Source organism: Rhodopirellula sp. UBA1907, assembly GCF_002337565.1.
Classification (GTDB): domain Bacteria; phylum Planctomycetota; class Planctomycetia; order Pirellulales; family Pirellulaceae; genus Rhodopirellula; species Rhodopirellula europaea.
Window position 1 is genome coordinate 189,347 of the sequence record NZ_DDGH01000098.1, and the last position, 57,671, is coordinate 247,017.

49 protein-coding genes and 2 pseudogenes (1 of these 51 cut by a window edge) are annotated in these 57,671 nt (G+C 54.9%); 32 read left to right on the forward strand and 19 right to left on the reverse strand.

What is annotated here, in order from left to right; genetic code table 11:
* The first annotated feature begins 184 nt into the window (after positions 1-184).
* From nadB to B2R17_RS24330, 8 genes are all read left to right on the forward strand, one after another.
* Positions 185-1,867: an L-aspartate oxidase gene (nadB, locus tag B2R17_RS24295; protein WP_286766048.1), complete on the forward strand. Its 1,683-nt coding sequence runs from the start codon at positions 185-187 to the stop codon at positions 1,865-1,867.
* A 292-nt stretch (positions 1,868-2,159) separates the two neighbouring features.
* Positions 2,160-4,343 carry a DUF5722 domain-containing protein gene (locus B2R17_RS24300; RefSeq protein ID WP_286766049.1) on the forward strand — a complete coding sequence of 728 codons (2,184 nt, stop codon included), beginning with the start codon at positions 2,160-2,162 and terminating at the stop codon, positions 4,341-4,343.
* 97 nt (positions 4,344-4,440) lie between these two features.
* Positions 4,441-4,818: a hypothetical protein gene (locus tag B2R17_RS24305; RefSeq protein WP_286766050.1), complete on the forward strand. Its 378-nt coding sequence runs from the start codon at positions 4,441-4,443 to the stop codon at positions 4,816-4,818.
* 159 nt (positions 4,819-4,977) lie between these two features.
* Positions 4,978-5,628, forward strand: coding sequence for an SGNH/GDSL hydrolase family protein (locus tag B2R17_RS24310; RefSeq protein ID WP_339886853.1), 651 nt, complete (start codon positions 4,978-4,980; stop codon positions 5,626-5,628).
* A 326-nt stretch (positions 5,629-5,954) separates the two neighbouring features.
* The gene (locus B2R17_RS24315; protein ID WP_286766052.1) at positions 5,955-6,356 is read left to right on the forward strand and encodes a hypothetical protein; all 402 of its coding nucleotides are present in this window, start codon (positions 5,955-5,957) and stop codon (positions 6,354-6,356) included.
* Positions 6,357-6,582: 226 nt separating this feature from the next.
* Positions 6,583-7,167 (forward strand): hypothetical protein, encoded by a 585-nt coding sequence (locus tag B2R17_RS24320; protein ID WP_286766053.1) that lies wholly within the window; start codon positions 6,583-6,585, stop codon positions 7,165-7,167.
* A gap of 143 nt (positions 7,168-7,310) precedes the next feature.
* Positions 7,311-7,529 (forward strand): hypothetical protein, encoded by a 219-nt coding sequence (locus B2R17_RS24325; protein ID WP_286766103.1) that lies wholly within the window; start codon positions 7,311-7,313, stop codon positions 7,527-7,529.
* 147 nt (positions 7,530-7,676) lie between these two features.
* Positions 7,677-8,183: a lactoylglutathione lyase family protein gene (locus B2R17_RS24330; protein WP_008660129.1), complete on the forward strand. Its 507-nt coding sequence runs from the start codon at positions 7,677-7,679 to the stop codon at positions 8,181-8,183.
* A 102-nt stretch (positions 8,184-8,285) separates the two neighbouring features.
* Here B2R17_RS24330 and B2R17_RS24335 read toward each other — a convergent pair whose 3' ends face one another.
* Positions 8,286-10,409 carry a S9 family peptidase gene (locus B2R17_RS24335; RefSeq protein WP_286766054.1) on the reverse strand — a complete coding sequence of 708 codons (2,124 nt, stop codon included), beginning with the start codon at positions 10,407-10,409 and terminating at the stop codon, positions 8,286-8,288.
* A gap of 1,992 nt (positions 10,410-12,401) precedes the next feature.
* On the opposite strand from B2R17_RS24335, the gene B2R17_RS24340 reads away from it, so the two are divergent.
* On the forward strand, positions 12,402-12,827 hold the full coding sequence (locus B2R17_RS24340) for a hypothetical protein (protein ID WP_286766055.1): 426 nt from the start codon (positions 12,402-12,404) through the stop codon (positions 12,825-12,827).
* 711 nt (positions 12,828-13,538) lie between these two features.
* Entirely contained in the window at positions 13,539-14,063 is a 525-nt protein-coding gene (locus B2R17_RS24345) for a GNAT family N-acetyltransferase (protein WP_286766056.1), read from the forward strand.
* A gap of 215 nt (positions 14,064-14,278) precedes the next feature.
* On the opposite strand, the gene B2R17_RS24350 is transcribed toward B2R17_RS24345, so the two are convergent.
* The gene (locus B2R17_RS24350; RefSeq protein ID WP_286766057.1) at positions 14,279-14,809 is read right to left on the reverse strand and encodes a hypothetical protein; all 531 of its coding nucleotides are present in this window, start codon (positions 14,807-14,809) and stop codon (positions 14,279-14,281) included.
* Between the two features lie 108 nt (positions 14,810-14,917).
* Here B2R17_RS24350 and B2R17_RS24355 point away from each other — a divergent pair, with 108 nt between their 5' ends.
* A complete protein-coding gene (locus B2R17_RS24355; protein WP_286766058.1) occupies positions 14,918-15,784 on the forward strand; it encodes an endonuclease/exonuclease/phosphatase family protein in 867 nt (288 codons plus the stop codon).
* A 248-nt stretch (positions 15,785-16,032) separates the two neighbouring features.
* Entirely contained in the window at positions 16,033-16,191 is a 159-nt protein-coding gene (locus B2R17_RS24360; protein ID WP_286766059.1) for a hypothetical protein, read from the forward strand.
* A gap of 497 nt (positions 16,192-16,688) precedes the next feature.
* On the opposite strand, the gene B2R17_RS24365 is transcribed toward B2R17_RS24360, so the two are convergent.
* Positions 16,689-17,021, reverse strand: coding sequence for a four-helix bundle copper-binding protein (locus B2R17_RS24365; protein WP_286766060.1), 333 nt, complete (start codon positions 17,019-17,021; stop codon positions 16,689-16,691).
* Positions 17,022-17,140: 119 nt separating this feature from the next.
* Here B2R17_RS24365 and B2R17_RS24370 point away from each other — a divergent pair, with 119 nt between their 5' ends.
* From B2R17_RS24370 to B2R17_RS24390, 5 genes are all read left to right on the forward strand, one after another.
* Positions 17,141-19,528 carry a heavy metal translocating P-type ATPase gene (locus B2R17_RS24370; protein ID WP_286766061.1) on the forward strand — a complete coding sequence of 796 codons (2,388 nt, stop codon included), beginning with the start codon at positions 17,141-17,143 and terminating at the stop codon, positions 19,526-19,528.
* A gap of 139 nt (positions 19,529-19,667) precedes the next feature.
* A complete protein-coding gene (locus tag B2R17_RS24375; RefSeq protein WP_286766062.1) occupies positions 19,668-20,171 on the forward strand; it encodes an RNA polymerase sigma factor in 504 nt (167 codons plus the stop codon).
* A gap of 24 nt (positions 20,172-20,195) precedes the next feature.
* On the forward strand, positions 20,196-21,092 hold the full coding sequence (locus tag B2R17_RS24380; RefSeq protein ID WP_286766063.1) for an anti-sigma factor family protein: 897 nt from the start codon (positions 20,196-20,198) through the stop codon (positions 21,090-21,092).
* 245 nt (positions 21,093-21,337) lie between these two features.
* Positions 21,338-22,849 (forward strand): copper oxidase, encoded by a 1,512-nt coding sequence (locus tag B2R17_RS24385; protein ID WP_286766064.1) that lies wholly within the window; start codon positions 21,338-21,340, stop codon positions 22,847-22,849.
* Between the two features lie 58 nt (positions 22,850-22,907).
* On the forward strand, positions 22,908-23,210 hold the full coding sequence (locus B2R17_RS24390; RefSeq protein WP_286766065.1) for a metal-sensitive transcriptional regulator: 303 nt from the start codon (positions 22,908-22,910) through the stop codon (positions 23,208-23,210).
* 55 nt (positions 23,211-23,265) lie between these two features.
* On the opposite strand, the gene B2R17_RS24395 is transcribed toward B2R17_RS24390, so the two are convergent.
* Positions 23,266-24,732 carry a TolC family protein gene (locus tag B2R17_RS24395; protein ID WP_286766066.1) on the reverse strand — a complete coding sequence of 489 codons (1,467 nt, stop codon included), beginning with the start codon at positions 24,730-24,732 and terminating at the stop codon, positions 23,266-23,268.
* A gap of 92 nt (positions 24,733-24,824) precedes the next feature.
* Entirely contained in the window at positions 24,825-25,349 is a 525-nt protein-coding gene (locus tag B2R17_RS24400; protein ID WP_286766067.1) for a hypothetical protein, read from the reverse strand.
* A gap of 159 nt (positions 25,350-25,508) precedes the next feature.
* Between B2R17_RS24400 and B2R17_RS24405 the strand changes: the two genes are divergently transcribed.
* Positions 25,509-26,549: a potassium channel family protein gene (locus B2R17_RS24405; RefSeq protein ID WP_286766068.1), complete on the forward strand. Its 1,041-nt coding sequence runs from the start codon at positions 25,509-25,511 to the stop codon at positions 26,547-26,549.
* On the opposite strand, the gene B2R17_RS24410 is transcribed toward B2R17_RS24405, so the two are convergent.
* From B2R17_RS24410 to B2R17_RS24420, 3 genes and pseudogenes are all read right to left on the reverse strand, one after another.
* Positions 26,502-27,320: a heavy-metal-associated domain-containing protein gene (locus tag B2R17_RS24410; protein WP_286766069.1), complete on the reverse strand. Its 819-nt coding sequence runs from the start codon at positions 27,318-27,320 to the stop codon at positions 26,502-26,504. The genes B2R17_RS24405 and B2R17_RS24410 overlap by 48 nt on opposite strands.
* Positions 27,286-27,765: a MerR family transcriptional regulator gene (locus B2R17_RS24415; protein ID WP_236616002.1), complete on the reverse strand. Its 480-nt coding sequence runs from the start codon at positions 27,763-27,765 to the stop codon at positions 27,286-27,288. The genes B2R17_RS24410 and B2R17_RS24415 overlap by 35 nt, the downstream gene beginning before the upstream one ends.
* A 154-nt stretch (positions 27,766-27,919) precedes the next feature.
* Positions 27,920-28,858: pseudogene (locus B2R17_RS24420) on the reverse strand (DUF1559 domain-containing protein).
* Between the two features lie 806 nt (positions 28,859-29,664).
* On the opposite strand from B2R17_RS24420, the gene B2R17_RS24425 reads away from it, so the two are divergent.
* Positions 29,665-31,152 (forward strand): PP2C family protein-serine/threonine phosphatase, encoded by a 1,488-nt coding sequence (locus B2R17_RS24425; RefSeq protein ID WP_286766070.1) that lies wholly within the window; start codon positions 29,665-29,667, stop codon positions 31,150-31,152.
* 24 nt (positions 31,153-31,176) lie between these two features.
* Here the strand turns inward: B2R17_RS24425 and B2R17_RS24430 are convergent, their stop codons facing one another.
* The 6 genes from B2R17_RS24430 to B2R17_RS24455 all read right to left on the reverse strand — a co-directional run bounded on the left by B2R17_RS24430 (position 31,177) and on the right by B2R17_RS24455 (position 40,629).
* Entirely contained in the window at positions 31,177-31,710 is a 534-nt protein-coding gene (locus B2R17_RS24430; RefSeq protein ID WP_286766071.1) for a GNAT family N-acetyltransferase, read from the reverse strand.
* 149 nt (positions 31,711-31,859) lie between these two features.
* The gene (locus tag B2R17_RS24435; RefSeq protein ID WP_286766072.1) at positions 31,860-32,135 is read right to left on the reverse strand and encodes a hypothetical protein; all 276 of its coding nucleotides are present in this window, start codon (positions 32,133-32,135) and stop codon (positions 31,860-31,862) included.
* Positions 32,136-32,342: 207 nt separating this feature from the next.
* The gene (locus tag B2R17_RS24440; protein WP_286766073.1) at positions 32,343-33,722 is read right to left on the reverse strand and encodes a hypothetical protein; all 1,380 of its coding nucleotides are present in this window, start codon (positions 33,720-33,722) and stop codon (positions 32,343-32,345) included.
* Between the two features lie 169 nt (positions 33,723-33,891).
* The gene (locus tag B2R17_RS24445; RefSeq protein ID WP_286766074.1) at positions 33,892-37,422 is read right to left on the reverse strand and encodes an efflux RND transporter permease subunit; all 3,531 of its coding nucleotides are present in this window, start codon (positions 37,420-37,422) and stop codon (positions 33,892-33,894) included.
* A gap of 64 nt (positions 37,423-37,486) precedes the next feature.
* Positions 37,487-39,409, reverse strand: a complete 1,923-nt coding sequence (locus B2R17_RS24450) for an efflux RND transporter periplasmic adaptor subunit (RefSeq protein ID WP_286766104.1) — start codon at positions 39,407-39,409, stop codon at positions 37,487-37,489.
* Positions 39,410-40,029: 620 nt separating this feature from the next.
* Complete coding sequence (locus B2R17_RS24455) at positions 40,030-40,629, reverse strand: hypothetical protein (RefSeq protein WP_008657116.1); 600 nt, start codon at positions 40,627-40,629, stop codon at positions 40,030-40,032.
* Positions 40,630-40,763: 134 nt separating this feature from the next.
* On the opposite strand from B2R17_RS24455, the gene B2R17_RS24460 reads away from it, so the two are divergent.
* Complete coding sequence (locus tag B2R17_RS24460; protein WP_286766075.1) at positions 40,764-42,398, forward strand: TolC family protein; 1,635 nt, start codon at positions 40,764-40,766, stop codon at positions 42,396-42,398.
* A gap of 83 nt (positions 42,399-42,481) precedes the next feature.
* On the opposite strand, the gene B2R17_RS24465 is transcribed toward B2R17_RS24460, so the two are convergent.
* On the reverse strand, positions 42,482-43,063 hold the full coding sequence (locus B2R17_RS24465; RefSeq protein WP_286766076.1) for an RNA polymerase sigma factor: 582 nt from the start codon (positions 43,061-43,063) through the stop codon (positions 42,482-42,484).
* A 181-nt stretch (positions 43,064-43,244) separates the two neighbouring features.
* On the opposite strand from B2R17_RS24465, the gene B2R17_RS24470 reads away from it, so the two are divergent.
* The 6 genes from B2R17_RS24470 to B2R17_RS24495 all read left to right on the forward strand — a co-directional run bounded on the left by B2R17_RS24470 (position 43,245) and on the right by B2R17_RS24495 (position 50,794).
* Complete coding sequence (locus tag B2R17_RS24470) at positions 43,245-43,844, forward strand: hypothetical protein (RefSeq protein WP_286766077.1); 600 nt, start codon at positions 43,245-43,247, stop codon at positions 43,842-43,844.
* A 201-nt stretch (positions 43,845-44,045) separates the two neighbouring features.
* Positions 44,046-45,053 (forward strand): periplasmic heavy metal sensor, encoded by a 1,008-nt coding sequence (locus B2R17_RS24475; RefSeq protein WP_286766078.1) that lies wholly within the window; start codon positions 44,046-44,048, stop codon positions 45,051-45,053.
* Between the two features lie 92 nt (positions 45,054-45,145).
* The gene (locus B2R17_RS24480) at positions 45,146-45,802 is read left to right on the forward strand and encodes a carbonic anhydrase (RefSeq protein ID WP_286766079.1); all 657 of its coding nucleotides are present in this window, start codon (positions 45,146-45,148) and stop codon (positions 45,800-45,802) included.
* 80 nt (positions 45,803-45,882) lie between these two features.
* On the forward strand, positions 45,883-47,250 hold the full coding sequence (locus tag B2R17_RS24485; RefSeq protein WP_286766080.1) for a Glu/Leu/Phe/Val family dehydrogenase: 1,368 nt from the start codon (positions 45,883-45,885) through the stop codon (positions 47,248-47,250).
* Positions 47,247-49,625, forward strand: a complete 2,379-nt coding sequence (locus B2R17_RS24490) for a phosphoketolase family protein (RefSeq protein WP_286766081.1) — start codon at positions 47,247-47,249, stop codon at positions 49,623-49,625. The genes B2R17_RS24485 and B2R17_RS24490 overlap by 4 nt, the downstream gene beginning before the upstream one ends.
* Positions 49,622-50,794 (forward strand): acetate/propionate family kinase, encoded by a 1,173-nt coding sequence (locus B2R17_RS24495; protein ID WP_286766082.1) that lies wholly within the window; start codon positions 49,622-49,624, stop codon positions 50,792-50,794. The genes B2R17_RS24490 and B2R17_RS24495 overlap by 4 nt, the downstream gene beginning before the upstream one ends.
* 9 nt (positions 50,795-50,803) lie before the next feature.
* Here the strand turns inward: B2R17_RS24495 and B2R17_RS24500 are convergent.
* Positions 50,804-50,941 (reverse strand): annotated as a pseudogene (locus B2R17_RS24500) (chemotaxis protein CheB); the annotation flags it as partial.
* A gap of 285 nt (positions 50,942-51,226) precedes the next feature.
* On the opposite strand from B2R17_RS24500, the gene B2R17_RS24505 reads away from it, so the two are divergent.
* The 4 genes from B2R17_RS24505 to B2R17_RS24520 all read left to right on the forward strand — a co-directional run bounded on the left by B2R17_RS24505 (position 51,227) and on the right by B2R17_RS24520 (position 53,630).
* Positions 51,227-51,598 carry a hypothetical protein gene (locus tag B2R17_RS24505; RefSeq protein ID WP_286766083.1) on the forward strand — a complete coding sequence of 124 codons (372 nt, stop codon included), beginning with the start codon at positions 51,227-51,229 and terminating at the stop codon, positions 51,596-51,598.
* An 11-nt stretch (positions 51,599-51,609) separates the two neighbouring features.
* Positions 51,610-52,005 (forward strand): hypothetical protein, encoded by a 396-nt coding sequence (locus tag B2R17_RS24510; RefSeq protein ID WP_286766084.1) that lies wholly within the window; start codon positions 51,610-51,612, stop codon positions 52,003-52,005.
* A gap of 188 nt (positions 52,006-52,193) precedes the next feature.
* Positions 52,194-53,006: a nucleoside phosphorylase-like protein gene (locus B2R17_RS24515; RefSeq protein WP_286766085.1), complete on the forward strand. Its 813-nt coding sequence runs from the start codon at positions 52,194-52,196 to the stop codon at positions 53,004-53,006.
* A gap of 60 nt (positions 53,007-53,066) precedes the next feature.
* A complete protein-coding gene (locus B2R17_RS24520; protein ID WP_286766086.1) occupies positions 53,067-53,630 on the forward strand; it encodes a hypothetical protein in 564 nt (187 codons plus the stop codon).
* Between the two features lie 134 nt (positions 53,631-53,764).
* On the opposite strand, the gene B2R17_RS24525 is transcribed toward B2R17_RS24520, so the two are convergent.
* Positions 53,765-54,214, reverse strand: a complete 450-nt coding sequence (locus B2R17_RS24525; protein WP_286766087.1) for a hypothetical protein — start codon at positions 54,212-54,214, stop codon at positions 53,765-53,767.
* A gap of 44 nt (positions 54,215-54,258) precedes the next feature.
* Between B2R17_RS24525 and B2R17_RS24530 the strand changes: the two genes are divergently transcribed.
* Positions 54,259-54,393 carry a hypothetical protein gene (locus B2R17_RS24530; protein ID WP_286766088.1) on the forward strand — a complete coding sequence of 45 codons (135 nt, stop codon included), beginning with the start codon at positions 54,259-54,261 and terminating at the stop codon, positions 54,391-54,393.
* 148 nt (positions 54,394-54,541) lie between these two features.
* Here the strand turns inward: B2R17_RS24530 and B2R17_RS24535 are convergent, their stop codons facing one another.
* Both B2R17_RS24535 and B2R17_RS24540 read right to left on the reverse strand, forming a co-directional pair.
* The gene (locus tag B2R17_RS24535) at positions 54,542-55,333 is read right to left on the reverse strand and encodes a hypothetical protein (RefSeq protein ID WP_286766089.1); all 792 of its coding nucleotides are present in this window, start codon (positions 55,331-55,333) and stop codon (positions 54,542-54,544) included.
* Between the two features lie 891 nt (positions 55,334-56,224).
* Positions 56,225-56,545: a hypothetical protein gene (locus B2R17_RS24540; protein WP_099263845.1), complete on the reverse strand. Its 321-nt coding sequence runs from the start codon at positions 56,543-56,545 to the stop codon at positions 56,225-56,227.
* Positions 56,546-56,850: 305 nt separating this feature from the next.
* Here B2R17_RS24540 and B2R17_RS24545 point away from each other — a divergent pair, with 305 nt between their 5' ends.
* On the forward strand, positions 56,851-57,671 hold the 5' end (the start) of the coding sequence (locus tag B2R17_RS24545; RefSeq protein ID WP_286766090.1) for a 2Fe-2S iron-sulfur cluster-binding protein. 1,237 nt of this gene lie beyond the right edge of the window; the window shows 821 of its 2,058 coding nt (coding positions 1-821); the start codon lies at positions 56,851-56,853; its stop codon lies off the right edge, out of view.

Genomic DNA, 57,671 nt, shown 5'->3' on the forward strand with positions numbered 1-57,671 from the left:
AGACGGCGGGATTGGATCGTTGAGCGGGACGGAAGCGTTGGAGGACAAATAGCTGGCCATGAATTCAATATGAAAGCCAAAAACGACGGCTTGGCAGGGGGCCGGTCAGCGTGAAGCGTACTGGTTACACTGTGAAATTGTCGAGAACACTCGCACTCGAATTTGTTACCCCGTTGGATGGACGATGATCACACCCCGGTATCTTTTGCCGTTTGATTCGCGAAGAGCCCTTCATCGTTTCACAGACGTCCTGGTCATTGGCGGTGGTTTGGCGGGTTTGCGAGCGGCCAACGCGGTGGAACCGAACCTGTCTGTTCTGGTTGTGACCAAAGACGAGCTTCGTGAGTCCAACAGTAACTACGCACAAGGCGGCATCGCCGGCGTTTTGGATCCCGAAGATTGTTTCGACGATCATATCCGAGACACATTGATCGCGGGTGGCAATCTCTGTGATCCCGCCGTCGTCGCGCGAGTCATTCACGAAGGCCCAAGGCGGATCGAAGAACTGATCCATTGGGGAACCCAGTTTGACAAAAGCGAAGGCGAACTTGCTCTCGGCCGAGAAGGCGGGCACAGCCACGAGCGCATTGTCCACGCCATGGGCGACGCAACCGGACGGGAAGTGATGCGAGCCGTGATCGCACGTTCACGCGAAGCCGCCAACATCGACATCTGGGAAAATGCATTCACGGTCGATTTGCTCAGCCAAGAAGGTCGCTGCCACGGCGCGATTATCGTCACCAGCGATGGACGACCGACGATGGTGTGGGCCAAGGAAACAATTCTTTGTACCGGCGGAGTCGGCCAGGTTTATCGCGAATCGACCAATCCGCCAGTCGCAACCGGTGACGGAACCTCGCTGGCCTACCGAGCCGGCGTGGAACTGAGAGACATGGAGTTCATTCAGTTTCATCCGACCGTCTTGTACATCGCCGGTTCGTCTCGTTCATTGATCACCGAAGCGGTCCGTGGCGACGGCGCTTACCTTCGTGATTCGACCGGCCATCGTTTCATGCCCGACTACGACTCTCGCGGTGAACTCGCGCCTCGGGATGTGGTCAGCCAATCGATCGTCAATCAGATGAACGAGACCGCGCATCCGTGCGTGTACTTGGACCTTTCCCACCTCAACGCGGAACACGTCCGAGCTCGCTTCCCAGGAATCGCGGAGACTTGCGGCAAGTTTGGTTTGGACATCGCCACCGATCGTATCCCGGTCCGTCCAGGTGCTCACTACATGATCGGCGGAGTTCGAGTCGACATGCTGGGACGAACCAGTCTTCCTGGATTGTGGGCAGCTGGTGAAGCAACCAGCTCCGGACTGCACGGTGCAAATCGATTGGCCAGCAACAGCTTGCTCGAAGGATTGGTCTACGGTGCTCACGCCGGAGAAGCGGCCAGTCGTTCCGCAGCGGAAGGTCCGCACAAAATGGTTGCTCGCCGCATTCAACATGCCGACCACACGCTCAACGAATCGTTCGATGTCGCCGACGTCCGTGTGTCACTGAAAAGCCTGATGGGCCGATTGGTCGGCGTTCAACGAGACGCCGAGGGACTTCGCCAAGCCGACGGTCAAATTCGTTCGTTGGCCGCCTACGTGATGCGACATCAATTCAACAGCGTCGAAGGTTGGGAACTGCAGAACCTATTGCTGACCGCCCACTGCATGGCCTCATCAGCACTGGCACGGACAGAATCACGCGGCGTGCATCTTCGCAGCGACTTTCCCGAACCCGATGACGAGAACTGGCGTTGCCACCTCAGCGTCCAAGTCGATGTGGACGGCGGCATGCCCCAAAAAGGCGAACCGATGACGTCTCCCGTCATCACACGCGAATCGACGCAAACAAACTCGACCGCGGACTGAATTGCTCGTTCAATACTCGTCTGAACGATCTCAAACGAACCAGGCAATTCACTGCAGCCAGCCGGGGCATCGGCTCGGCAAATCAGTCTTCGGTTTGCTCCAAATTTTCAGCATCTCGTGACGTTTTTATGTGACGATGAACGCATTGAGATGCACTTCAAACTCGATCTGGTGTTCGATCGCTTTGGGCTGCTGCGGCGAGCTACTACAATCGTCGCCAACTCACCCGCCCGGTGGCGCGTTTCCTTCCTTCGCCATCGAATCCACGCCAACTTTTCAGTGTTTGCCACACATGATTTCGATCAACCGATCCTCGGTTCAATCCGCGTTTCGTTCCAATGCCGCGGTCCGCTATGTTGCACTCTTCCTGTTCTTTCTGACTTGGGTAGTTGGCGTTCTCGCGACCGCCGAGGCTCAAAACGCTGTGATGCCCCCTCCGCAATCGATCGATTGGGCGAGCGAAGCATCAAAACTGCACGATCTGCGGCGAGAAGTCTCTGACGTCGCGATCACGTTTGTAACAACTGGAAATGATCCATCGATCGCCTTCCAAATTCCAGCCACCCCGGCGAACGAACGCCATTGGGTTCTGGCCATGGAAGTTTTCTGTCCTCAGGGCATCCGGAACATGGAAGTCTTTTACCAGCAACCGTGGTCCGCGCAGCGGCGCGTCGATCAGCCCCCGATCATTCGTTCCGAAGGATGGACGACCTACAGCTGTGATCTGTCACGAGACAAACAATTTCTTCGTGAGGATGGGCCGATCTGGCTGCGACTTGATTTCGGAGCCGCTGCCAACAAGCGTTTCCAGGTCCGAAACGTTGTCCTTCGTCTCGAAAACGATTTTGAACTGCGAACACGGCAACAGAAACTCGAACGGATCGAATCACTTCAAAAGCTTGATTCTCAAATTGCCTCTTACTACCAAACTGCCTTCCCCATCAAAATCACACAGGTCACTCACGATAGTGACCACATTCTTATCGCCGGAGAATTGACGGGCAAACTATCAACTGCGAACCTCAGTTTAATCCCGCGAAATTTGTCGGATATATCCGCGATCGCTGCTCGGGTGGATTCGCAATCAGCGGTTTATCCGATTCGAATCAATGCGGAAGGAACGTTTGAAGTTCGTGTTCCGGCGGTGTCTGACTCGACGCTTCGTGGAACGGGAATGCGTTGGCAAGTCGTTTCGATATCCAGTCAACTTGACTCGGATGGAAAGCGTCCCACTGTGCCCTTCTCTGCTGTTCATCACGTTGACACGTTCGACGTCGCTGAAGCAAACGAGCTTCCACCAACGCCTGCTCTGCGTGCCGCCAAAGGGATGACTTGTTTGTCAGAACTCGCCCCCGAACACATTGGGGAGCTCGGACTGCAACACGGTTCGGTCAACATTGTTCTTTCGGGACTTGTGTCGATCACGCCACGTCCGGGCTTTCTGCCAACAGAAATTCGCGGCCGCAAAGCATACATCAAGCAGGGCGTGATGCATCAGCTGGATCGACGCGTCCAAATGGGCCGTAACGCCGGTTTGGTCATGGCGGGCATTCTGCTCATTCCCAATTCTCGAAACGGGAAGCGTGCCGCCGACTCACCCACGTTGCAGCACCCCGACGCGGATCCAGCCGGAACCTACACGATGCCGAACTTAGTTGATCAAGATTCTGCCGAACTCTACGCCGCAACACTGGACTTTCTCGCCGAAAGATACAGCCGCGGGAATCTGCGAATCGATCATTGGATCGTCCACAACGAAATCGACGCCGGATGGCAATGGACGAACATGGGCGAAGTCCCCATGCATGTCTATTTGGACCACTACTTTCGTTCATTGCGAATGGTTGATGCAGCAACGCGACGCATCAATCCACACGCTCGATCGTTCATCACATTGACGCATCACTGGAATCTTGCCGATCCGCCGCACTGGCGTTGGTATGCGTCCAAAGACATCGTGGAAGCTCTCGTGCGGCATGGTGAATTGGAAGGCAACTTTCCGTGGGGATTGGCCCATCATCCTTACCCCGAAAGCCTGTGGGAATCCGACACCTGGAATGACAACGTCGAGTTCACAATGGACACCGCTCGTTTCACACTCAAAAACTGGAAGGTGCTCGACGACTACCTACACACAAAACGTTTGAGAGACCCTCAAGGCAACGTTCGCGCGGTGTTGCTCAGCGAACAAGGGTTCCACGCATCGGAGGCGGATGCAGAAGCACTGGACCAACAAGCAGCCGCTGTGTTCTACACCTTCGAAAAAATTCGCGAGTGTTCGTCGGTGCTTGCTTTTGACTACCACCGCCCAGTCGACTCACGCGGCGAAGGCGGCCTGTATCTCGGATTGCGTGGGCTCAGTTCGCCTGAACATCCTCGAGGCGAGGCAAAACCAGCTTGGGATGCGTTCAAAGCCATCGACACCCCCTCCGAATCCAACCTGCGTGTGCGCTACGAATCTCATTGGAAAGATTGAGCGTGCCATGACTGCACCGTTCGATGGTGCCCAGCGAGCCGCACTTCGTCGCGTCCAATGACAATCTCAAGCCCCTCCATTTCCCAGATAGTTGATCATGGAACTCACTGCTCATTCGATTCCCAAACGCCGCCAAGCCAAAAGCCTGGCACTTGAATCCTTGATCGGCGCCGTCGCGATGGTCTCGGTCCTCATTGGAGTGGTCGCCGCCGTCGCCGTACTGATCTTCTTTGGTTTTCCAGCCATCGTCACATCGCTTTCCATCCTCGTCGGATCACTTTTGAATTGGCTTTTCTTGCAATCCCTCGCTGAAATCATTCGGTTGCTCAAGAAGATTGCGAAGATCGACTACGCCGGGGTTATCTCCGGCAGTCACATGGAAATGGTCCCCACCTGCAGCCACTGCGACGCTACGCTTCGCAACGACGTTTACTGCGATCAATGTGGTGCCCGGCTGATCCCACCGAGTGTTTGAGCGAACCAGTAAGACTGAGCCGTAAAACGCCAGACGAGATTGCTTTCTCCAAACGGCAACGTTGAACGCCCCCATCCAGTTTCCGCTTCGCTTGGCCGTCAGCGAAATCGCAGTGTGAACGCTCTACCATCCGTCGGCTTCATGAGAAATCCAAACGGCATGCATCAAATCCTGGTTTACGGTGATTCTCTCAGCTGGGGAATCATTCCAAACACCCGTTTTCGCTTCGCGTTCCATCAGCGCTGGCCAGGGGTGATGGAAGTTACGCTGCAACGATCAGGAATCGAAACGCGTGTCGTTGAAGACTGCCTCAATGGTCGCCGCACCATCTGGAACGATCCAATCAAAGCCGGACGCAATGGGTTGGAAGGCCTGGAACAAAGGATCGAGGTCAATTCGCCGCTCTCACTCGTCATCCTCTTCCTTGGGACCAACGACTTCCAGTCCGTCCACAACGTCCACGCTGCGCAATCGGCACAGGGACTCGCATCGCTAGTCGACGCCATTCGTGCTGCGCCGATTGAGCCTGGAATGCCAACCCCCAAAATCCTGTTGGTCGCACCGCCAACCGTTCAATCTCCGAAACACAACATGGCGGCGAAGTTCCGAGACGCGGAAACGAAATCAGCAGGACTCGCAGATGCCGTTCGCAACATTGCAAAAGAGAAACGCTGCGAATTCTTTGATGCGGCCAAGGTCACCACAACCAGCGTGGTCGATGGAGTCCACCTTGATCAAGAACAACACTTGGCTCTTGGTACCGCACTAGCAGCGACCGTCGCAGAAATTTTGGCACCAGTCGCAATTTGATTCAGTCCAAGAACCTGTCCTCAATGTGGCATAGGCTTCCAGCCTGTGGTCCGCTGAATCACAGGCTGGAAGCCTATGCCACCTACTCTCCGCTTAGTCGAAAGCCTTCTACCAGCCAAATTCGCTAGACTTCTTCCTCGCATACGGATGGATTCAGCCTCGCACCGCGGAGTGTCATTCCGCTTCCGGTATCCAATCAAGTCCGCCAGGCATCATCTTGCAAACCGCTTTCATTCGAAACTCGACAGTCAATCTCGGTCTCTGTGACTGACAACCCTTACACACCACCGACCGTAACCGAGACAGTTCGTCCGGTGAGTCCAGACGTGAATTCAGATTTCCGGAGGGGACCGGCGTGGTACATTGCTTACTCGGCATTGGCTGGTGCTTTTGCATCCATTCCATGGCTGACTCACCTTCCTGCACTGGGGCTCGTCGCGGTTCTAGCTGGATGTGTCATCGGTGGACTGATCTTCCGGATTCGATCACGGAGCTGGCCGCACGATCCAAGAGTTCGCCATCGGCAATTGCTCTACTCATTGATCGCAGTATCGTTCCCGCCCGCCGGACTATTCCTATTGGCAGGTCCCATTGAAATTATCTTGTCGGGAGCAGCGTTAGGAGCATTTGCTGCCTGCGGAATCTTCGTCAGCGGCACGCGACGCTACTCGATGGTGAATGAACAACTCAGAAAAATCGAAACGAACGATCAAAGTACCATCGAATGAAGACGCTTCTTCCTGTCTGCGATCTGGAACTCACCAAAGCACCAAACCGGCGTAAACTCAAAACCGAATCCAAATCTTTCGCGACCTTGTTTGAAAAGCGATGCTTGCCTCCCGTTTTAAGTGAACGCTGCCTTTCACCACTTTGCGCATGGACTGATCTCATCCCGACTCACTGGTCAATTAAATGATGCACCCGTCGACCTATTGCTTGGTGTTGTGGACTGCCATGACCGCGACAACCATGGCCCAAGCCCCTGACTCGCTAGACAATCCGTTTCGATCAGTCGCTGCTGACGACACCGTCGCAGAATCAAAACTGGACGTCGTCGATGCAGAGTCGCCAGAGGAGCGAATGTTGACATTGGTTCACACCGAAGCGCTGCCTCGCTTTGACCGTGCAGAGATCTTCACGCTTTCAATGCCTGATCCATTCGCTGACGATGCGATGAAGCGAGAAGCAGGCAAAGACGCCTTTCCGGTGCGTCCGTATGGGAAAAACGCGACTGTCCTGAAACACAAAACGTTGACGGGACCTAGCTGTGATGACCTGCGTGAGCTTTGGCAGGAACTCACCTTCGACCGCGACGGCGGAGCGTTTTGCCATCGTCCCGTCTACGGACTTCGATTTTACCGTGGTGCATCGCTGCTTTTCGAAACAACCGTTTGCTGGGAATGTCAGAACTTCTATGTCCCAAAGTTCGATCGCCAGAAACGAACTTTCAGTCATCGATGGCATGGCTTCGTAAACGACGCCCATGCAAAAGCACTGCTGACGCGACTCCGTTCCGAGTTGCCGCATCCGCAGCTATAAACGTTCGCAGAATGCCCGTTTGCCAACCAGCACCTGGCGTCCAACCACTCACGCTAATGTCCGATCCATACCGTCCGCCGCTGACCTCGCCAAAACAGAGAACCTATCCTCGTAGGCGATTTCAATTTGCGTTCTTGAACGCCGTGCTTATCGGCATTCCGCTCGCGGTTGCCTTATTCAGTATCGCTTCCACGATGATTGAGATGCAAATCGAAGCGGCCAAGAACAATGGCGATCCAGTCACCTATCAAAGCCACTACTGGAATTTTGCACCGCACGCACTCTGGCTCATCCTTGCCTACTTTTCCGCACCCAATCTTGGTTTGCTGGGAATGCAAGCCATTTTAAAGTGGCAGAAGTAGGAATCGGTCTCGTCCAGTGCTCAGGACGAGGCAAGCTGCGCCGCTCTCTGTTTGAACTTTACGTGGCGGGATCTTCTCACCGACGATCATCCCTTCTGGACGAATTCTTGCCACATCCACGACGACTTTTCATCCCGGACACAGACCATGACATATCCACGCACGTTCTCGCACATCGGTCTTTCGGTCACCGACTTGGACGCTGCCGTTGAGTTCTACACCGAAACTCTTGGCTGGTACGTCATCATGCCGCCGACCGAAATTGTTTCGGATGACTCGGCCATCGGTGTCATGTGCAACGACGTCTTCGGCGAAGGCTGGGGACGTTTCCGAATCGCTCATCTTTCAACCGGCGACAAGATCGGCGTCGAAATCTTCGAATTCAAGAACGCGGAGCGACCCGCCGACAATTTTGAATATTGGAAAACGGGTGTGTTTCACTTCTGCATTCAAGACCCGGATGTGGAAGGTCTTGCCAAACGGATCGTTGCCAACGGTGGCAAGCAACGCATGCCAGTCCGCGAATACTTCCCCGGTGAAAAACCGTACCGAATGGTCTATTGCGAAGATCCCTTCGGCAACATCATCGAAATCTACTCCCACAGCTACGAACTGACCTACTCAGCCGGTGCCTACCAAGGCGAGAACGACTGAGTGCATTCGCTTCCCGCACCCCAGTGGCATCGCGGCGAGCTGGCCGCGCACCAGCCCGCCTGCATAGGGCATCGATCGAATGGGAAACCTCGAGAGCGGATTCTACTGTGCCGGCGTTGATCCTGGGCGGGGCCCCGGTGGCAGATTCTCCAGCAAGTAACGCGTGATCAACATTCGCACGTGCACTTCAGAACCTTTGCCTTCACGCAGCCCATGGTCTCGGTTGGGGTAGACCATGTAGTCGAAAGCCTTGCCCAGCTCGATCAACCGATCGACCAAACCTTCGATGATCTGAATGTGCGTGTTGGTTTCGCCTGATCCGGTGACAATCAACAGCTTGCCTTTCAGCCCGTCTGCAAATCCCAGTGGAGCCGAACGAGCGTATCCGTCCGCGTTGACCTCCGGAGTCCGCATGTAAATCTCTTGGAACCAAGCATTGTAGAGATGCGGTTGTGGTTTGGGCACGACAGCGATCCCGAGATGATAAACATCGGGTTTGCGAAACAACGCGTTCAGTGTGTTCGAACCGCCACCGCTCCAACCCCAAATGCCGACCCGCGACAGATCCACATAAGATCGCGTGCGGCCAAGTTTCTGAATCGCTGCGGCCTGTTCTTCCGTCGACAGCGGTCCCAAGCTACCGAAGATGCTTCGTCGCCATGCTGCACCTTTGGGGCAAGGCGTCCCGCGGTTGTCGATTGAAACGGTGATGTATCCAAGGTCCGCAATCGTACGGAGAAAATCGATTTGAGCGGCTCCCCAACGATCGAGCACCGTCTGCAGATAGGGTTCGCCGTAGACATAGACAAACACCGGGTAACGTTTCGACTCATCAAAATCACTAGGTTTGGTCACACTCGCGTCAATGGTCACATCCTCTGACAGCTTGAGCTGAACGAATTCAGTGGGGCGTGTGATCGTTTTTTGCGCAAGCTTCTGCAGTTCTTGGTTGTCCTCCAGGATCCGGATCGAGTGATGCTCTGGAATCGAAACCAAATCAACAACCGGAGGCGTGTTCACGGTTGAATAGGTGTGAAAGGCCCACTTGCGATCAGGAGAAAACTGATACTCATGCCATCCAGGCTGGTCCCCAGGCGTGATCTTTTCCAGCGTACCCGATCCATCCAAAGGAACTCGGTATAGAGAACGCTGGGTTCCATTGTCCGGTGAAGCGTAGAAGTAATACCAACCACTGGCTTCGTCCACGACATCTCCCGGTTCAGCACGATCGATGATGTCATAGTCGCCAGGAGTCAGCAGCCGTTCATTCTCGCCATCGCGATCAATGGCGAACGCCTGACGCCATCCATCCTTCTCACTCAAAAAGACAAAACTCTTCCCACCATCAATCCATTTGACACCGGAATTGATCCCGTGACTTCCGACGGCCCAAGCGTCATTGGTTTCTTCGAAAATGGTGGACACGGTTCCGCCAACCATCGCCAACAAGAACTCGCGTTTGTCGCGAAAACGGCTGAGACGCTCGACCAAAACTTCGTCTGAACTCCCTGCCCAAGAAACTTCTCCAAAGTAGCCGCCTTGCTCTGGGAATTCGATTGGCAACCATGTCACCGAACCAGCGTCATCGCCCTCCACATCGACCACGCCCACTCGCAGTTCAGGGATTTTCGTCCCCACGCGAGCGAATCGAGTCTGCTGCACGCTGGGATACGAAGGGTCATCGGGAACCAACACGTTCCGCAACCGAACCTCGCTCGAATCTGTTTCAACGAAGAGGACTCGCGAGCCATCTGGACTCCAAGCGAGTTCCCGGTACGAGACATCGCCGGACGGTTCATCGTCGAACAAGCTACGCGTCTTTCCGCTTCCGATTTCGCGAACGATCCAGTTGCGACGTCGCTTCTGCAAGACTTGCTTGCCGTCCGGCGAGACCAGAGGATCCTGTTTCGCCGTCGCAACCTTGGCTGATGCAACAGATGGTTCCCCCAAGTCGACTTGATAGACCGCTCGGACCAATTCATTCGTATCCGCGTCCTTCTCGCGAACAACATATCCCGAACTGTCTGCCAACCATTCTGCTTCAAATTGTTGCGCACGCATCTCGCCTTTCGCGTAGATGCCCACCAATCGCGGACGGGACTTCTCAAGCAATTCGGCGGTACTGGTCGATTGCCAGTCGGCTGATTGAGCAACTGCATGGCATGGGGGCGTTGCTACCGCGAACGCCGCAACAAGCAAAGAGACAACCTTCAAACGTAAATCCATCAATCTTACTCTTCATGTGATGTCGTGAGATAAAACATTGACATGACGCAGGAGACCGGCGATGTCTCTCCGTTGGTCAAATCGCAATTCCGCAAAGTAGCGACGCGAAAAAAGGGGCATGTGATAGCAGTTTTGTGATGGGGATACTCAGAGATTAGACCAAACGAGCGATCCGTTTCTGTCAGCCAATCTGTTTCCATGTGCCATTCGAAACAACGCACCAGTGGACGCCACTAAAGGCAACTTATCGGCCCAGTGCTCGCGGGCATTCCCTTGCATCGCTGCACCGAACAAACGTGGTGGAGCGAGTTAGAGGCCAAGCAGAACGAGGAATCTTGGCCTCTAACGCGTGAACGACAATCATCCGTGAGTCATCTGCCAATGCTTTGATCTGCAGAAAGTCGATCTGAATCGTTGTGCATAAATCCAGCAACGGCGAATGAGCAATGGATCGGTCTGACGTTGGCCACAGTGAATGAGTCTGCGATCCACGGCTTTGTGCGTCAATTGATCTCAACACCACCAAGTCGAAGCGAGAACACCAAATGTTTCTACGAGTGGAGATCACTCGACTTGGAAAGTGGTGGGAGTTGTGGACATGGACGGCATACTTGTCTCGGTGCGAATCCCCCGACTGATTGGACGAACAGGGAGGTGTACGCCATCTACTCACCAAGGATTTTCTCGAACTGCTGCAAACAATGTCCTTCACAAACCGGAACTACTTGCCTTCGCCGAAAAACACAGCCAGTCAGAAACGCGGCTCTGGAAGTTCAACATAGAGTAGGCGATTGGGCGGACGAAACACGATCCCGAACCTTCAAAAAAGAGTAGAGATCAACTGCTATTGTTGACGTCGGAACTTCGTTCCCACAAACTCCACCCCTCCAGCAACGACCAAATCTATCTGGGTAAGATTGAACATGAGGCTCACCACGCTCATCCTTGCGGCTCTGATTGCCGGGTGCACTACGAACCGTATGCCGCAAGAGCTTCACACGGCGCTCAGAGGGGCGACTACGCTCCAGTTGCACTCTCTCGATCCAGCTCCATCTGATCGCGATCGCAATGGAACATTTCATGGCTGGAAGGACCTTGGATACGTCGAACTTTCAGATTCGGCACAGCGAACCGAATTACTCGATGCATTCGACGCTGGAATCGCAGACAGTGACGGCAGTGCCGCTGCGTGCTTCGACCCACGCAACGGCTTGCGTGCGAGCTACGATGGAAAAACCTACGATGTTGTGATCTGCTTCGAATGCATGCAAACCATTTGGTTTGTTGACGATGTTAGAATGCCCGGTTTTCTGATTTCGGGGAGCCCACAAACCGTTTTCGACGCGGTTTTGACCGATGCATCGATTCCACTCGCGCCTTCAGCAAACCATTGAAGGCTTGCCTTTTGGATATCTGATGACCAAGCCAATCTCACTCGTTTCGACGGACCATTTCCCAGCACCCGAATACCCGAGCACCCCCAAACTCCAGTGACCACCTCAGTCATGTTCTACCTCGCCCAATAGAGATTGGAAATTGAATCACTCGCCATATCATCCGCCTTCCGGCGACAAAGTCGTTGCAAAGCCAAACTTAACCGAACATGAAGCTCCGTCGGTTTTACCATTTGCACAGTTGGGGCTTCGTTTGCTTGGAGTTTTAATGGTGGTCGATGGAATGGGGGCTATGCTTGGCGGTGGCATTCAGTGGCTACTACAAGTCGCCGAATACGCAAACGCCGGCTATTCAATGACAATCGATCCACACTCTGCCGGATGGGTTGCCGGAGGGATCCCGTCCTTGATTGTAGGGTTCTACCTTGTCACCAGGTGTGACACTCTGCTCCGAATCGTATTTACGCCATCACGTCGTCAATAGAAAACCGACAAGCTGATGCCTCTCGACCCATCGAAGAATGGCTCTGCCACTTCAGCTGGCAGTCCGACTATCACAGATGACACGAAACTCTGGTTACATCCCAAAGGACGTCCAATGAAGACTGCATTTGCTACTGCTACCGTGGTGCTCCTCGCGATGACCTTCGCATTCACGGCCAACTCAGATGAGCCAGCGGAAGAGAAGACCGCTTTGTCCTACAACACCTCGGATATCGGAAGAGAACTCCTCGATACTTTGGCCGATAGCTACGAACTGCGTTTTCAGGAGTATCGCAGTGGTCGATCAGGCCCGGCGAGATTGCTCGAAATCAATCGGGAACTGTACGAACAGCAGCGTGAGTCGGTCGCAGCAGACCAACGTTTGATTGTCGCGGAACAATTCTTGGCGAGAGCAAAGGAAATCAATGCGATCGCAGAAATCCACCTCAAGCATGGTACAGGGACGCGGATGGACCTGCTCGACACCAGAGCTTCGCAACTTCGAGCGACAATCGAACTCGAAAACGTTGCGGCGCTCTAAGCCGGTCGGCAGGAATGCTTGGGTTGAATCCCCTGAGCCGTTTGGGCATTGGCCTCGTCTGCGTGCGGGAACGTTGCTAACGCAGCGCGGCTCACATGCCCGATAGACACCTGCTTACCTGTTTAGACGGGAATCGCTCAAAAGTGCCGATTTCGACCAACACCGAAAAATGGGCGCAGAGCAGCGCTCATGAAGAAGTACGACCAAAGCCGGCATCTGAACTTACTCTGCATTCTGCTTGGTCGTCTTTGCTTGCGACTTTCAATGCCAAACTGAACGCAAACGCGAGACAATCTTGAACGAAGATCCGTATCAGCCACCAAATGAAGACAATGCGGTCGAGGACGCCCCGATTTCAGGGCCGTCTTTTCTGCCATCGACACCACTGAAAACATTTGGCCTGGCGGTCATTGTTTTTCCCGTACTGAGCGTGATTGACCTTTTCGTCGACTCGCTAACCGGTGCTTCAACATCTAACACGCCAAACTCATTGCCACCCCTGTTTCTGGTCATCGGATGGTTGGTTGGTGGTTACCTTTGGATTCGTGCGTTTCGGCTTTTGCACCGGATCAGACCACTGCTATCTCCGACCGTTTTTGCAGTGTTCACGATACCGGTTTGGTTCGTTGTCTCTGGTATCCTTGCACTTCCAATCATCATGGTACGTTAGCGTTGCTTGAACGCCATTGAAGCGGATCGCGAAGAAGATCAATGAATCGAACAGGCTTGAAGTTTGTGGAACTCGACTTGGAGCACGAGTCTGCTCTCGCCGACTACTTGGCGGAATTCGAAAGCGAAGGCGAATCCCGCGTCCACGGCTATTTCGGAAAATCAGATTGGTCGCACGCAGAAATCGTTGATCACCTGAAAGCATGGTCTCGCGGCGATCGGCTTGCGGGATTCGTTCCGAACTCAACTCGGTTTCTACTTGTCAATGATCGCATTGTAGGGAACTACAATTTTCGCCACGAGCTTTCACCGGAACTGAAGCAATGCGGTGGTCATTGTGGGTATAGCGTTCGGCCTTCGGAGCGATGCAAGGGCTATGGCTCACTGTTGTTACAGGACGCAAAAGACTTCGCTCGCGAACGTGGCTTGGACCGGATTTTGGTGACGTGCAACGCTGAGAACATCGGATCAGCAAGCGTGATCGAACGCAATGGAGGCGTCCTTGAGAATGTTGCCCTCGATCCCGCAACCAATTCGAGCCTGAGACGCTACTGGATCGAATTGTAGATTTGCCTAGCGGGCTGTTGATCCATTGATCCGTACCGCGTTCGCGGCGGTTGATGAGACGCCAACCGGCGCCAACGTCCATCGGCAAATTGTTGTCATTCGGTATACGACTAATTCAACAGCCCGCTAGCTCGTCGGGTATCAAGACGAACTCGATCAATAGTTTCCAGCGTCGATTGCTGCTTCTCCCGGCAGTCACTCAAGCCATCTTGTCTTCACCGATAGAAGTCAATCCATTTCAGCTTGATCGACTTCGGATTGTTTTCCAACAACGCTTTTGGCAGCTTCATCTCAAAGTACGCACGGTTCGCCACATCCGCGTTCCCCGGAACCTCATTCCCGCGTACCACTCGAATCTTCATCCAAAACGAATGGCGAGAATCAAGGGGTGCGTTTTCCTGCCCATCCATCCTGAGGCATACTTTGTCATCATGACTTGATACCGAGGCAACGAGCGACTCATTGCCGTTGCTGATTCGAAGGCTCTCGAGTCCCTGCAAGTGCAACCGCACCACCACGATAGCCGGCCACCGGTTTCCACTGCGTTCGATGACTGCCTGACTGATTCCGGCAGGGCTTTGAACATCGAAGCGTGCTTTGTCCTTGCCGATTTTCACCTCGACCTCGTCATCCGCCCGCAACGTTGTGATCGAGTACAGCGAATTTTCGTCCTCAGCCAACGCGCAGTTCATCGGTCCTGAGACGAGAGCCAGCGAAACAAACAAGATGACCAGACGGTGTAACATGGTGGCTGCTTCGAGTCGGTTTGTTTCAAAGGCGTTCTTCATCACGTCTATATTATCAAAACGAGAGAGTTCGAAACCCACCAAGCGAACACAACCACGGGAATCTTCATGACGCTTTCACGACGATGTTTTTGCGGAGCGGTTGGGGCGGGCATTGCCTCCGCCAATCTGAGCCTGATTGCGAACGACCAAACATCAAAGCCCCTTCGAGTGGTCGCTTACAACATTTACAAACTGACAGGCTGGCCTAGCCAGAGCCCGTTGGCTCAGCAAGCCGTCGCACGGGGACAGATGGCGAATCGACTGGCGATGGAATTGGCCCTTTATGATCCGGACATCATCAATTTCTCAGAATCGCCCCCGGAGAACGTGACGAAAGAAGTGGCAAAATTGCTGGGGATGAATCACGTGCGGTTTCCCAGCGGCGGCCATTGGCCGGGGACTTTGCTGAGCAAATCGAAAATCCTGGAATCGCAAAACGCTCCGATGAACGGAGATAGACCCAAGGAGCTGTTCACCCGACACTGGGGAAGGGCCATTGTTGAATTGCCTGGTGACGAACCGCTAGTTGTTCATTCGGCACATCTCTTTCCAACGCCCGACCCCGCAGTTCGACTGAGAGAGATTCGGGCGATGATCGAATCGATGAAATCGGACTTTGATTCCGGACGCTCGATGTTATTGATTGGCGATTTGAATCACAGCCCTGACACCGACGAGTACAAGCTTTGGATCGATGCAGGTTGGACGGATACCTTTGCGGAAGTCGGAGCAGACAATGGCTTCACCTTCAAATCAGACCATCCTGAGTGGCGTATCGATTACATCTTCGCCGCGGGACCGATCGCAAAACGCGTGAGTGAATCGAGACCACTGTTTGACGGTGCGTTTCGTTTGAACAACGACGACGAAAAGTCGTTCGCCTTGAGCGATCACCTTCCTCAATTGGCAGTGTTTGATTCAGTTAGTCGGTAGAAGCTCACGATTCTATTCAGCCTGCCTGACACTCGGTGGTTTGGACGAATTGAAAGTGTTCGCGACACGCCGTGTCGCGAAAAGACCCCCGTCCCTTTTTGCTGGGCCGCGGTTGGTCATGGTTGGACGGGTGGTGCCAACCTTTCAGTCCGGACTTGCTTAGAATCGGATCCAACAACTTTGATGACGGGCACAAATTTTTGGCGTCTCGCTCGCAGTCTCTCTAGTTCACTCAGGATCAGTACTCCATGCCAATCAGAGCCTTCCTTCCGGTAATTCTCTTTTTCGTTCTGCTTGGCGGAGGTCTGCTCGGTGCTGAGGACAAAGATGCCTCTGTTCAAATGCCTCCGCCGAATATCGTCTTGGTGATGACCGACGATCAGGGATACGACTGGGCTCCTCGGTAAAGAAATCATTGAAAAACACGCAGTTCTTTCGCGATTTACGGTGATTTCATCGTAGGGCTATTTGACTGCAATTCAGGTAAATGGCGCTGGATTAACTACATTTTACTCCACTCTTGGTGGATGAATTTCAATTAGTCCGTGCCATTGGACATCAACTGCTTCAAGTTTCATTTGAAGCTTGAGTGATATACGGACGCTGGCCGTCAATTCGGATTCATACCGGAAGAAGCTATTCTTATTAAATGCCAAAGGTCACCGATGTCGAGTCGGGCGGGCTCGGTGGAAGCACGAGAGTAATGATCGGAGCGCAGGATTAACTCGTAGTCCACCAAGACGCTTGGATCGAACACTCTTAAAAGTTGCTAGGCCCCCGCAATCTTCGCCTGCTAAATCACGACGACGAACTAGAGTTGCCTCCACGGCAACGCAGAATGACAAGAACGCCAACGTCCAACATTTGAGCGTCGGCGTTCTTCTCGTTGCGATTGTTGTTGATACTACGCTGCCATCGAGGAGCAGCTTTCTTGGCATTTGCGGCAGAACTCGACGCACTTGTCCATGTTGCCGACCTTTTCGCAACTGTCTGCACACGCTTTGCAGATCTCGGCACAGGCTCGGCAATACAACGTGTGGTTGTCGCTGTTGCGGCCCATGAAGTCGACGCATGCGTTGCATGCGGCGATGCAGTCGAGCATTAGTTTGACGTGGGTTTGCTCGACGTGGTCGCCGCCTTCGGAAAGGCAGTGGCTGGTCAGCATGTCAGCACAGGTCGTTTGGCATTCGTGGCAGTTTTGAAGGCATTCTTTCATGAATGCGGTTGCGGTACTCATTCGTTTCTCCTTTGGAAATGGTTGGTGCGGCCCAGTTGCCGCTGCCTTTTCGGAACGCAACTTGCATACCATAATGGGGTATAATGAGAATTATCAAAAAGACAGCCTAAGGAGCCAGCATGTCCACGACCCAAGCCGATGCAACCGATCCGGTCTGCGGAATGACCGTCGATCCTGCCGAATCACGCCGAAGCGAGCATGAGGGGAAGCCGTATTTCTTCTGTAGCGAAGGATGCCAAACGAAGTTTGAGAGCGATCCGGCGGGCGTCTTGGCGACGAGGGCAGAGAAGGAATCATCCACGAATCATGAGATGTCGGAATCGTCTTGTTGCGGCAGCGGTGGGCATGGTGGATTGTCGACCAGGGAGAGCGATTCTCCAACAAACCCGGAAGCGGTCTACACCTGCCCGATGCACCCGGAGATCGAACAAGTTGGGCCGGGGGATTGCCCGATTTGCGGGATGGACCTGGAGCCTAAGTTGGTCGAGATGGCTGATCAGGGCGATGAAGAACAATACCGGGATATGAAGCGGCGGTTTTGGGTCGGGGTCGCGTTGTCGGTGCCGTTGCTTGTGATTGCGATGGGGTCAATGGTTGGACTACGCGTTGCGGACTGGATGAGTCAATCGGTGTTCGGTTGGTTGCAACTCGCGTTCGCAACGCCGGTGGTGTTTTGGTGCGGTTGGCCGTTGTTGGTGCGAGGTGCAAAGTCGTTTCGCAGCTTTAATCTGAACATGTTCTCGCTGATTGCGGTCGGAACACTGGCGGCGTACTTTTTCAGTTTGGTCGTCGTGCTGTTGCCTGGCGTGATTCCGGAAGCGTTTTATGAAAACGGTGTTGCCCCGCTGTACTTCGAGGCTGCTGCCGTGATCATCACACTCGTGCTTTTGGGGCAAGTGTTGGAACTGCGGGCCCGCCAGCAAACAGGTGGTGCGATCCGTGAGTTGATGCAACTCGCTCCGGAGACCGCCCATCGAATCACGGAGGACGGTGAGGAGGAGGTGTCGTTGGATGCGGTTCACCGAGGAGATCGTCTGCGAGTCCGGCCTGGTGAAAAGGTTCCTGTGGATGGTCGCGTCATGAGCGGTTCAAGCAGTGTTGATGAGTCGATGTTGACCGGTGAGCCGATCCCTGTCCAAAAGATCGAAGGGGACGAGATCACCGGCGGGACATTGAATCAAACGGGTGCTTTGGTAATGGAAGCGGTCGGGGTGGGCGGCGATACTGTCCTCAATCGAATCGTGCAAATGGTCGCCGACGCTCAGCGAAGCCGTGCTCCGATTCAGAAACTGGTCGATGTGGTTTCTCGATACTTCGTTCCCGCAGTAATTCTTTGCTCAATTCTTGCGTTTGTTGGCTGGGCTGTGTTTGGTCCCGAACCACAGCTCGCCCATGCCTTCGTAGCGGCCGTGGCCGTGTTGATCATTGCGTGCCCCTGTGCTCTCGGACTCGCCACGCCAATGTCGGTCATGGTCGGTGTGGGGCGAGGCGCGAAGGAAGGTGTGTTGATCAAGAACGCCGAAGTGCTAGAGTTGATGGAGAAGGTTGATACGATCGTCGTCGACAAGACGGGGACACTGACGCAGGGGCGACCGGAAGTCACAGCGGTCGAGACATTCGGTGACTGGGGTGAAGGCGACGTGTTGCGGATGGCTGCGGCCGTCGAGAGCCAGAGTGAACATCCGCTTGCTCAGGCGGTTGTCCGGCGAGCAAAGAGCGACGATCTGCAATTGGCTGAGGCGAGCGATTTCAACAGCATCACGGGTGGCGGTGTCCATGCCCGAGTCGGTCAGCACGAGGTCGTGATTGGCAAAGCGGACTTGCTTGACGAACAAGGCGTGACCGGTGCCGACGCGGGCCGAGAGCAAGCAGGTTCGCATCAAGCCGAAGGTGCAACGGTCGTGTTCGTCTCGATTGATAACTCGCTCGCCGCGATCCTTGCCATCACCGATCCGATCAAGGAAAGCACGCCGGCGGCTCTGAAGACGCTGCATCATCTCGGGCTAAAGGTCATCATGTTGACCGGTGATGCTGAACCGACCGCGAGGGCCGTGGCCACTAAGCTGGGAATCGACGAGTTTCATGCAGGCGTTTCACCTGAGGACAAACACGATTTTGTCCAGAAACTCAAACGTGAAGGCAAGATCGTCGCGATGTGCGGTGACGGAATCAACGACGCACCGGCACTTGCCGAGTCCAATGTGGGGATTGCGATGGGGACCGGAACCGGCGTCGCGATCGAATCGGCGGGTGTCACACTGGTGGGTGGTGACCTGCGGGGCGTCGCGGCGGCCGGAAACTTGAGCCGAAAAACAATGAGCAACATTCGGCAAAATCTGTTCTTCGCGTTTATCTACAACGCCCTCGGGATTCCCGTTGCAGCAGGGCTTCTGTACCCGTTCTTTGGCGTTTTGCTGAGTCCCATGATCGCGGCGGCGGCGATGAGCTTGAGTAGTGTTTCGGTGATCGCGAACGCATTGCGTCTTCGCGCAGCGAAGCTGACCTAAACGGCTTTCGCTTGAGAAACGAAACCTTCACGGATTTGTTCCACTTTTCGTGAAGAAACGACCTGCGGAGATCATCTAAACTCTGCACATGGTTGGAAATTCGCACTCCCGTGGCGAAACGTCGCCTAAAGGAGTGCTGATGTTCGTAAGCGAAGTGGTCATTGAGCGAGCAATCGAGGGTGAGTCGGAGGCTCAGCGTGAGATCTATCAGGTGTTTTATCCTCGCGTCTACCGGATGGTCCGGCGGATCGTCGGTGAAGCAGATGCAGATGATGTGAGCCAAGATGTGTTCATGCAGGTGCTGTCAAAGTTAGACTCCTACAGTGGGAACGCCGCATTCGCGACCTGGGTGCATCGTGTCGCGGTCAATCAGGCCCTGCAGCACGTCCGCTCTCGCAATCGGCATCCAACCGAACCATTCTACGAGGATTCGATGACTGGAAAGGATACGCGAAGGCAGGCCGGGTTGTCCGAGCTTCTGGACGCGGCGTTGCGTCGCATTGACGTCGAGCTGCGAATAATCTTTCAGCTCAAGGAGATCGACGGGCTAGCCTACGCAGAGATCGCGCAGACGGTCGGCATCCCTGAGGGAACCGTGGGTTCCCGGCTGAATCGAGCCAGACGAGAACTCAAGCACAACTGATTGATTTAGGGTGGGAGCCTTAACATGGAATGCCAAGACGCAGCCGCGCAGCTATCGGCTTACTTCGACGACGAACTCGCCAGCGAGATTGCTGACCGAGTCAGTCAGCACGTAGAGTCGTGCCAGACCTGCCAAGCGAAACTGCAATCCTTTGCGGGGATTCGCAAACTGGCGACGCAATATCGCGAACCAGCGGCCGAAGCCCCTTCCTGGGAGACGTTTGCCGCCCGAATGAATACGGTGCAGCTCGCGCCGGATCACACGCCTAACGGTCGTCGGAGGCTAAAGGAAGTTGCAATCATCATCGCCGCGCTGGCGGCATCCGTCGTGATCCTGTTGTCGGTTCGACAGCCTGAGCGTTCGGATGAGCATGCGGTCGCGCAACAGCACTCACATTCCCATGCTGGAGCGATGGCTGGCATGCCTTCCACACCTATCGACTTTCAAGACGTGGTCTTAGGCTTCAATCAAGACTCAAACATGGCCATCAATTCGTTCGCCTCCAAGTACGATGGAACCGAAGTTTCGATCGACGACGCAGAGAAGGATTTGGGTTACCAACCCCACGCGAAGAAGTCGCTTCCGACTGGCGTTCAGTTGGTATCGACTCGCTTGTTGACGTTGCCGGAATGCAACTGTGCCGAAGGTGAGTGCCTCTGTGGCCCCGACGGGTGCAACTGCGTCGCGTGTGTCTGCGAGCGTCCTGATGGATCGACATACATGCTGGTCGAAAAGTGCAAGTCGCAAAAGGTGAGCTTCGGCGATCTTCCAGTGCAACTTGTTCGTCGCGGTGACAAGACGCTCCAGGTTGCCAAAAGCAAGGATGGAATCGCGGTCTCGTGGGAAGGCTCTCATGCGAGGATGACCGCAATTGGTTTGCGAGACGCATCCGAGTTGGATGTGCTGTTGGCTGCTAATTAGCGACCAATCTGTTTTCTGGTTCGTTGTTTGACGCGAGTGAGTTGCGAAGGCGAAATTGTGATTGGTTGTCAAACGCATGCCGCCCCTGCCAGGGTTTTGTTTGATTTCCAACGGATCGCTGATTAAAATCCGGTTACCCCGCAAGGGTATGCGCGGGGGTTGGCAGCACCCTACCCGAATCCGTTACGCAATCGCCGGCATATCGGTGCAAAGAATCCTAGAACTGAAACACTGAGTGGAGCACCATGACTAATCCAGAGGACCGACGTAAATTTTTGAAAGTGGGAACGATTGCCGCCGCCGCAGGGCTGGCGGGCAAGGCAATGGCCCAAGAAGGCAACGGCGATTTGAACTTGCCCAATGACCCGGATGCTCCGCCGCCGATCGGGAACGCTTCGGCTGAGCCCAGTATCCCCGATGGATCAGACGCGGTCGTAGAAATCGATGGCTTCAGTCGCTTCAAGCCGTCTCGCGGTAACGATCCGGATTCGGACTATTACATCGGGAAGAAGATGCCCGGCTTTCGCCCCGCGTCGGCAGGTCCGGCTCCGTTTGAGGCTCCGGACTTGGAGAAGCTGCCTTGGAAGATGGTCAACGGCGCGAAGGAGTTCCAATTGGTGCCGATGGCAGTCGAGCGAGAATTCCTGCCGGGCTATCGGATGAATGTCTATGGCTACAACGGCAGCATGCCGGGGCCGACGATTGAAGTGACGCAGGGTGATCGCGTACGCATTGTCGTAACGAACGAATTGCCGGAAGACACCTTTGTCCATTGGCACGGGTTTGAATTGCCGGTCCAGTATGACGGAGCGGCGACGCTAACGCAGAATCCGATCAAGCCGGGGCAGACAATGGTGTTTGAATTCGATGTCCATGAGGAAGGTACGTTCTTCTATCATTCGCATGTCCCGATGCAAGAAGCGTTTGGACAGGTCGGTTGGTTCATCGTTCATCCGAAAAAGGTTTACGATCCGCCAGTTGACCGTGACTTCGGCCTGATCTTTCAAAACTTCTTTGTTGAACCGACGCAGACCGTTGCTGATAGTTGGAAGATGGATTGGAACTGGCATACGATCAACGGACGTAGCGGGCCGCTCACCACACCGCTGGTCTGCAAACATGGCGAACGTGTCCGCATTCGCTTGATGAATTTCGCTCCGATGCAGCACCACCCGATCCACTTGCATGGGCACACGTATTGGGAAACGGGCCACGAAGGAGCACGAACTCCGAGCAGTGCTTGGATTCCTCGCAACAACTCACTTGTGGGGATTGCTCAAGCGACCAACTTTGAGTTCATCGCCAACAACCCTGGCGATTGGATTTTCCATTGCCACATGGTTCACCACATGATGAATCACATGACGCGGCAAGTTGGACCGCGGATTCGCAAAGGTGTGAACGTGGATCGTTACTTGCAAGACACCTCGACGCGGCCGACCGTGGACTTCACTCGCAATGATCCAGGCTTCAGCACACCCGGCTATCCGCAAAAGATGTTGGGCATGGAGCGAACGATGCCCCAGATGGAGGCGATCTGGAATCGTCGCGAGGTCAGGGGCATGCGGGCGAACTATCCGATGGCGGTGAAGGGCTTGATGACCGTCCTGCGAGTCTTGCCAGACGACCTTTACAACTTGGTGATGGAAAGCAACAAGCCGGTCGAAAAGGGAGCCGTTTTTGCCGAAATTGTACGTCGCTTCGGCGACCCAGAGCGTTATGAGGCCGCTCCCAAGATGATGGGTATGAACATGTAGCTGGGGATGCCGCGACGGGCGAAACCATCTACACTACGGTTTTAGGCCACGAATCAGGGTGAAAGTCAGCCGCCATATGCTGAGTGAAGACGACAAAAAACGAATCCATCATCGGATGCGGCGAATTATCGGACAGGCCGAAGCCGTCGATCGCATGGTGCAGGAAGGAGCACCATGCGTGGATGTCGTCATGCAAATTAGTGCCGCGTCGGGCGCACTTTCCAAGGTGGCCCAACTCGTTCTTCAGGACCACCTCGCTGGCAGTCTGTCGGATGCGGCGGCGACCGAAGATGCCGCCCAGCGGGAAGCTATCTTGCAGGAGCTGATCGTTCTGTTTGATAAGTACGCGTCGACGAAATAGATGGGGAGACAAGGAGAAAATGTGCTCCGTGTCTCCCAGACTCCCCCTCTTCTTCCTACCTCGGTTTCGGTACTGCCGAGATGTGTCCCGGAGGCTGCGGGCCAGTCGGGGCCATCAAGCCGCCGTTGAGCAGGTAACCGGCGATCAGCGTTTCGTTGCTGCGCCACGCAACCAGGTGATTGATGTACTGTGCTCGAAGGCGGTAGTACTTGATTTGGCTTTCAAGGACTTGTGGCCAATCAACCCGGTCTTCCTCGTAAGCGTCCAATAAAACTTCGTATGCCAGTTTCGATTCCGGCACAATCACCTCTTGGTAGCTGCGAACATTCTGCAGCGCCGTGAAATAGATTTGGTAGGCGCGAGCAAGGTCGCGTTGCAACGTCAACTCGACTCGGTTGATTTCGCCACGTTGTCGAACGACGTCCGATTCAGCTTGGCGAATTGTCCCCTGGTTCCAATCGTACAACGGAACCTCGATCGCGAGTCCCGTCATGTGAGTATTTTCGCCGGCCTCAAAGTTGCGACCGTAACCGTAATTGATAACGATGTCCGGAATCGGTTCGACGGTCTCACGCCTGACCTTGATTTCGTCGGCGACCAATTTGGCTCGAGCGGCCAATATTTGAGGGCTTTCGCTGAGTAAACGGTCCAGTGCCACGTCGAAATCAATCGGGTTGACTTGGCCTTCCAAGGTGCCAACCAACGGAGTGGGTTGCATCCGCTCGCCGGCAATCGAGATTAACTCCCACCAGTTCTGGCGAAAGTTGTTCTGGGCGAGCATCAGATCTAAACGAGCTTGTTGCAACAAGATATTGGCATCGTGCAGTGCCGCACGAGTCGCTTGACCGGCGTTGTATAACTCGCGTGCTGTGATAACGGCGTCCTCCGCGTTCTTCAAAATTTCCTGGTGAATCTGGACAAGCTCTTGTTGTCCCAGCGTCATCCAAAAACTGATCCGCAAATCATTGAGTACTTGGTACTGTTGCTCCAACGCTCGCCACTCCGACACCCGGGTCAATTGCACAAACTTGGCACGGCTGAGCTGCAACTTTCGAGCGGTTACAATGCGCTGCGAAAATACAGCCCCCTGCCACTCACCGGCGGTCCCGCCAACCCCCACCTGTTCGCCGACGTATTGCAACGTCGGGTTCGGAATCAATCCCGCTTGGATTGCCTTACCCAGTTCACTTTGAGTTTGCGCTTGTGCCTGCGTCAGGGTTGGGTTTCGACTGCACGCCATCGACTCCAATGAAGCCAATGTCAGGGCGGCTTCGTCACTGACGATCATGCCTTGTGCAAGGGATTCGGGAACGGGTGGGACCGGTGGTGGTTCGGTAAACTTCTCGCCGACGCGAGGACGAAGGTCCCGCGGCGATGTCGGCGGGAAAGGGTTATTCACGTCCGTGCCGCGTCGTTCGATGCGTTCGGAATCGGTGATCGGTTGCTGGGCCGTGGCAACCGCGGCGGAAACAAGAAGGGACGTCGACGCCAGGAAGCGACCGACACGACTGAGCGTTGACATTGAAAACTCCGTTGTAGCGAAAGGATGAGTCATTTGCTCATCGCGGCCATCTTGGCCTATAAAAATGCTGGGTAAGTGTTGTGGTGACGAAACTACTTGATCGCTTCGGTGATCGCTTTCTTCCGCGTCACCATGTCAAACGCGTGTTGATACCAGTGTTTGGTTTTCTTATCGTTGACGGACTGGTACAGGGGCAAAATTGGGTCGTCGTCGCACGGATTGGTGCCGTAGTAGATTCGTTTGGTACAGCCACAAAAGTCGGGACCGGTGCAGTCAATGATCGGACGTGGATTGCATCCGTTGCCGCACATGGGCAGCGGATCGAAGACGAAAGCCCCACCGGTTGCCGACGGCAGGATGCCGCTTGGATTGGTGATGCTGGCGGGCAGCTCAGCGACACTGCGGTTGGTCGGCGTGATGGCGTCGGACATTTCGAGCGTCGAAGTTGAGTGCAACATGTCGGACATTGCGGTCATGTCATCCATCTCGGGCGCGGCCAAGGTGACTGGCTGTGGTAACGATTGTCCAAACGAGTCTTGAGCGGTCGCCGTGCAGGACGTGACACCAATCACGACCGTTGCGATGACCCAGTGAACTTTTGACGAATACACGGTCATTTTTCTTTCTTGTGCGGAGGGAACAATTCCTCTGTCCTATCGGCGTTACCGTGGTGGGGTATACAAAAGAAGGTTCTGGCTGCGGTGAGACGTTCCGCTTCTGTTGCCGATTGTTCCGATTATCCCAGATACTCCAATCAGAAATGCAGCACGATGAACATGTGGCTACTCACCATACTGGGGACGATCCTTGTCGCTCTGAGCATCCTGGAAACGTTCATGGCGGTGCTGCATCCGCGAGCGGTTACCGGGCCGGTCACTTCGTTTGTGAACCGGATGTTTCACAAGTTGTTGAAGACATCAATCGGGCAGTCGAACTATGTCACCTTGTTGAGTGGCCCGGTGTTGATCGTAGCTCAGGTGATCTGCTGGGCGTCGCTGTTGCTGCTTGGCATCAGCCTGATTGTTTGGCCACAGTTGGGAAGCGGCATCGTTGCCAGTTCTGGGAAGCCGACGGAGACGACTCTTTGGACAGCCATCTACTACGCCGGTTTTACCGTGACCACTCTTGGGGTAGGTGATCTCGTTCCCAAAACCGCAGCGATGCAGCTTTTGACCATCCTGGCGGCTGGGCTTGGTTTCAGCTTTTTCACCCTGGTATTGGCTTACGTCATCTCGATCTATTCGACGCTTTCTCGTCGCAATCAATTTGCTAACGAGATTGATTACCGAACTGCACAGACGGGTGATAGCCTGCGATACTTGGTTCCGTATCTTTCGTCCGATGAGATGTCACTGTTGAACCAAGACCTTTACACACTCTCGGCAAACATGGCGGAACTATTGGAGTCGCATCATTTTTATCCATCGCTGCACTATTTTCGATTTGCCGAAGACCGTTACGCCATGAGCCGCGTGTTGCGATTTTGTTTGGAGGTGGCGTCGTTGATTAAAGCAATGCAAGAGACGGGTGGCCCCGCCGCGAATGCAGTCACGGAGCCTGCTGACCGATTGTGGCACGCCAGCCTGCAAATGCTTCGTGACACTGAAAAGCATTTTGTCGTTTGCAAGTCGCAAGAACCGCCGGAGGAAGTGGGAACAGCGAACCGGTTGATCTCGCAGATGGCTCAAGCAGATACTAGCCAACGGGTCAGCAATGAAAACGCCTTCTTGGATCGCTACGCTCAGTTAGCCAACACTTGGTCAACGGACTTACATTCGCTTGTGCTTTGCATGGGCAGTCAGATTGATGGTCGCTGAGATGACCAGCATCCCAATCGCCATCGCAATCATGACGCTGTTTTCGATGATAGTCACTGAGGACATGGGCAGATTGAAAGCGGTTCCCAGGCAGGCGCACTGGATCGCCTGCTTCTTTCGCACGGCCATGATTACCCCCACCAAGCCAATCGACATGATCGCAGCAGTCAGAATGTTTGCGACAGTCAAGAGGCTTCCCGTTACAAAGAGTAAACCCAACGCGACCTCGATCCAGGGGTACGAGATCGCGTACGTTCGCGACCGGCGAGCGATTACGTCGTAGGTGGCGAACGCATCAGCAAATTTCTCGACATTGAGCAATTTGAAAAAGGCGAACCCGAGGAAAAACATGCCCATGAAGTTGCTCATGAATCGCATCCAATTCCATTGATCCTGATTTGACTCCAAGAGAAATGCGCCGCCGAGGACGTACAAAACAACCAAAAGGAGTGGTTTGTACGTCTTGAGATTGAATGTCGTTTTTCCATCTTCGATTTGTTCTGGTTTCGGAGAATTTGGTTCGTTGACGACTTCTGCCCGGAAACCTGCTTGATTCATCAACTCAACGATTCGATCCGGGCTACCCTCGGATGAAAGCTCTGCTCGAACGAGTTTGCGAGGATCATTTAGATCAGAGTCCCAGCTTACGATCGTTGGATCGTTCTCCAGCAGAGGGGCAACTTTCGCGAGGCATCCTCCGCAAGTCATATTTGTTGAAACGGTCACTGTCATGGATTCAATTTCCTCGATGGTCACATTTGGTTGGTTCATGGATCATGGCCTCGATGATCGGACAGCCGTCCAGCGAGCCGCGACCACTGCAATCTTGGACAAGCCCCGATAGCGTGGTCTCCATCTGCTGAAGGTCGACGAGCTTCTGCCGGATTGCCACAAGCTTCTGCTCGGCGAGCTGCTTCACTTTGCCCCGAGATTCATGGGGTATCTCTGAAAGTGCGAGTAGTTCGCCAATCTCCGCGAGTGTAAATCCAAGGTCCTTCGCACGCCTGATGAAGCGGATTCGGTCAACAGTGCTCTCCGGATACTCCCGGAACAAAGTCCTCACCGGCGACGGCTCGGCAAGCAATCCGCGACGCTGATAGAACCGCACCGTTTCAACGCCGACGCCGGCGGCTTCTGCGACTTTCCCAATGGTAAAACGACTCATCTGACCCTCTCGTGGAAGCATTATCGACTCTGTACCGTGGTACGGAGTCAAGCTAAATCGCTGTTTTTTGGCAGAGGGAAGCAGAGTGGGCTGACGGAAGATTCAGTTTTCCTAGGCAAGGAGAACCGGCGTATCGCCCCCCAGCATCGGCTATGTCGTCAATAGGCAATTGCCGATGTTGAACTGAACAAACCGAAATGGCGTTTTAGTAGTCGTCACGAGGAACCTCACCACCCGCTCGCGTGCACAATGCTTTGTAAATGTCTTCATCGATCGACTCGGTAATGAAACGAACGTGGCCATCGGCAAAGGTGAATTGGGCACCTCCCTCGTGCAGACTGCTGAAGTCTTCGGGCAACGCTTCGGGATAGTTGGGTGCATGATCGCCGACGCCTAACACACGCGCAAAGCTGTCCTCACCGTTCGGCGCGCTGCCGGTCCATGTGGACATGCTCAGCAGCTAGGTGCGTTCACCCACCATGATCGTGTGGCTTGTACCGTCACGAATGTCGCGAAATGCCGTCCTGCTGTTGTGAAAGAAAATGCCGTCGGATTCGCAAACGCTTTCGATCGGGACATCTTCACACTCGTCAATCTCAACGGTTCCGAAGCATCCGGGGTAGTTCGATGTGCTCAGCCGGGTCAACGTCGCTCCGGAATCACGATCTTCGATTTCCCACGTCGGGTCGCCGACGTCCGAGGGGCACCGGAAGGTCGGAAGTTCCGTCAGGCGTGGCACTTCGTTCTGTGCGTCAAGTATCGACCGGCCCCAGTCGATTTCGTCATTCACGGCAGCCTGTTCCATTTGACTGAGGATCATCGCGGACCAGGCCCAACCGGATGGGCCATCCACGAACGGCTGCCGCGTGGCTTCATCATTGCCCAACCAGCCAGGCGGAAAAGTTCGGAAGGCACTTTGATAATTATGCAGGGCTAGTCCAATCTGCTTCATGTTGTTTTGACAACTCATCCGTCGAGCCGCCTCGCGGGCGGCTTGGACGGCAGGAAGCAGCAACCCGACCAGAATGCCGATGATCGCAATCACGACGAGAAGCTCAATCAGCGTAAAACCACGCCGGAGCGTTTCGGAAAATTTCATAAGTCGATTCAATTCTTGAGAGGTTGGGAACACATTTTTGGCCATCGTGCTAAACACGAATGCCTATTCATTGCGCTGGCGATGAATGTGCTAAACGAAAGACGCGACGATATTTCGCGTCCGGCTCATTTGGAAAGCAGCGTGCTTTCGACCTACAAGAATCTCACCGGTGGTCCACGCACCGGCGGACGCAGACACGCACTGAGTCGTGAAGTCTGCTGGCGCGGTGTCGACTGCGTAATGACGCAGTAAAGCGAGGAAATGGCTGCCGAGCACGGCGGGGTGCTCGATTCGCTCGCAAGTGAACAAGCGAGGCAGCCTCTGTGAATTGAATGACTTGACGACGGAGATGCACGAAGTTCGCCGGATTCCTCAATCGAGTGCCCAGAGGCAGAATCCTCTGAGGCGTATGGGTCTAACCCCGAGGAGGCGGTAGCGTGATGACAGGTGCAGTCATGGTCTGTCGTTGCTTGCTGCTGCGATTCACCGGCTACCGGAGCGAGTCCCACGGCAGTCAATGAACAGCAATCGCTGCCATCATGCCCGTGGGGGTGATTGTGCATCAGCGCAGTGCCCAGCACAACGCTCGTGTAAATCACGGCGATCGTAACTCGGAGGCGGCGGCTGTGCAGCAATAAGCGGATATCTACGCTCGTGATCGGGTAGCTAGACTCACGTGATTACTTAGATGCCCGCTCGACCTCAAGTCTTCAGCCATTTCCCGCTTTTCTCGCAAAACATTCGTTCTGGGTGGCGAGTTGTTGATTGAATGAAGTATTCGGCCATTCGAAGCATCCAAACAGTTCGGCTCTAAATTTCGGAGCGCTTATCAACCCTGATGTGACAAATCTATGAAGCGAATAAGAACGCCTTTGTTTTGGCGGCGACTTCCCCTGGCCCGTCAACTACTGCTGGCGGTGAACTCGTTTCTGCTGATCATGATCAGTGGTTTCTTGGTGGTGGACCACCGATTGCGGGTGCGGCGGGAGGTTGGGCAAACCAGAGTCGCTTTGGCCGAAGAAGCCAAAACGCTGTACGAATCTGCTGTTGCTGTCGAAGGCGAGAACTCAGACGCGGTGCAGAAATTGGTCGACAGCGTTTGTGCGAGGATGAACTCGGACGAATCGCCTGGGCACCACATTGCGCTGCAGTGGGGAGGTGAACTGCTGCAAGCGAAATCGCACGGGCGTTCATCGCCGGAGATGTTTGATGCAATGATGGCAGCGGCCCATGGACACGTCGACGCGGAACCAATGGCTGAGGCGATGGTGGTCGGCGCGTTTCAGGGACCGGCCGGGCAAGTACTCGTTTCGGAACAACGGTCGAACATTCTTGCGGTCGCTCGCGAGGCGCTGATTCGTCAGATGATCGCCGTGTTTCTCGCCGGTTCGCTCGCCGCGTTCTTGGTAAACCTTGTGTTGCGGAAGATCGTGACCAAACCGATTCGTCGATTGGTAACGTCATTGCAGAGCGTTGGTGATGGAAATCTGGAATCACGAGTCGACGTGCATAGCTGTCGAGAGCTGACCTATCTTGGCGAGCAATTCAACGACATGGCGGCGAAGTTGGATGCGGCCGAACGGGATCGTCGCATTCATATGAGCAAAGCGAAAGCGATCCAACAAAACCTTCGGCCCAGTTCGGAAGTCATCCCGGGGCTAAACATCGCCGAACTATTCGAGCCTGCCGAAGATGTCGGCGGCGACTACTACGACGTCATCCGTCTGAACGACAACTCAACGCTGTTGTGTATCGCCGATGTTTGCGGGCATGGTGTGCCTGCTGCGATGGCGGCGACGCTATTGAAGGCGTTTGTTGCTGAGGCGGCTAAACAGTCTCAGCATCCGGCAGAAATCCTGACGCGTGTCAATCAGCAATATCACGAGTACGTCATGTTGGGTTATTTTGCCACGATGGTGCTGGTGCGAGTTGACATGGCGGAAAAACGACTGGTTTACGCGAATGCCGGCCATGAACTTCCGTTTTTGCAATGTGGTCAAGAGCCGGTTCAGCGGCTGGACCACAGTGACCTAATACTTGGCGTCGAAGCGGATACAACGTACGAAGAATGCTGTCGTCCAATTTGCAGCGGAACCAAACTGGTATTGGTCAGTGATGGTGTTACCGAGGCTTTTAACCCTGACGACGAACCGTTCGGTACCGAGCGAGTGACTGACACGATCGAACGGGCGTTCGACCAGCACGCTTCGGGCTTAGTCAGGCGATTCAATTCGGCACTCGAAGCCTTTCGCGATGGCCGTGAGGCATTCGATGACACGACGCTGGTTGTTGCGGAATTGGTGAAAGAGGATGGTCATTCGAGCGAAGCAGCAAGTTGAGTAAGTTCCGGCGAAGTCCAGTTGTCAACCGTTGCTTCGCTCGTGCGGGTCGCCAGCGAATCTTCCAGTGCGTACTCCACCGAAAAATGGCTGCGGCGGATACCCCACAGTGCAGAACGGCCCGAGTTTCATGATCCAAGCTTCGCCGAGTGTCTCAAAGCCCATACGCCGCACACTGCATAGGGCCGATGTGTTGGTGCATTCGGTCGTCAGCACTAGCTTGTCAATGCCAAGAGCCGGCAAGGACTCGGCTGCGAAAGACAATAGCGCCGCGTACAATCGTTGGCCCCGGTAGGCTGGCAAGACGAAGACATGGGAAACGAACCCCATGTTGGCTGGCAGGAAGACTGGTAATTGCGTATCGGGATGTCCGTTATGGTTCAATTCACCGGGCACATCACCAAATCCAATCCAGGCAAACCCAGCGAGTGTGGTGCCATCCAATACTGCGTAGCAGATCGCCACCTCATCCCGAAGCCAGCAAACGTGAGTGTCGTCGAGACAGTTTTCTTCCCCAAAATATCCCAAAAGATCTCGCTCTGCCAATTGCACAGCCACAAGTCCTTCCGGGCAGGGTACCCCGGAAAGGTTCTCCAAATCACAACCAAAAAAACGGCTGTGATCGGCGCTACCAAATCGACGGACTACCCGATAGGGAAGCCGTCGCAGACGAGAAATCGCTGACATTGATTGACTCGGCGGTCGGACTACTGGCAACAACTGCCGCCCCCACCCGATGAAGCACTCCGAGGCGGACTGGTGTAGCTCGATGACGGTTGAGGGCTTGGTGTGTAATCCTGCGAGAAGTCAACATCCGAGGTGTTGTACTCGATGTTTGTTGCCGCTTGCTGGGCGTACTGCTCAGCCGTCATTTGCTGAGCGACTTGTTTTTTTCGCCAGGGCAATCCACCGGTGCATCCGGTTGTGCTGATGGCCGCCGCGACGACCGTGAGCGTAACGAAGCGAGATAGTTTTGCGTTCATGGGAACGTCCTTGTTGTGTGAAGTGAAATTCGTTTCCACTTGAGATTTGAAGCATGCCGAAACGCTCGGCATAAAAGGGCGGGGACGGCGTGTAAGCGTCATCACCGAAGTGAATCAACCGGGACACCGCCCCCGCGTTTTCAAGAAAATGGATACAAGGCGCTTTCGTCCGGTGAGCTACCCTGACAATCCATCTTCTACTTCCGCCTAACGAAGCGTCGGAGCGTTGACCCCCTGCTGAGCGAGAACGGCGAGCCACTTTTGCGGTTCCGCCGCGATTTTCTTTGCACAGCCAGGGCAGCAGATATAGATTGCTTTGCCAGCAGCATGAACCTTGTAGGGACCGCCCATTGCATCGAGTGGTTCATCCATCACAGGGCATTTCTTTTGAGCAGCGATGAACGGTGCGTCCTCGGCACTGACTTTGAAGATGCCTGCGCGGACTTGGTCTGTCCCGGCTGGCACCGAACCGCCACCGTAGACCATTGCCATGTACTTTGCTGGATCAGCTTTGATCTTTTTGATGCAACCCTTGCAGCACAAGAAGATCGGTTTGTCGCCGACCATGACCTTGATCGGATTCCCCATGCTCCCGAGTGGTTCATCCATGACCGGGCAGACCTCCTGGCGAGCAATCAAAGCCGCGTCCGCCTGAGTCGAAGAGGTCACGGAAATGTTTAGAGCCGATGCTGCGGCAACCGCACTTCCAACTTCTTTAGTCCCCTTCTGATCCCCGTAAACCATCGCCAAGTACTTCGCCGGTTCTGCTTGAACCTTCTTGATGCAACCCTTGCAGCACAAATAGATCGGCTTGTCGCCAACGGTCACTTTGATTGGCGTGCCCATGCCACCGAGCGGCTCGTCCATCACGGGACAGACTTTCTGTTTAGCGATCGCTTGCGCGTCGGCCGCCGTCGAAGTTGCGACGGTTATTTGAGGACGTCCGGCCGCGTACTTCGCTGGATCGGACTTGACGGTATTTACGCAGCCACCGCAACAAACGAAGACACGCTGGCCGTTCACATCCACGGCAACCGGATCCCCCATGCTGCCGAGAGGTTTGCCACTGACGGGACAGATTTTTTGACGTGCAATCGCAGCAGCGGCGAGTTGCATTTCGCTGGCCGGAACAGTTGCCACTTCCTTCAGGCTGAGCGGTTTTCCGCTACTGGATTCGATACCGACGAGTTGGACGTCAATCTCGATTTGACGTCCGGCAATCTGGGAAAGGTTCACCGGGGCGGTCAGGCCGCCCTTGCCATCGGGCAACAAATCGTAGCGGTAACGTTTTGCATTACCCTCGACGCGAAGCGACGCGGCTCCGCGCCCTTGATTGATCGCAACGGCTTGGCCGTTACGGTCGTATACGAACATATGAATGCCGCCTTGCGAAACGACCGTTTCCAATTGAACGCCACCAGCTTGTTTCAAAGAACCGCCGTGGGGTCCGGCGACCGGACGAACAAGCTCGGAAGCCATCGTCTGGCCCGGCATCGTGTGGTTATGACCAGCATGATTGTGCTGAGCCACCGCCGTTGAGGCCAAAGCGACCATAAACAAGGCAGCGAATAGGGTATTGCACTTCATCGAAATTCATTCCTTTCTAGGCGTATGCGACCGATTCCTTTGGCCGCTTCGGTTGTTAGTTGGATGCCTGGCGACCAGGAATCCTTCACGTGTTTTGAAAAAAGTCTCAGAGTTGAGAGTGGGTAGTAGAAATTGTTCCACTCCTTACTCTCACTTTCGCAACTCAAACTCAAGCGGCCTGTTTAACCTCCTCAACAGCCGCTATTTCTTCTGTTCCTTCCCAAAGCTCATCCTCAAACCCGAACCGCATCTTCATTTCCAAGTAGGCGCTGTAGAGCGTTGGCACGATGAACGACGTGAACGGCTCGGCAAGCATGCCACCAAAGACCGGGATCGCCATCGCGCGGGCCACGTCGGCTCCACGACCGGTCGCGATCAACACGGGCACCAGTGCGGCTAGGGTCGTTACCGTCGTCATCATGCAGGGTCGAATGCGTTTCAGCCCTGCCTCGTAAACGGTGTCACGGATTTCTTGAACCGACGTGATCTTTCGTTTTTGCAGCAACTGATGGATGTAAGTCGCCATCACGACGCCATCGTCCACGGCGAGGCCGAATAACGCGATGAAGCCAACCCAGACGGCGGTGTTGAGTTCCACCTCCATCCATGCAACCAAGATCATGCCGCCAGCGAACGCGACGGGAATGCCTGTGAAGACGGCCATCGCGATCGGCAAGTTGCGAAATTCAAAATAGATCAACAACAAATTGATCACGATCACCACGGGGATAATCCACATCAACCGCAAGTTGGCCTCGATCTGGTTACGAAAACTGCCCACCGCCTCGAGCGAGTACCCGGCGGGAAGCCCTAAGTGATCCGGGTGTGTTGGCGGAAGCGATTGAGCCTCACGAAGTTGATCTTCGATCGCCGTCACCGATTCCAAATCGCCCTGCGAACCATTCGTCATGAAGGAAACGTGAGCAACCAGCCGTCCGTTCTCGCTGTTGATCGCTCCCGGTCCCCAAGTCGTTTCCAGCGTTGCTAATTCTTCCAACGGCACGACTGCTCCACTGTGCGTGACCACGGGAAGTCGATTGAGTTGGTCGATGCGTTCGCGAAGATCACGGTTGTAACGTAATCGCACGGGATACCTTTCGCGGCCTTCGACGGTCTTGATCAGATTCATTCCGCCGAGGGCTGTCTCGATGACTTGGTTGACCATCGAAGCGCTCATGCCGTAACGAGAGGCGGCTTCGCGATCGACCGTGAATTCGATATAGGGTTTTCCGAGCACGATGTCCGGGTTCACTGTTCCCTCGTTGATAACCGGTGACTTCTTCAACGTTCCCGCCACGTCCATCGCGGCGCTGGCTAGCGTCTTCAGGTCGTCGCCATACACCCGAATCGCCATCGGTGCCTTGATGCCCGATTGCAGCATCACGACTCGGCCTTCGATCGGTTGCAAAGCGGACGCGGGAGTGACTCCCGGAAGTGTGGCGACTTTGTTGATCTCGTCCCAAACATCACGCGCCGTCACGCCCTCACGCCATTCGCTTTCAGGTTTAAGCATGACGTAGGTTTCGACCATCGCCGCGGGAGCGGGGTCCAGCGCCGACTCAACGCGACCGATCTTACCGAGCACGTCTTTGACTTCGGGAATCTGGCCGATCAAAACATCTTGCGTTTGCAACACCTGCATCGCTTGCGAAAAGCTGGCTGCCGGATACAGCGTCGGCATGTAGAACCAACTGCCTTCGTCCAGCGCAATCCAGTCGTCGCTTTGCAGTCCCGTAAAAACATGCTTGGCATCGACATAGCCGGGGAAGTCGTTTAGTTCGGCACCGAACACACGGGCGGTGCGTTCGACCGGTTGCAGAATGGCAGGTAAACCAAAGTAGGCCCCCAGTCCCAAGACCAGCAACATGGCGGGGAACGAAAGCGCGAACGCTTTGTGATTCAACGCGTGCCGCAAACGTGCCGCATAAATCCAACGAACGAAACGGCTGGAAGGAATTTCTTCGATCGGTCGAATGCGTTCGCGAAGCAACTGCCAACCGGCGACCAGACCGATAACGCCCGCTGCGACGGTGATGCTCCAGGTTTCCAGACCAAAATATCCGCCCAAATCATCGCCCCACAGGAAGTGCGACATCGCGGCCAGCAATCCCGAGAGCGAGATCGCGGCCATCGCTGCCGACAGTTTCTGATAGTTCGCACTTCGCAGCATGATACGACTGAGTGCGGGAACGATCGTGACCGCCGTAATCATCGCGGCGGCAATGGCGAACGTTTTTGTGTATGCCAGTGGTGAGAACAGTCGGTAGTCACGCCCGGTTAAAAAGAACACCGGCAAGAAACTAACAATTGTCGTCAAGACGGCCGTGACAACGGCGGGAGCGACTTCGATCGTTGCCTCGTAGACGACTTCGGTTCGCGATTTCTCCCGGTCTGCTCCAGCCTTTGTCGCACCGTCCTCCTTCTCCCAGTCTGCTAAATGCTGATAAATATTTTCGGAGACGATGATCGCCATGTCGACCATCGTACCGATCGCGATGGCAATGCCCGCCAGCGACATGATGTTCGCCTCGACTCCAACGAAGTGCATCGCGATGAAGGACATCAAAACGGCGGCTGGCAAACAGATCGCGACGACAAAACTGCTGCGAATGTGAAGTAGGAACAGCAGAATGATGCACGCGGTGATGATGATCTCATCGCGCAATGCGTGCGTCAGCGTCGCCATCGTTTCGTCGATTAAACCGCTGCGGTCGTACACGCCATGAATCTTGACACCTTTGAGCGCCGGCTCGATCGCAGCGATCTTTGCTTTGACGCGGTCGATAACGACGCGAGGATTCTCGCCGTAACGCATCACCACCACGCCGCCGACCGCTTCGGCACCGTTGTAGTCCAACGCACCGCGACGGAAATCAGGTCCGAGTTGAACCTGCGCCACGTCGCTCACGCGGACCGGCACGCCGTCTCGTTGCAGAATGACCGTATCTTCGATGTCGGAAACGGCTTTGGATTTATCGCCGTCGGTTCCCAGGAAACCTTTGCCGCGAACGATGAATTCCATTCCCGTCGATTCGACCGTCTTGGCACCGACATCCAGGTTCGACCCCTTAATTGCCATCGCCAGTTTGTCAAGCGAGACGTTGTAAAATCGCAGTTTGTCGGGATCGACCTCGATTTGATATTGGCGGACGTAGCCACCAATCGACGCGACTTCGCTGACTCCTTCGACTGCTTGCAATTCGTACTTCACAACGAAGTCTTGCAGGCTGCGAAGTTCGGCGAGGCTCATGCCGTCTTCGGGTGGTTGCAGCGTGTAATAGTAGACTTGTCCGAGTCCGGTTGCATCAGGACCGAGTTGCGGAACAACGCCATCGGGCAACTGCGATGCCGCACTGCCGAGTTGTTCCGAGACTCGACTTCGCGCCCAGTAGAAGTCAATCGAATCCTTGAACGTCACCTGCACAAAGCTGTAACCGAACATGCTTTTGCCGCGAACGGATTCAGCACCGGGAACGGCCAGCAACGAAACACTGAGCGGATAAGTGACCTGGTCTTCAATATCCTTCGGCGAACGACCCGGCCAAGGGGTCAACACAATGACCTGGTTCTCACCGACGTTCGGAATCGCGTCGATCGGCACCTGCTTGAATGCGAACCAGCCGCCGACGCTGACGCCGATCGTCAGCATAACGACCAGCCAAGGTTCCTTAACACAAAAGCGTATGAGTAGATTTAACATCGCTGGCCTCCCTGCAGTTGACTGATTTTCTTAGCACGCGGCTGACACAATTGTGATTGCTCGTTCATTGCATCTCTCCGTTGTCCGGGCCGAAGCCAACCACCTTGAAACTCACTTCTTGCCCATCGCCGCTGGCGTCATTCATTGCCAAGTCGCGAACGGTCTCGCCGCACGTCAACATCTCGCTGCCCCAGTACGGGTTTTGCAATGCACCGCCGGGTTGCATCCAATCGCCGCCACCGCCGGGGACCATCGGGCAATACATGTGGACCAGCGACTTGGCGGTTTTAGGGCCGCGTGCAATCGTTGCGGCGTGCAACATCGCGTGGCTGACACTTCGATATGCTTCCCGAGCGGTTTCGAGGGAACCGTCCATCCGCGATGCTCCGCGACGGGCGCTGGCGAATCGTGTTTGTGCCGCGTCAGGAACTTCGGCCAACATTTCCAGCTTGTTGAGTGAATCCAGCAGAGTGTTGAGCGCAACGGGTGGTGGCGTCATGTCGGCCGCCATCGCGCACTGAATCTCAAAGTAGGCATCGTACGCTCGATCGAACTGCTCGCCCGATCGCCCCGCGAGCATGAGGGGATCGCGATTGGGAAGTTCGAGCGGACCGGGCGAATAACTCGGTGCCTTGCTGGGGTCCATCAATGACGGGTTTCCCGCAAGCTGCATTTGCGAGTCAATCAAGAAGTTGCCGTTGGTTGCAACCGTTTCTCCGGCAGCCATGCCTTCGACGATGATCGCGTCGTCGTCATTCATCGCTCCGACGGTAACGCGGCGAATCTCAAAACGCCCCGGCTCGGTTTCGACATAGACGACACCCCGCTCACCCGTCAGCAACACGGAGTCACGAGGCACAGTAACAACGCGCTGAGCCTCGACGGGTTTTGGCGAATAGCCCAGTTGCGATGTCGGAATCAAATCCATGCCACAAAGCGGGCATTCCCCTGGTTCATCGCGAATCACTTGCGGGTGCATCGGGCTGATGTATTTGTCAGCCAGTGCCGGGTCGTAAACCATGTCGACCGGAACCGCGGGAACGCTGATCCGAGCCGTCGCATAGTCGCCGGGCCGCAGCTTGCCGTCATAGTTCATCACTTCGACGCGAACGCGAACGGTTCGGGTTACAGGGTCGACCGTGGGGTCGATGAATGCAACGCGCCCGGTGAAGACTTCACCCGGCATCGACTGAATTTCTGCCTCCACTTGCTGGCCGAAACGAACCAACGAAGCGTCGTCGGGGAATAGGTCCAACATCATCCATACGGAGGTCAGGTCCGCGATGCGATAAATCTTTTGGCCTGTTCTGACATAGTCACCTTCGACCGCTGCCTTTTCCAGTACCGTTCCCGTCTGAGGCGACTTAATGCGGATACGTGACTGCGGCTCGCGACTCTTACGAAGGTCTTCGATTTGCCCCGTCGTCATTCCGAGTTCGCTAAGGTTCTCGCGTGCCATCGCTTGCATGTCGGGACTGTTGATACTGAATCGTCCCACCGACTTGCTTTCCAAGCTCGTGATGTACTCGGTCTGCGCGGAATACAGTTTGGGGCTGTAGATCAACGCCAAGTCGTCGCCTTCTTTGACTTCGACACCGACATAGTCGGCATATAATTCTTCGAGTCTCCCGTCGATGTACGCGGAGATCGTTGACAGTCGGCTCTCGTCAAAGTCGATCGAGCCAATTGTGCGAATCGTTCGATTCATCTCGCCCATTTTGCTGGTCGCGGTTTGAATACCAACCAGCCGCCGCGCCGATGATTCGATCGTGACCGAAATCCCATCGCCGCCACCGCCCCCGGTCGCTTCGACCAACTCCATTGCACAAACGGGGCATCGACCCGGTTCGGTCGATGGCGGAGTACACATCATCGGGCAGATATACCGCTTTTCTTCGCCACCGCTCGCATCGGCAACCGTTTCCGACTCGCCGCCCGAGAAACCATTGGCGGTCACCCATTCGGATCGTTGTGCAAATCCGATCATGACCAAGATCAATGCGGCCACGGCGGTGACGACAGCCGCGTTCACTCCGACACGCAACAACCACCCAAAGCCACCGACTTTCGTTTCGGCCAACGCGGCCGTTGAAGCAGGTGTATCAGGCGTGCTGACTTTGGCCGGTGATTCCGGCTCGCCCACTGGGACGGCTGAATCCGCGGCGTCGACCTTGGGGTCCGATCGCTTCGTTTCCGCTAACGCAGCCGGCTCTTCGTTTGTACTAGGCTGATGACTCGTGGTCACTCTTGACGCTTCCTTGTTTGCAGGCACGGATGCTTCAGCAGTTGATTGAGCGACTGGCTCGGAACGCTTCTGCGCGTCCTCGTCGGTTGTTTTTTTGTTTTGATGATTGTGATTTGACATATTGATGAGCTCCGCATCGCACAATCATTGGCGATGAAGCGAAAGGGGTAACGGATCGACGAGAAACCGGAGGGAATTTGCCGCCGATCAGTCACCTACCTTTAGGCTGTGAATGGTCGGACGGGATTCAACCGTCGATGGAAATGGATTCAGCAAAGAAGGGCCACGAGCAAACGAGTCATCGTTTGGAACATGCACGCTCGCGTTGTGGAACGCGCATGAAACTGCTCAGGCAGGCAGAATCACAGTCGCCAAATACAGAGATGGATTTGGGAGAAATGTGCTGGCGAGTCTGCCGCTCCGTCCCGCAGGAGACGCGGCGGCCTCGCATGGGTATCGCCAAAGATGGTTGCCAAGTCGGCGAAACGAATCGCCACCGAGTCACGACGCTCAATCGTGGGACGCGAAGGCGAGGAGTCGCCCAGCGGCTGGCTTTCCATACCGCAATGACAAGCCGACGTGACTTCGCGGGCCTGACTTTCGTCGACTGCATCCGCATCGGTCGTGCTGATGACGATGACCTGCAGTTCGAGCGTTTCGCTCGCCGCGAGGTCTTCGACCGTCATCTCATCATCGGTCCATTCCTGTTCGGCCCAACTATGTTCAACTGCTTCCGACGTCGACAAGCAGCAACTACCGTCGCCATCTTGTTCGCCATCGCAGCAGCCACATTTCTCAGTCGGAGAAGCAACTTCGCAGCAGCCACAGCCTTCGCACACGAAGCCGGAGGCACACTCGGCTCCACAATCGCTTGCAAAAACCAACGCCAACCCCGGCTGAATCATCATTGCGACGATCAGTGAAAGATTAACGACGGTGCGAGTTAAACGCGAGCGAAACACGTGGACCTTCCGAAACAGATACCTAGGACCGGTATTGGGAGTATATCGGAAATACACTCAGAAAGTTCAAGACGAATCTGATTCATCACGGAACTTTCCCTTTTGAAAGGATAGCTGGAGGGAGCCAGTTTGTCATGTACATACGAAAAAGCACCGTGTTTTCGCGAAATCGCAAGCGTCATTTGCTGGCCTTGTCCCTAGTCACGCTCTCCGTTGGCGGTTGTGCCAGCGGTCCCGTTCGCCCCAACGGGTCGCGGCACGCGGCCGTATCGCGACCGGCCGTCAGCGAAGAGTCATTAAGTGACGAACTCCCGCAGCCAGCTCCGGATGCTAGCAATGAATCGAATTTTCGGACCGTCGGGTATGGCCAGCCGCCACAGAGAGGTGAGGTCGTCCTGGCGGCACAACTAGATCTGGCGGCACCCATGCGTCTAGGAGATGAGGAAGAAGACGAGCCAAAGACGCTTGGAGAGATGCTTGAAATCGAGGAAGAAGATGGTGAGCAGGACGCCGATGACGAGGAAACTGCTGACAACGACTCCCAGCTCTCAACTCCCAACTCCCAACTAAGCACCGGGCAACCCGTCGACTACTTCATCTCTCAGGCCCTGGCGGCTCACCCCAGCATCCAGGCCGCACGCCAGCGTGTTCAGGCGGAACTGGAACGGATTCCACAAGTCACCGCATTGCCCGATCCGCAATTCAATAACACTTTCTGGCCGCTACACGACAACGCCTTGCAAACCGCGGGTGGGCGGATTGCCAACCAGATGTCATTGCAACAGGGCGTTCCTTTCCCAGACAAGTTGCGGACGAAGGGAGCAATCGTCAGCCGCGAAGCCCAGATTGCCCAAGCCGAGGTGGAACGCATCGAACGGAAGATCACTGAATCGGTTCGCTTGTCCTATTACGAAGTCTGGTACGCGACCCGTGCGATTGCGATCATTGAAGAATCTCGCGACCTGGTGGACGACCTCGCCAAGGTAGCCGAGGCTCGCTATCGCAGCGGCGGAACCCAGCAGGACGTGCTTCGCGCGCAGTTGGAAATCGACCGACTCGATGATCAGATCGTACAACTCACCAAGCAGTTGGAAATGTCACAGGCCGACCTCGCCGCGTTGTTGCAGCAACCCGTGTCTTTGTTGCCGCAAGCGACCGAGGAACTCGGCATTGCCGACGCTCCCATGCAACTGGACGCTTTGATCTCTCAAGCCGAACAATGCAACCCGAGCCTGCGAGGTTTGGCCGCAGAGATTCAGCGTGATCGCCAGAAACAACGGCTCGCTTGTTTGCAGCAATACCCCGACTTTATGGTTGGACTGAACTGGGGAATTGTCAGTGACAATCACGACGTGATCAGTCCCGTGGCCAACGGCAATGACAATCTCAGTATCACGTTCGGAACCACGCTTCCGATTTGGCGTGAGAAGATCAATGCCGGTGTTCGTGAAGCTTCACGACGAACAAGCAGCACGCAACAACGCCTGGAAGCCGAGCGTGACGAAATTTATGGTCGTCTGCGTCGTTTGCTTGCTCAAGCCGACTCACTCGTCGAGCAAACCGACATCTATGAAGATCGCATCATTCCAAGAACCGAAGACACGTTGAAGTTAGCGATCGCAGACTATCGTGGCGAACGTACCGACTTTTTCACCTTGATTGAAACGTATCGCGAACTATTGATGTTTGAGACGCAGCTTGCTCGCATCAACGCGTCCCTGGCCGGCGTGATCGCCCAGATTGATCGCACGGTCGGCTGTCCGTATTGATTGAAGATTGACGAACGAAGATTGATTTCCAGGTAGTCTTTTTTTCAATCTGCAATCTTCAGTCGCCAATCTTCAATTCTCGCTCATTCCCAACCAAGCTGCAGCAAGGCTTCACGCAGATCGGCACGAGCACGGTTCAACCTCGAACCGACCGTGCCTTCTGGAATGCCGACCGCGTCGGCGATCTCGCGGTATGACAAATCCTCTTGCTCCTTGAGCACCAAGACGACCCTCAGCTCTGGGTTGATCTTTGACAACGCAACGTCCAGCATTTCAGCTTGCTCTGTCTGCTCTCTCATGTCGTCCGAATTCCCCGTGGGATCATCGAGCAACGAGTCCGTCGAGTGACGAGACCTGGAACGAATGAACTGCAAGGCTTCGTTGCTAGCCAGGCGGTAGACCCAAGTCTCCAACTTCGACCGACCATCGAATTTATCCAACTTGCGGAACAGGTGGATGAATACTTGCTGCGTCGCGTCGTCCGCATCCTGAACGCCGACCATGCGGACCATCTGCGCGTACACGCGCTGGCTACAACGCTCGTATAGCATCCGCATCGCGTCCTGGTCGCCCGCAATGCAAGCATCCACCATCTGCTGCGTGAAGTCTTGATCCATCGCGGCGGAGTTGTTGAACGCAGGTTGGTCACGCTGGTGACTATTCAAACAGTGTCTCCGTGACGTCGTGGGTTGAGCGGAGTTCGGACGACGTGTGTAAACGGACGCCCTTGCCATCACAATTCTGCGGAAATTTCGTGAAGAACCCGAATCGAGCCAGCATCCAATTACCCGATTGAGGAAACGACCTCAACAAAGAATTCTCCCCTCTCCTCAATAAGGAAAACAGATGTCCACGAAACACGTCGGTAAGTTGGTTCTTGGTTTGGCAGTCATGTTCGCCGCCACCTCCCTTGTTCCGCAACCCGTCTTGGCACAGAGCAAAATTCGATCGACAGCCGAACGACGGCAACGCCCGGGCAGCGGATTTTGGGCCAACCAGCGAGCTTCCCGCAACATTCAGCACGCCCGGAACTACTCGCAAAGTATCCAGCGATACGCGACTCAAGCCCCGGTGATCCAGCCGCAGGTCACTCAAGCGGAATCGCAACTGCTCGGCAACCAAATCCAGAGTATTCAGCGAGAGATGGTGGTCATTCGCGACCAAAACGCGAGCAACCCGCAGGTCGTCGAGCAGGTCAAGGCGATCGAAACGAAGCTGTCCAAGGCGGCCGACACGCAGGAAATGCTGCACGCCGAATGCTGCAAAGACTCGCCCGACGGAAAGGTCTGCGGCGACATGTCGACAAAAATCACTGCCACGCTTGACCAAATCGCCAAAGACCACGCCAAGCTGATGAAGACGATGGGCCACGAGGACGCCGCCCATGACGCGATGAAGCACGACTCCACCACCGAAGGCGAAACGCCAGCGAAAAGCGGTGAGTGAGAGCGTCCAGGACATTGCGTTTCATCGAAGCGAATTGTTTTGAAAGTCGCGATCCGCTTGGTGATTCGTCGCCAAGTGGATCGTTCTTGCCATTCATCCGACAGATTCTAACTTACCCCGCCAGGGTATCAAGGGCGGCAGATGAACTGCCAACCTTCGCTGCTTTCTTCATTCCTACTTAAACCACCAAGGGATTTCCCCATGAAATTCATATCACCGTTCGGCAAACCGACCGTTTCCGCCGCTTTGATCGCCAGCAGCCTCGTTTTGTTCGCTCCATCGTTGTTTGCACAAACCAAAACCGATCCGCATGGCGCTCACCCAGCCGCTTCAGAAACTGCGGACGGCGACCTTGCTACACAACTTCAAGCACTGCGAAAAAAAGTGGCCGACCTCGAAACAACCCTGCAATCGCAACATACGACTCGCTATGGGACGGACGCGAAGCCCGGTGCGATGTCGAATATGACCATGGATAAGGGTGCCGCCGATCCGTCTTCTGGTTCTGACTCCGCAGGCATGGGCGGAATGAAGGGCATGGGCGATATGAAAATGGGTGGAATGAAAACGGGAATGATGAAAGGGATGGGCGGCATGAACCAAGACACGACCGACTCGTCGATGTCGTCCGGGGGAATGGGCGGCATGGGAATGGGAATGAAAGGGAAGTCCGGTGGCATGGGAATGATGTCTGGCATGGGCGGCATGTCTGGTGGAATGGGAATGGGAATGGGAATGATGAAAGGCATGGGGATGATGGGTCGCAACCCCGCCATGAAATCATCCATGAATGGAATGGGCTCGATGGGAAGCATGAGCATGCCTTCCGCCCTGCCTGGCTTTGCCGGCGCGTCGCACCTGTACCACATCGGTGAGACCGGATTCTTTCTGGACCATCCACAGCACATCACCCTGTCGCACGAACAACAACTCAAGCTCAACCAACTCAAGGAAGCCGCCCTGCTGGCAACGGCCACTGCGGAACGCAAGATCGAAGAAGCCGAGCAAGAACTCTGGACACTGACCGCCGAAGCCCAACCCGACATCAACAAGATCGAAGCGAAAGCACGAGAGATCGCCAAACTGCAAGCCGACAAACGCATCGCGTTCATCCGATCGGTTGGCGAAGCAGCCGAAGTGTTGACTAAAGAACAACGGCAAACGCTAGTCGGAATGGCAAGCCCTACGGACAGCATGCCGGCAGAGTGACAGCGTTACAAAAACGATCGTCTGGGAGATATCCTATGCAGCGAAAAAGTAGAACGAATGCTCGTCGCCAATTTCTGACAACGGCGATTGGGATGGCGGCCACGAGCGGCTTCACTTTACGTTCCGGAGAAGCGTACGGCGAGATAGCGAATTCGACGGTCACTGCAGCCGACGCGTTAGAAAAATTGCAGGCAGGAAATCAGCGATGCATCAATGGCAGTTCGGTTCACGGACACGACCTCAATGACTGGCGCGAGCGATTTCTTTCCATTCAGAAGCCGTTTGCTACTGTACTGGGGTGCAGTGATTCCCGTGTCCCGCCCGAACTGTTGTTCGACCAAGGTTACGACGCATTATTTGTCGTTCGCGTGGCGGGCAACGTTGCCGCGCCTGATGTCATCGCCAGCGTTCAATACGCCATCGAACATCTCGACAATAAACTGATTGTGGTCTTGGGACATCAAAATTGCGGTGCCGTAACAGCCGCACTTGAACCACCAAGTCAAACGAGAAGCGAACCCCCGGAACTGCGAGACCTACTCGATCATATCCGTCCCGCCATTGCTTCCGTTGACCCGGCCTTGTCACCCGCCGGGCGTCTTGCCGCCGCGGTCGAAGCGAACGCGCGGGCTTCGGCGAGCAAGCTTCGCCAGGCCCCCTATGTCAAAAGGATACTCGGTACCGGCGAAGTGAAAATTGTCAGTGCGGTCTATCAACTGGATTCAGGCCGGATCAAGTTCTTAAAGTAAATGCCGACGGTGTAAACATCACAACTTATCAATCAACGGCATCGACTAAACGCAACCCCAAACGATCGAAGGATGCCGCTGTGAACAACCAGCAAGCCGATGAAGAAATATTTGAAAACGCGATTGGTCGTCTTGATCATGCTGCTGAATTTTCAAGCATCGGACCCGAGGCGTTGGAGCGATTGCGGTATCCCAAGTCGATGCTTCAAGTATCCATCCCCCTGAGGATGGATGACGGTTCGCTGCGCGTGTTTCAGGGATACCGAGTCCGTCACGATGACACGCGTGGGCCGACCAAGGGTGGCATTCGATTTCATCCCGACGTCCACCTAGGCGAAGTCAAAGCGCTCGCCTTTTGGATGACGTGCAAGTGCGCGGTCGCCGGGATTCCCTTTGGTGGCGGCAAGGGAGGCATCATCGTGAATCCGAAAGAGTTGTCGCGGCTTGAATTGGAGAGACTCAGTCGCGGGTTCATCCAGCGTGTTGCCGACTTTATCGGACCTGAAACGGATATTCCTGCCCCCGATGTCTACACCAATGCCATGATCATGGGCTGGATGATGGATGAATACTCCAACATTCAACGATGCCGCACTCCAACCGTGATCACCGGCAAACCGATACCGCTGGGTGGTAGCTTGGGTCGCGATGATGCCACAGGGCGTGGAGCGTACTACTGCATCAAGGAACTGGAGCGTCTGAAAGTGTGGAGTCCACCAGAAGTTCGCGTCGCCGTGCAAGGTTTTGGAAACGCGGGCCAACACGTTGCTCGGCTACTGCACGCCGACGGTTACCGAATCGTCGCGATCAGTGATTCGCGAGGTGGCATCTTCCGCGACGAAGGCTTGGACATACCCCGCGCCATTGAATTGAAGCAGCAACGTCAGGACATGTCGGAAGTCTATGCCTCGCGAAGTGTCTGTGACTGCCCCGAATGCGGTTGTGTCGAGTGCCATTGCCAACCCGACGATGCAGGCACCGGTAAAGTAATCACCAACAAGGAACTATTGGAGCTTGATGTCGATATCCTCATTCCCGCTGCCCTCGAGAATCAACTCACTGCCGAGAACGCCGATCGAGTCATCGCACCGGTAATTGTCGAGGTCGCCAATGGTCCCACGACGACGTCAGCGGACGAAGTTTTCAACGCAAAGGGAACGCTCATCGTTCCAGACATTCTGGCGAACGCCGGTGGTGTGACGGTCAGCTATTTCGAGTGGACACAAAATAGAGCCGGATATTACTGGACGGTCGAGGAAGTTCACGAGCGACTCAGTCAGATCATGAAGCGAGAATTCAACCTCATTTATGAGTTGATGGCCGCGAACCAGATTGACATGCGCACGGCGGCTTACGCTCACGCCCTGAATCGCATCGGCGAAGCCATCGAGTCTCAAGGCACAAACACATTCTTTTCGACTCAACCGACAGTGCAGCCGATATCATGACTTCAGACAAGAGCTTAGGTTCACCTCTCACGGACGAACAACTTCAGCGCATGGACGCCTACTGGCGAGCCGCGAACTACCTGTCCGTGGGTCAAATCTATCTGTTCGACAATCCGCTGCTAAAGGTGCCGCTGCAGATCGAACACATCAAACCCAGATTGCTCGGCCACTGGGGCACGACACCTGGTCTCAATCTCATCTACGTTCATCTCAATCGGGTCATCAAGGAACACGACCTCAATGTGCTCTATGTAACCGGTCCCGGTCACGGTGGCCCGGGCCTGGTCGCGAACACCTATCTCGAAGGCACCTACAGCGAACGGTACTCGGATATTTCGCAAGACGAAGATGGATTGCGACGGCTTTTCAAACAGTTCTCATTTCCGGGTGGAATTCCGAGCCACGTCGCCCCCGAAACGCCAGGCTCGATTCACGAGGGCGGCGAGCTTGGCTACGCCTTGTCACATGCGTACGGAGCCGCGTTCGACAATCCTGATCTGATCGTGTCTTGCGTGATTGGCGACGGTGAAGCCGAGACGGGACCACTGGCGACGAGTTGGCACTCCAACAAATTCCTTAATCCGGTGTGTGATGGTGCCGTGCTCCCGATCTTGCATCTCAACGGCTACAAGATCGCCGGCCCAACCGTCTTGTCTCGCATCAGCCGCGAAGAGCTGGAACAACTGTTTCGCGGGTACGGATACACGCCCTGCTTTGTTGAAGGCAGCGATCCGGAAGACATGCACCAATTGATGGCGGCGACGTTTGACAAGGTGTTCGCGGAAATTCGTCAGATTCAGCAAGACGCTCGCGAGAATGGTTTTCATTCACGACCGCGCTGGCCAATGATTGTGCTGCGGACGCCAAAAGGCTGGACCTGTCCCCCGGAAGTGGACGGCAACCAAGTCGAAGACTCTTGGCGTTCTCACCAAGTGCCGATGGGGAAGATGGCAGAGAATCCTGCGCACGTCCAATTGCTCGCATCTTGGATGTGGTCATACAAGCCCGATGAACTCTTCGATGATACCGGTCGGCTACGATCTCAGATTGCGGACTTAGCACCGAAGGGTGATCGACGGATGGGCGCGAATCCTCACGCCAATGGCGGCACGCTGCTCCGAGATCTTCGCGTGCCTGATTTCCGAGAGTTCGCGGTGGACGTTTCGCGTCCCGGCAGTGTCATGGCGGAAGCGACGCGTGTGCAGGGGCAATTCATCAGCGAATGCATGAAGCTGAATTTGGACGCAAAAAACTTCCGTGTGTTCAGTCCTGATGAAACAGCATCGAATCGTTGGAGCGCGGTTTTCGACGTGACCGACCGTTGTTCGACAGCCCAAATCCTACCGACAGACGATCACGTTTCGCCCGATGGTCGCGTGATGGAAATGCTCAGTGAACATCAGTGCCAGGGCTGGCTGGAAGGCTACTTGCTGACTGGTCGCCACGGATTCTTTTCCTGTTATGAAGCGTTCATTCACATCGTTGACTCGATGTTCAATCAACATGCGAAGTGGTTGAAGGTCTGTCGCCACATTCCTTGGCGACAACCAATTGCCAGCTTGAACTATCTGCTCACGTCACACGTCTGGCGACAGGATCACAATGGGTTCAGCCATCAAGACCCTGGATTTATCGACCATATCGTCAACAAAAAGGCAGAGATCATCCGGGTCTACTTGCCGCCCGACGCAAATACCTTGCTGAGTGTCACGGACCACTGCCTGCGCAGTCGCAACTACGTCAACGTGATCGTGGCTGGAAAGCAACCGTCACCGCAATGGTTGACCATGGACGCGGCGGTGAAGCATTGCTCGGCGGGCCTGGGGATTTGGGATTGGGCGAGCAACGATCAGGGCAGTGAACCCGACGTTGTGATGGCTTGCTGTGGTGACGTGCCAACATTGGAAACCTTGGCAGCAGTGGAATTGCTCAGAGAGCACGTTCCCGATCTAAAAATCCGAGTCATCAATGTCGTGAACTTGATGAAATTGCAACCGCAATCCGAACACCCACATGGACTAAGCGACAAAGACTTTGACCTGCTGTTTACGACTGACAAGCCGATCATTTTTGCATTCCACGGCTATCCATGGCTGATTCATCGACTGACGTATCGCCGTACAAACCATCGAAATTTGCATGTGCGAGGCTACAAAGAGGAGGGAACCACAACAACTTCGTTTGACATGGTGGTGCTCAACGAATTGGACCGATTCCACTTGGCCGGAGATGTCGTCGATCGTGCCCAAACAATCGGATCGGAAGGGGCTTACATCAAACAGGCGTTGCGAGACAAACTCATCGAACACAAGCACTACATCGAGACTCACGGCGAGGACATGCCGGAAATTCAGGATTGGAAGTGGAAGGGGTGAATGTACTGACGATCAATGTCGGCTCCAGCAGCCTGAAGTGCAGTTTGATCGAGACAGCTGACGGCCACACTCATGCCAGCAGTCACACCGATTGGGCAAGCGAGCCAACTCGCTACACATTCACATCAACCGAATCGCCAGCCGTTCTCAGCGAGGTCGGTTGGTCGGACGTGAAGCCCGCAATTGGTCGAGTCGCAGCCGATCTCCGAGTCAACACAAACGAAGTGATTGCAGCGGTCGCTCATCGAGTCGTCCATGGGGGAACTCGTTTTACACAACCCGTGCTGGTGACGGCTGAGGTTGAAGACGCCTTGCACGAATTGACCCCTTTGGCACCGCTGCACAACCCAAGCTGCCTCGAAGGAATCGTTGCGGCACGAGAAGTATTCCCCAACCTCCCACATGTGGCCGTATTTGACACGGCCTTTCATTCGACGCTCGCTCCAGAAGCGTATACGTACGCGATACCGCAAGCATGGTCAGACCAGTGGGGCCTGCGTCGCTTTGGATTCCACGGGCTGAGTCATGCGTACTGTTCCCAACGGGCTGCACAGATACTGGATCGACCTTCGCTCGGTCTACGTGTTGTCATCGCACATCTTGGACACGGCGCGTCGTTAGCGGCTATTCGCGATGGCAAGTCGATTGACACGACGATGGGTTTCACGCCTCTTGAGGGTCTAATGATGGCGACTCGTAGCGGGTCCGTTGACCCAGGACTATTGTGTCATTTACTTCGAGAGAATCACTTCTCCGCAAATCAACTTGATCATGCGCTCAATCGAGAGTCTGGGCTTATCGGAGTCTCCGGCGTCTCGTCGGACATGCGAACCGTATTGCAGGCCGCAGAAGCTGGTAACGAGCGGGCGAAACTTGCGATTGCAATTTATGTTCATCGACTCCGCCAAGGTATTGGAGCGATGGCGGCGACGTTGGGCGGTCTCGATGCCTTAATTTTCACAGGCGGTGTCGGTCAGCATTCCGCAACGATCCGCGCCGCAGCGTGTGCGCGACTTGCTTTTCTAGGGCTCGAACTCGACCCGATCGCAAACGCCGCGGTCACAAGTGATATGGATGTCTCGACGACTGGCACGAAGGGCAGAATCCTCGTCATCGAATCGAACGAGGAATTGATGCTGGCACGAGAGTGCGAACGAGTCTTCAACTAGGTTCGCCGGAATCTCATCCATCAGACTTTTGAAGTCTGACGAAAAATGTTGAACGACAACAAACGCGAGGTCAGTGTCCGGGGGCAGCTTGTCGAACAATTGCTGCAATGCCTCCAATCCGCCCGCCGATGCACCGATGCCCACTATCGCTCCGAGCGGTAAAACGGCCCCGAACGATCGGTTCGATCCGGATGATCGGAGTCTTTGCGGCAGGATCGGACGAAGCAAGAAGGTTTGGTGAAGGAATGGCGTGAAACTCGCATCTAATTCTCACAACACGAAGCAGTCGCACGGACTGCTTCATTGCCAATCTCCATCCAAGCGATGTTTCGCTGGGGATTGGTATCCTCCCACTCGATAAGGCAATGAACGATGACGAATACATCCAAATTGAAACTGTTTGCAGGTCTCGCAATTTTGACCAGCGCGTTCATGCTCTCCTCAACAGCCATGGCGAGCGGAGGCCATGGTGGTGGGGGCCATGGCGGGGGCGGGCATATCGGAGGCGGCGGGCACGGTTTCGGTGGTCACGGTGGTTACAGCCACGGGTATGGTGGCCATGGGTACGGTGGTCACGGGTACGGCCATGGATACGGTGGCTACGGCCACGGAGCCGCGTACTACGGAATCGGTCTGGGATACGGGGTTGGCTATAGCGGTATTGGCTACGGAGGGTTTGGCTACGACAGCTACTACCCAAGTTCGTATTCCAGCTATTACCCGTCGTACTCAGCCTACCGGACGACTTACGTCGCCCCGCGTCGGATTCTGCATCGACGAGCGTACTCGGGTTGCGGACGTTAGAAAGGTTCGTGATGCAGGCGATCATCCCACTGGCTCGCATGGTCAGTGGACTCTATTTGGTTGGGCTTTCGTTCGTGCTGCTGTTCGTCGGCAATCCGGTGAAGTTTGTTGATGATCCGCAGTTCGTTTCCGCATACAAAACGGTCGAACCCGGATTGCATGTTGGCCTGTTTGCGGGCCTCGCACTCTTGGTGGCGGCGTCGCAGTTGCGGCTGCCGTTCATGGTGCATGCTGGCTTGCTCACGTCGCTTGCCGCCATCAGTGAGCTGGTTCAAATTTGGTTGCCCAACCGCACACCCCGTATGGGTTGCTTTATCGAAGACATCATTGGCTTGGCTATCGGAGCCATCGCGTGGTTCATCTTTCTTGATTTGATGACCACGCTGAAACGTGTGCGACGAGGATAGCGTAAACGTGCCCCTCACCGTGGACGCACTTGTGGTGGCGTTATCGAATCCCACGTACTTGGCATGGCTGGAAATTCAGACGCAATAAGCGATCAATGAGCGGTGGTGCGGTATCTTTAGAGTTGAAGAGCCAAAGTTGAGATTACTCCCTGTTGGTTCTAGCTCATTTCTTATCTACATTGTCGGAAATGTCCGAAGCTTCTGAACCCAACCCTGATTTCCCGCTCTGCGATACGCTGATTCTGACAGCGGTATCGTCCGAGACTGACGCATTGTCGGAGCAATGCAAACGCCTTGGAATTCCATTTGAGAAACAAAGTCACGCATTCCTGGGCAGCTACTACAACTTGGGATTGATAGGATTTGAAAACGTGATCGCCGTGCGATCAAGGCGCATGGGACCACTTGGGTTCGGTGGATCGGCAGAGGTAGCATCTCGTTTCCAAAAAGCCACCGGTGCAACATCTGTCATTCAGCTCGGCATGGCGTTCGGGGTGGACGAGTCAACACAGCAGATCGGTGATGTCCTTGTCTCGACGGACGTAATCCCGTATGACCACCGGCACTACCGCGACGCTTCGTCCGAAAGCGGATACCTGGTGAGCTACGAATCAGCGGCACGTATGAATGCCGCAACGAAAACCGTCAATGCTTTACGTCAGTTCAGGATTGAGAATCCAGCCTCCGACTACAATGTACACTTTGGGGCGATTCTATCCGGAGCGGCCATTGTGCATTCATCAGCATTTCGAGACGAGTTACTGCGACTTGTCCCCCCTGGAGACCACCAAATCGTTGGAGGTGAGATGGAGGGAATCGGACTGCTCGGCGTGACGAAGCACCCGATCTGGTGCGTCGTCAAAGGCATTTGCGACTTTGCTGATGCGAACCGCAACCGTATCATTGAGAAGAGTCGTGTGATCGCATGCCGCAATGCCGCTGACTTCCTGTTGTCGTCCATGATCCGCAACAATCCTGTCGCTGCGAAAATTCATACTTAAAAGACATAGACAATGAACCAACCCAAGCCTTCTTCTGTGACAGCATCCGCAAGCCATCCGTTGCTTGCCAGACTTGTTGCTGCAATTGAACAGGGGCAAAAATTCGAGGTTGATGTTCGCAATGAGGAGGAAATATTTGGATTGGATGGATACCAGCTTTCAATTTGGGAGGTCGGCGGCGACAAACCAATATCCGTATTCCCATGGGACGCGGAGATTAACGAGGAGTTGATTGACCTGAGAGTGAGATCCAAGGATTTAGAATCGGAGGCCAACCGATTTGCGATTCGACTTCGGGACGAATTAGGAGCCACCGAAACTCGATATGGAAACGGATTTTTCAATCGCACTCTCGTTGACCTCATCACAGAGAGTTATCTCGACAAGTATCCCGATATCAAGAATTCGCTTGAGAGAACTCATAGCCGACAAGTGGAACGAACGGCCGAGTATCACGAATGCCGCGATACGATTGCGTACGTGATCGGCAAGCGGTCCAGAGAGCTAACACGGCAACTTGAGTACGATGAAACGACGATGCAAAAAATACTCTCCAAAGCGATAGCACGATACATCGACAATCGTTTTTCGTTGAGCCAACGGAAACAGATGGGTTTGCTCTAGAGTCACCTCGGAGCAATCGACGACCATATTACCTTCATCCAATCTGTTGGCACGGTCGCCGAAGAACTGATGGACACTCAAATCGAGTGGTCTCGGACAGCGAAAAACATTAGGGTTATCTGTGCTGGACGAGGTTACGAGCCGTTGATTAACCACAAGTTTCTGCACGCCGAAGGCGTTTCAGCCATTAGCCTGCGGTCGAGCGAAGCGACAAAAATAGCCACCACCAACGCCCCCAGCACCATGATCGGCAAGGGTGTCCGTAACGCACACCAAGCGGGGAACAACGTTTTCTGGGACAGGATCAATACCAGCAAGAACATGCACAAAATGCAGTAGCCCGCGATGACGGCTAACCCCCACGGATACCAGTAGCCGACCATCTTGTTTAACAGCGCTGCATCGCCTGATTGAATGGTGTCGCCAATGAACGCGAAAGTTCCGTGATAACCCGAACCGATCGCGATGCTAGGACACTCATGAATGCAGACGCGCATGCGATCGCCCCATCCAAATGATTTGTTTACGATTAAGGTGCATTTTCGTCCACTTCCCTCTACATAACGGTCGAACCGGTATTGCATGTGGGCCTATTGACTGGCTTGGCTCACGATCCTCTTCATCGCGGATGCAATTGCGCAGGCGGTTGTGCGTGCGTGTCGTCGGACGGCTCGGCGGCATCATCGAATCCGGTCAACTCGCCTCGCAAGATCGTGACTTCGCGTGGTGCGTCGATCGCAAGTACGACTCATCCACCGCTTGATCGACGGATCGTAATCGTCGTGTTCGTTCCCGGCAAGCAAATTGACTCACTAGGTTTGCGTGATAGTATTAACATTCTTTCGTCTCCAAAGTTCTGTTTTTTGGAACGCGAGCAGAGATGCTCGCACCGACAGGTCGTTTGGAAATCGCTAGGCAACGGAAGAACGTTCGGCGGTAGTCTTCTCGCTGTAAAGAATGCTCAGCGATTGACGGACGTGCGAGGACAACCGGAATACGTCGCCGCCGTATTCGATCAATTGCTCGATGCCCAAAAAGTCGGCCATCGCGTAGTCGTGAACCTCGATCGCGTGATCGTACAACCACACGCTCGTGTCGCTGTCGAGCATTGCCAGCTTGGGAGCCATCTGCCACGCCTTTCGCTCAGACAACAAAATGTTGGCCAGGACTAAACGTGGGCGATATTTTCCGCACGCTTTCAAGGCATCGGTCACCGTGATCGCTCGTACCACTCGAAAGCCAGCCTCGACCAGATCGCCTGCCAACCGTGCATGGACCTCGTCGCGCGGCTCAATCAGGAACGCGACCGGTCGGCGGCTTTGGTTACCAGCCTTCGCTTTTGTTTGCGTCTCGGGCCTTGCCTTTGATCGTCCGTGACCGTCCAACTTGAGGATCGGCTGTTCGGTTTTGGGCTGACGCTTATCCACGCCAGTGGATCGGGCAAGCTTGCCGCCATCCATCAACTCGCTGACGACAAAGGTTGCCGAACAGTGCCCGCAAGCGAGTTCGGTGTCGAGCCACTGTGTTCTCACTTTCGCCGCGCGACCGCATGTCGGGCAGCCGACCAAATGCACGTTGTCGTGTTCGTCGCCGAGTACGGTCGCTTGATTGGAGCAGGTCATTTCTTGCATCAGCATCGTTATTCCATCCATGAATTCGTTTGGTTTGTTGGGATCAATTTGTAGACCACGCTTTTCGTCCATGCCGAAGGCAATTCGTGCCCGCGTGCGCTACGAATCGGAGTGGTCAGATTGACCGGTCAGATCGACTGGTCTTGGCAAAGAATCAAGATTGCGAACGCCAATCGGTGTTTAAGACCGAAGCCTTCGCGATCCTTACGCTACAAACGAAACCGGCAAAGCGCAATGCACAGAGAGACGCCAGCTGTCGAGAAAACACTCTGGGTTGATGACGGCTGAGAATTCGTGACTGATGATGGAAGCCACGCCATCGTTTGACCGACCGTTGTGTCGAACTGCGGCAATTCAGATTGTGGCTCGATACCTTGATCAGTCGGCACCTGCTGACAACCACAGGGGCAATGCTTGCCAGGTGCGACAGGGCCGTCGCTGCAGCAGCAATTGCCCGACTCCATGCCATCAAAGCAAGCCATCTCGTCACAGCAAGATTGATCGCTGGATTCAACAGTGACGCTGGCACGTTGAGGGCAATGCTGGCATCGGCACGTCGATCGCTGAACCGGTTGAACGGAAAACACGACAGCGGCAATCAATGCTGCAAATTTCATGAGCGTGAAGGGCATTGCGTTCATGGATCAACCGTGATCTCCGTAGGTTCACCATCCTCTCTACGACCAGTTCACATGTTTAGATGCAGGTCGTGAAAGGTTTCTTCGCAGTAACAGGAAACTTTATGTTCTTTTTCCATCACCGAATATCTGCAGTGCCACGGCCTGGCCGTGAAGTATCGAGCAAGCAAATTTCATCCAACAGGACGCTTAATCAGATGCACGAGAAAACGAATCCTTCACGACCATCTTGAAAATTGCAAACGGTTCTCCTGCACACCAGATACACGTGGAGATGGACTTGCATGCAAATCCTGAATTTGCGTCACGCGATAGAGCAGAAAGTTCACCGACTGCAAGTCGAAGCTCGGTAGCTGGCCGCGATATAGGGCGACGCAATCGAGGGCACACCAACCGCGATGCTGTTTCGCTGAACCTGTCGGGGCAAGACCGTATAGCGTCGCGTCGGCGGTCGCATGCGTGGCTGCATGCGTGGTTGCATGAAACTCACTCTGAATCGTTGTCGATAATTGGGAGGCGGGTCGACGGGGAAACCATAGTCATCCGACTTCCCCGGCCAGTACGAATCAGACTGGTCCGCCGAGGCGGTCGGAAGCGTAAACAGAAGTGCGAAAACAACGAGCAATGCACGGATTGGAGTCTTCATCACGGCTCTCCTTGAGTAAAGCGTAAGCAAACGGTTGACGCCAACAAGGTGTTCGCGTCTCCAACCCTTTTGGTGCTCTCTGCCACGCTGTTCTTCATTCAGGGCAGATGATTCTCCTTTAATGGCATGCTCTTGGTTTACTGGCCACGTCGGATTTTGCTGGCAAGCCGTGAAAACTCCAGGGAAGCGTGAAGTTAAGCGACGTTGGGAGCATCCAAAGACATATGGCGGTCTGCGTTCTGACGATCCTGGCTGCCCCGTTGTGTTGCAGCCTGCATGCACTGATTCATCAAGGGATAACAGGAATGAAATTGAGCAGCATCCCAGTACTCGCGCTCGTACTGATAGCTCTGGCACCCCTTGAAGCCAGCGCCCAGATTTCGCCTGAAGAGCACGCCAGCCATCACCCGGAAGAGGCCGCCGCCGGCGGAGCCGATTCGGGGATGGGGAAAGGTCCGAAAGGAATGGGCGGCATGGGGAAAGGCGGGCCGCCCGAAGGTGCCGGGCCGGGCATGATGGGTGGTGGTGGAGGAATGATGGGTGGCGGCAAAGACGGCGGCGGCATGATGGGTGGTGGCGGTATGGGTGGCATGATGGAAAAGATGGGTGCGCCCAAACCCAAAGACCTCTATCCATCGCTGATGGAACTGCCCGACCTGCCGATGGAGCGACGCGGCGAACTCGAACAAGAGGCCCACCAACGGATGATCGCTGGCACGCGAGTGCTCAGTGAAGGCTTTGACGAACTCGCGGGTTCCGCCGGAAGCGATGACTTCGCAGCAATGCAGGCTGCCACCGACAAAATCCGCGAAGGCCTCGGCGATTTTGAGAGTGGTTTGGCTGCGCATCGGGCGCTGCGTGAAGGCAAAGCGCCACGAAATGTTGCGCTGCAATGGTTCAAGAACGAGATGAACCTGAGCGACGCTGCTCCGATCGCATCGTCCAACGCGATGCTCTGGGGAATGACACCTTTTCACTCAATCATCATGGCAATCTTGATCCTTTTCGCTGCCGTGATGATCTGGATGTACTTCTTCAAAATGCGCCGCGCGGCCACGTTGCTCGAGAAGCTCGCCGTGGCTGGTGGAGGAGCTGGGAGTGGAGCAGAGGGGGAGTCTGGGAGTCC

Excerpts from the sequence above, each read along its gene's own strand:
- B2R17_RS24365 (WP_286766060.1), bottom strand. The coding sequence starts at position 17,021 with ATGAGTACCGCAACCGCATTCATGAAAGAATGCCTTCAAAACTGCCAC.
- B2R17_RS24425 (WP_286766070.1), top strand. The coding sequence starts at position 29,665 with ATGAAGCGAATAAGAACGCCTTTGTTTTGGCGGCGACTTCCCCTGGCC.
- B2R17_RS24460 (WP_286766075.1), top strand. The coding sequence starts at position 40,764 with ATGTACATACGAAAAAGCACCGTGTTTTCGCGAAATCGCAAGCGTCAT.
- B2R17_RS24380 (WP_286766063.1), top strand. The coding sequence starts at position 20,196 with ATGGAATGCCAAGACGCAGCCGCGCAGCTATCGGCTTACTTCGACGAC.
- B2R17_RS24350 (WP_286766057.1), bottom strand. The coding sequence starts at position 14,809 with ATGTTACACCGTCTGGTCATCTTGTTTGTTTCGCTGGCTCTCGTCTCA.
- B2R17_RS24525 (WP_286766087.1), bottom strand. The coding sequence starts at position 54,214 with ATGCAATACCGGTTCGACCGTTATGTAGAGGGAAGTGGACGAAAATGC.
- B2R17_RS24305 (WP_286766050.1), top strand. The coding sequence starts at position 4,441 with ATGGAACTCACTGCTCATTCGATTCCCAAACGCCGCCAAGCCAAAAGC.
- B2R17_RS24320 (WP_286766053.1), top strand. The coding sequence starts at position 6,583 with ATGACCGCGACAACCATGGCCCAAGCCCCTGACTCGCTAGACAATCCG.
- B2R17_RS24490 (WP_286766081.1), top strand. The coding sequence starts at position 47,247 with ATGACTTCAGACAAGAGCTTAGGTTCACCTCTCACGGACGAACAACTT.
- B2R17_RS24480 (WP_286766079.1), top strand. The coding sequence starts at position 45,146 with ATGGCGGCCACGAGCGGCTTCACTTTACGTTCCGGAGAAGCGTACGGC.
- B2R17_RS24385 (WP_286766064.1), top strand. The coding sequence starts at position 21,338 with ATGACTAATCCAGAGGACCGACGTAAATTTTTGAAAGTGGGAACGATT.
- B2R17_RS24515 (WP_286766085.1), top strand. The coding sequence starts at position 52,194 with ATGTCCGAAGCTTCTGAACCCAACCCTGATTTCCCGCTCTGCGATACG.
- B2R17_RS24435 (WP_286766072.1), bottom strand. The coding sequence starts at position 32,135 with ATGAACGCAAAACTATCTCGCTTCGTTACGCTCACGGTCGTCGCGGCG.
- B2R17_RS24530 (WP_286766088.1), top strand. The coding sequence starts at position 54,259 with ATGCAATTGCGCAGGCGGTTGTGCGTGCGTGTCGTCGGACGGCTCGGC.
- B2R17_RS24370 (WP_286766061.1), top strand. The coding sequence starts at position 17,141 with ATGTCCACGACCCAAGCCGATGCAACCGATCCGGTCTGCGGAATGACC.
- B2R17_RS24330 (WP_008660129.1), top strand. The coding sequence starts at position 7,677 with ATGACATATCCACGCACGTTCTCGCACATCGGTCTTTCGGTCACCGAC.
- B2R17_RS24410 (WP_286766069.1), bottom strand. The coding sequence starts at position 27,320 with ATGAACCAACCAAATGTGACCATCGAGGAAATTGAATCCATGACAGTG.
- B2R17_RS24300 (WP_286766049.1), top strand. The coding sequence starts at position 2,160 with ATGATTTCGATCAACCGATCCTCGGTTCAATCCGCGTTTCGTTCCAAT.
- B2R17_RS24310 (WP_339886853.1), top strand. The coding sequence starts at position 4,978 with ATGCATCAAATCCTGGTTTACGGTGATTCTCTCAGCTGGGGAATCATT.
- nadB (WP_286766048.1), top strand. The coding sequence starts at position 185 with ATGATCACACCCCGGTATCTTTTGCCGTTTGATTCGCGAAGAGCCCTT.
- B2R17_RS24510 (WP_286766084.1), top strand. The coding sequence starts at position 51,610 with ATGCAGGCGATCATCCCACTGGCTCGCATGGTCAGTGGACTCTATTTG.
- B2R17_RS24475 (WP_286766078.1), top strand. The coding sequence starts at position 44,046 with ATGAAATTCATATCACCGTTCGGCAAACCGACCGTTTCCGCCGCTTTG.
- B2R17_RS24340 (WP_286766055.1), top strand. The coding sequence starts at position 12,402 with ATGAAGACTGCATTTGCTACTGCTACCGTGGTGCTCCTCGCGATGACC.
- B2R17_RS24505 (WP_286766083.1), top strand. The coding sequence starts at position 51,227 with ATGCTCTCCTCAACAGCCATGGCGAGCGGAGGCCATGGTGGTGGGGGC.
- B2R17_RS24395 (WP_286766066.1), bottom strand. The coding sequence starts at position 24,732 with ATGTCAACGCTCAGTCGTGTCGGTCGCTTCCTGGCGTCGACGTCCCTT.
- B2R17_RS24375 (WP_286766062.1), top strand. The coding sequence starts at position 19,668 with ATGTTCGTAAGCGAAGTGGTCATTGAGCGAGCAATCGAGGGTGAGTCG.
- B2R17_RS24535 (WP_286766089.1), bottom strand. The coding sequence starts at position 55,333 with ATGGACGAAAAGCGTGGTCTACAAATTGATCCCAACAAACCAAACGAA.
- B2R17_RS24450 (WP_286766104.1), bottom strand. The coding sequence starts at position 39,409 with ATGATCGGATTTGCACAACGATCCGAATGGGTGACCGCCAATGGTTTC.
- B2R17_RS24440 (WP_286766073.1), bottom strand. The coding sequence starts at position 33,722 with ATGAAGTGCAATACCCTATTCGCTGCCTTGTTTATGGTCGCTTTGGCC.
- B2R17_RS24400 (WP_286766067.1), bottom strand. The coding sequence starts at position 25,349 with ATGACCGTGTATTCGTCAAAAGTTCACTGGGTCATCGCAACGGTCGTG.
- B2R17_RS24345 (WP_286766056.1), top strand. The coding sequence starts at position 13,539 with ATGAATCGAACAGGCTTGAAGTTTGTGGAACTCGACTTGGAGCACGAG.
- B2R17_RS24360 (WP_286766059.1), top strand. The coding sequence starts at position 16,033 with ATGCCAATCAGAGCCTTCCTTCCGGTAATTCTCTTTTTCGTTCTGCTT.
- B2R17_RS24540 (WP_099263845.1), bottom strand. The coding sequence starts at position 56,545 with ATGAAGACTCCAATCCGTGCATTGCTCGTTGTTTTCGCACTTCTGTTT.
- B2R17_RS24445 (WP_286766074.1), bottom strand. The coding sequence starts at position 37,422 with ATGTTAAATCTACTCATACGCTTTTGTGTTAAGGAACCTTGGCTGGTC.
- B2R17_RS24335 (WP_286766054.1), bottom strand. The coding sequence starts at position 10,409 with ATGGATTTACGTTTGAAGGTTGTCTCTTTGCTTGTTGCGGCGTTCGCG.
- B2R17_RS24355 (WP_286766058.1), top strand. The coding sequence starts at position 14,918 with ATGACGCTTTCACGACGATGTTTTTGCGGAGCGGTTGGGGCGGGCATT.
- B2R17_RS24470 (WP_286766077.1), top strand. The coding sequence starts at position 43,245 with ATGTCCACGAAACACGTCGGTAAGTTGGTTCTTGGTTTGGCAGTCATG.
- B2R17_RS24405 (WP_286766068.1), top strand. The coding sequence starts at position 25,509 with ATGTGGCTACTCACCATACTGGGGACGATCCTTGTCGCTCTGAGCATC.